The organism is Gammaproteobacteria bacterium (genome assembly GCA_035501935.1).
Classification (GTDB): domain Bacteria; phylum Pseudomonadota; class Gammaproteobacteria; order JAJPIJ01; family JAJPIJ01; genus JAJPIJ01.
This window is the reverse complement of the sequence record DATJVC010000013.1, coordinates 1-57,671: the sequence shown is the minus strand read 5'-3', so window position 1 is coordinate 57,671 and position 57,671 is coordinate 1. Positions and strand designations below refer to the sequence as shown.

At 60.2% G+C, this 57,671-nt stretch carries 49 protein-coding genes and 1 riboswitch (1 of these 50 running past the window's edge); of the genes, 8 read left to right on the top strand and 41 right to left on the bottom strand.

Annotated features, from left to right (window positions below; genetic code table 11):
- The 17 genes from VMH34_03110 to rpsB form a co-directional block, all read right to left on the bottom strand.
- Positions 1 to 184, bottom strand: partial view of an acetyl-CoA carboxylase carboxyltransferase subunit alpha gene (locus tag VMH34_03110; GenBank protein HTT07762.1) — the 5' portion only. 776 nt of this gene lie to the left of the window's left edge; 184 of the gene's 960 nt are visible here — the first part of the coding sequence; it begins with the start codon at positions 182 to 184; its stop codon lies beyond the left edge, outside the window.
- Positions 185 to 327: 143 nt separating this feature from the next.
- Positions 328 to 3,789, bottom strand: coding sequence for a DNA polymerase III subunit alpha (dnaE, locus tag VMH34_03105; protein HTT07761.1), 3,462 nt, complete (start codon positions 3,787 to 3,789; stop codon positions 328 to 330).
- On the bottom strand, positions 3,786 to 4,373 hold the full coding sequence (gene rnhB / locus VMH34_03100; GenBank protein HTT07760.1) for a ribonuclease HII: 588 nt from the start codon (positions 4,371 to 4,373) through the stop codon (positions 3,786 to 3,788). The genes dnaE and rnhB overlap by 4 nt, the downstream gene beginning before the upstream one ends.
- A 2-nt stretch (positions 4,374 to 4,375) precedes the next feature.
- Entirely contained in the window at positions 4,376 to 5,509 is a 1,134-nt protein-coding gene (lpxB, locus tag VMH34_03095) for a lipid-A-disaccharide synthase (protein HTT07759.1), read from the bottom strand.
- 15 nt (positions 5,510 to 5,524) lie between these two features.
- Positions 5,525 to 6,298: an acyl-ACP--UDP-N-acetylglucosamine O-acyltransferase gene (gene lpxA, locus VMH34_03090; protein HTT07758.1), complete on the bottom strand. Its 774-nt coding sequence runs from the start codon at positions 6,296 to 6,298 to the stop codon at positions 5,525 to 5,527.
- 28 nt (positions 6,299 to 6,326) lie between these two features.
- Positions 6,327 to 6,767: a 3-hydroxyacyl-ACP dehydratase FabZ gene (gene fabZ / locus VMH34_03085; GenBank protein ID HTT07757.1), complete on the bottom strand. Its 441-nt coding sequence runs from the start codon at positions 6,765 to 6,767 to the stop codon at positions 6,327 to 6,329.
- A 40-nt stretch (positions 6,768 to 6,807) separates the two neighbouring features.
- Entirely contained in the window at positions 6,808 to 7,830 is a 1,023-nt protein-coding gene (gene lpxD / locus VMH34_03080) for a UDP-3-O-(3-hydroxymyristoyl)glucosamine N-acyltransferase (protein HTT07756.1), read from the bottom strand.
- 34 nt (positions 7,831 to 7,864) lie between these two features.
- Complete coding sequence (locus tag VMH34_03075; protein ID HTT07755.1) at positions 7,865 to 8,488, bottom strand: OmpH family outer membrane protein; 624 nt, start codon at positions 8,486 to 8,488, stop codon at positions 7,865 to 7,867.
- 62 nt (positions 8,489 to 8,550) lie between these two features.
- Positions 8,551 to 10,803, bottom strand: a complete 2,253-nt coding sequence (gene bamA, locus VMH34_03070) for an outer membrane protein assembly factor BamA (GenBank protein ID HTT07754.1) — start codon at positions 10,801 to 10,803, stop codon at positions 8,551 to 8,553.
- A gap of 91 nt (positions 10,804 to 10,894) precedes the next feature.
- Positions 10,895 to 12,271 carry an RIP metalloprotease RseP gene (rseP, locus tag VMH34_03065; GenBank protein ID HTT07753.1) on the bottom strand — a complete coding sequence of 459 codons (1,377 nt, stop codon included), beginning with the start codon at positions 12,269 to 12,271 and terminating at the stop codon, positions 10,895 to 10,897.
- A complete protein-coding gene (gene ispC / locus VMH34_03060) occupies positions 12,268 to 13,452 on the bottom strand; it encodes a 1-deoxy-D-xylulose-5-phosphate reductoisomerase (protein HTT07752.1) in 1,185 nt (394 codons plus the stop codon). Before ispC ends, rseP begins: the two co-directional genes overlap by 4 nt.
- Positions 13,446 to 14,306 carry a phosphatidate cytidylyltransferase gene (locus VMH34_03055; protein ID HTT07751.1) on the bottom strand — a complete coding sequence of 287 codons (861 nt, stop codon included), beginning with the start codon at positions 14,304 to 14,306 and terminating at the stop codon, positions 13,446 to 13,448. The genes ispC and VMH34_03055 overlap by 7 nt, the downstream gene beginning before the upstream one ends.
- Before the next feature lie 5 nt (positions 14,307 to 14,311).
- Positions 14,312 to 15,073, bottom strand: coding sequence for an isoprenyl transferase (locus tag VMH34_03050; protein ID HTT07750.1), 762 nt, complete (start codon positions 15,071 to 15,073; stop codon positions 14,312 to 14,314).
- Positions 15,074 to 15,106: 33 nt separating this feature from the next.
- A complete protein-coding gene (frr, locus tag VMH34_03045; protein HTT07749.1) occupies positions 15,107 to 15,664 on the bottom strand; it encodes a ribosome recycling factor in 558 nt (185 codons plus the stop codon).
- Positions 15,661 to 16,407 (bottom strand): UMP kinase, encoded by a 747-nt coding sequence (pyrH, locus tag VMH34_03040; GenBank protein ID HTT07748.1) that lies wholly within the window; start codon positions 16,405 to 16,407, stop codon positions 15,661 to 15,663. The genes frr and pyrH overlap by 4 nt, the downstream gene beginning before the upstream one ends.
- A 13-nt stretch (positions 16,408 to 16,420) precedes the next feature.
- The gene (gene tsf, locus VMH34_03035; GenBank protein ID HTT07747.1) at positions 16,421 to 17,341 is read right to left on the bottom strand and encodes a translation elongation factor Ts; all 921 of its coding nucleotides are present in this window, start codon (positions 17,339 to 17,341) and stop codon (positions 16,421 to 16,423) included.
- A 4-nt stretch (positions 17,342 to 17,345) separates the two neighbouring features.
- Positions 17,346 to 18,233: a 30S ribosomal protein S2 gene (rpsB, locus tag VMH34_03030; GenBank protein ID HTT07746.1), complete on the bottom strand. Its 888-nt coding sequence runs from the start codon at positions 18,231 to 18,233 to the stop codon at positions 17,346 to 17,348.
- Positions 18,234 to 18,541: 308 nt separating this feature from the next.
- On the opposite strand from rpsB, the gene map reads away from it, so the two are divergent.
- The 4 genes from map to dusA are packed head-to-tail and all read left to right on the top strand — an operon-like array spanning position 18,542 to position 23,668.
- The gene (gene map, locus VMH34_03025) at positions 18,542 to 19,312 is read left to right on the top strand and encodes a type I methionyl aminopeptidase (protein ID HTT07745.1); all 771 of its coding nucleotides are present in this window, start codon (positions 18,542 to 18,544) and stop codon (positions 19,310 to 19,312) included.
- Positions 19,309 to 21,963 (top strand): [protein-PII] uridylyltransferase, encoded by a 2,655-nt coding sequence (glnD, locus tag VMH34_03020; GenBank protein ID HTT07744.1) that lies wholly within the window; start codon positions 19,309 to 19,311, stop codon positions 21,961 to 21,963. The genes map and glnD overlap by 4 nt, the downstream gene beginning before the upstream one ends.
- Positions 21,956 to 22,633: a DNA mismatch repair endonuclease MutH gene (mutH, locus tag VMH34_03015; GenBank protein ID HTT07743.1), complete on the top strand. Its 678-nt coding sequence runs from the start codon at positions 21,956 to 21,958 to the stop codon at positions 22,631 to 22,633. Before glnD ends, mutH begins: the two co-directional genes overlap by 8 nt.
- A gap of 57 nt (positions 22,634 to 22,690) precedes the next feature.
- Positions 22,691 to 23,668, top strand: a complete 978-nt coding sequence (gene dusA / locus VMH34_03010; protein ID HTT07742.1) for a tRNA dihydrouridine(20/20a) synthase DusA — start codon at positions 22,691 to 22,693, stop codon at positions 23,666 to 23,668.
- Here the strand turns inward: dusA and VMH34_03005 are convergent.
- From VMH34_03005 to thiC, 4 genes are all read right to left on the bottom strand, one after another.
- Positions 23,665 to 23,934 (bottom strand): antibiotic biosynthesis monooxygenase, encoded by a 270-nt coding sequence (locus VMH34_03005; GenBank protein ID HTT07741.1) that lies wholly within the window; start codon positions 23,932 to 23,934, stop codon positions 23,665 to 23,667. The genes dusA and VMH34_03005 overlap by 4 nt on opposite strands.
- A gap of 294 nt (positions 23,935 to 24,228) precedes the next feature.
- Positions 24,229 to 24,498, bottom strand: a complete 270-nt coding sequence (locus VMH34_03000; GenBank protein HTT07740.1) for a hypothetical protein — start codon at positions 24,496 to 24,498, stop codon at positions 24,229 to 24,231.
- Between the two features lie 116 nt (positions 24,499 to 24,614).
- Positions 24,615 to 25,463 carry an SDR family NAD(P)-dependent oxidoreductase gene (locus tag VMH34_02995; protein ID HTT07739.1) on the bottom strand — a complete coding sequence of 283 codons (849 nt, stop codon included), beginning with the start codon at positions 25,461 to 25,463 and terminating at the stop codon, positions 24,615 to 24,617.
- 24 nt (positions 25,464 to 25,487) lie between these two features.
- Complete coding sequence (gene thiC / locus VMH34_02990; GenBank protein ID HTT07738.1) at positions 25,488 to 27,374, bottom strand: phosphomethylpyrimidine synthase ThiC; 1,887 nt, start codon at positions 27,372 to 27,374, stop codon at positions 25,488 to 25,490.
- A gap of 40 nt (positions 27,375 to 27,414) precedes the next feature.
- A riboswitch (TPP riboswitch) is annotated at positions 27,415 to 27,523 on the bottom strand.
- Between the two features lie 54 nt (positions 27,524 to 27,577).
- Between thiC and VMH34_02985 the strand changes: the two genes are divergently transcribed.
- From VMH34_02985 to VMH34_02970, 4 genes are all read left to right on the top strand, one after another.
- The gene (locus tag VMH34_02985; GenBank protein HTT07737.1) at positions 27,578 to 28,228 is read left to right on the top strand and encodes a protein-L-isoaspartate O-methyltransferase; all 651 of its coding nucleotides are present in this window, start codon (positions 27,578 to 27,580) and stop codon (positions 28,226 to 28,228) included.
- Positions 28,229 to 28,348: 120 nt separating this feature from the next.
- The gene (locus VMH34_02980; GenBank protein ID HTT07736.1) at positions 28,349 to 29,698 is read left to right on the top strand and encodes a TolC family outer membrane protein; all 1,350 of its coding nucleotides are present in this window, start codon (positions 28,349 to 28,351) and stop codon (positions 29,696 to 29,698) included.
- A 4-nt stretch (positions 29,699 to 29,702) separates the two neighbouring features.
- Positions 29,703 to 30,281: an isochorismatase family protein gene (locus VMH34_02975; protein ID HTT07735.1), complete on the top strand. Its 579-nt coding sequence runs from the start codon at positions 29,703 to 29,705 to the stop codon at positions 30,279 to 30,281.
- Positions 30,282 to 30,354: 73 nt separating this feature from the next.
- A complete protein-coding gene (locus VMH34_02970; protein HTT07734.1) occupies positions 30,355 to 31,665 on the top strand; it encodes an FAD-binding oxidoreductase in 1,311 nt (436 codons plus the stop codon).
- Here VMH34_02970 and VMH34_02965 read toward each other — a convergent pair.
- The 20 genes from VMH34_02965 to VMH34_02870 form a co-directional block, all read right to left on the bottom strand.
- On the bottom strand, positions 31,647 to 32,501 hold the full coding sequence (locus VMH34_02965; protein HTT07733.1) for an SDR family oxidoreductase: 855 nt from the start codon (positions 32,499 to 32,501) through the stop codon (positions 31,647 to 31,649). The two genes, VMH34_02970 and VMH34_02965, sit on opposite strands and share 19 nt — an antisense overlap.
- Positions 32,498 to 34,189 carry a M55 family metallopeptidase gene (locus VMH34_02960; protein HTT07732.1) on the bottom strand — a complete coding sequence of 564 codons (1,692 nt, stop codon included), beginning with the start codon at positions 34,187 to 34,189 and terminating at the stop codon, positions 32,498 to 32,500. The genes VMH34_02965 and VMH34_02960 overlap by 4 nt, the downstream gene beginning before the upstream one ends.
- 3 nt (positions 34,190 to 34,192) lie before the next feature.
- Entirely contained in the window at positions 34,193 to 35,188 is a 996-nt protein-coding gene (locus VMH34_02955) for an ATP-grasp domain-containing protein (protein HTT07731.1), read from the bottom strand.
- 71 nt (positions 35,189 to 35,259) lie between these two features.
- Positions 35,260 to 35,967, bottom strand: coding sequence for a GNAT family N-acetyltransferase (locus VMH34_02950; protein ID HTT07730.1), 708 nt, complete (start codon positions 35,965 to 35,967; stop codon positions 35,260 to 35,262).
- Positions 35,968 to 36,112: 145 nt separating this feature from the next.
- Positions 36,113 to 36,364, bottom strand: a complete 252-nt coding sequence (locus VMH34_02945) for a hypothetical protein (GenBank protein ID HTT07729.1) — start codon at positions 36,362 to 36,364, stop codon at positions 36,113 to 36,115.
- Between the two features lie 60 nt (positions 36,365 to 36,424).
- Positions 36,425 to 36,676, bottom strand: a complete 252-nt coding sequence (locus tag VMH34_02940; protein ID HTT07728.1) for a hypothetical protein — start codon at positions 36,674 to 36,676, stop codon at positions 36,425 to 36,427.
- A 59-nt stretch (positions 36,677 to 36,735) separates the two neighbouring features.
- Positions 36,736 to 36,987 carry a hypothetical protein gene (locus VMH34_02935; protein HTT07727.1) on the bottom strand — a complete coding sequence of 84 codons (252 nt, stop codon included), beginning with the start codon at positions 36,985 to 36,987 and terminating at the stop codon, positions 36,736 to 36,738.
- Between the two features lie 253 nt (positions 36,988 to 37,240).
- Positions 37,241 to 37,885 carry a GNAT family N-acetyltransferase gene (locus VMH34_02930; protein HTT07726.1) on the bottom strand — a complete coding sequence of 215 codons (645 nt, stop codon included), beginning with the start codon at positions 37,883 to 37,885 and terminating at the stop codon, positions 37,241 to 37,243.
- Between the two features lie 120 nt (positions 37,886 to 38,005).
- Positions 38,006 to 38,713 carry a GNAT family protein gene (locus tag VMH34_02925; GenBank protein ID HTT07725.1) on the bottom strand — a complete coding sequence of 236 codons (708 nt, stop codon included), beginning with the start codon at positions 38,711 to 38,713 and terminating at the stop codon, positions 38,006 to 38,008.
- Positions 38,700 to 39,782: a hypothetical protein gene (locus tag VMH34_02920; protein HTT07724.1), complete on the bottom strand. Its 1,083-nt coding sequence runs from the start codon at positions 39,780 to 39,782 to the stop codon at positions 38,700 to 38,702. The genes VMH34_02925 and VMH34_02920 overlap by 14 nt, the downstream gene beginning before the upstream one ends.
- 88 nt (positions 39,783 to 39,870) lie before the next feature.
- Positions 39,871 to 41,931: a TolC family protein gene (locus tag VMH34_02915; protein HTT07723.1), complete on the bottom strand. Its 2,061-nt coding sequence runs from the start codon at positions 41,929 to 41,931 to the stop codon at positions 39,871 to 39,873.
- On the bottom strand, positions 41,921 to 43,987 hold the full coding sequence (locus VMH34_02910) for a TolC family protein (protein HTT07722.1): 2,067 nt from the start codon (positions 43,985 to 43,987) through the stop codon (positions 41,921 to 41,923). The genes VMH34_02915 and VMH34_02910 overlap by 11 nt, the downstream gene beginning before the upstream one ends.
- A complete protein-coding gene (locus tag VMH34_02905; protein ID HTT07721.1) occupies positions 43,984 to 45,948 on the bottom strand; it encodes a TolC family protein in 1,965 nt (654 codons plus the stop codon). Before VMH34_02905 ends, VMH34_02910 begins: the two co-directional genes overlap by 4 nt.
- Before the next feature lie 158 nt (positions 45,949 to 46,106).
- Complete coding sequence (locus VMH34_02900) at positions 46,107 to 47,444, bottom strand: FHA domain-containing protein (GenBank protein ID HTT07720.1); 1,338 nt, start codon at positions 47,442 to 47,444, stop codon at positions 46,107 to 46,109.
- 28 nt (positions 47,445 to 47,472) lie between these two features.
- Positions 47,473 to 50,676 carry an ABC transporter transmembrane domain-containing protein gene (locus VMH34_02895; protein ID HTT07719.1) on the bottom strand — a complete coding sequence of 1,068 codons (3,204 nt, stop codon included), beginning with the start codon at positions 50,674 to 50,676 and terminating at the stop codon, positions 47,473 to 47,475.
- A 50-nt stretch (positions 50,677 to 50,726) separates the two neighbouring features.
- The gene (locus tag VMH34_02890) at positions 50,727 to 52,121 is read right to left on the bottom strand and encodes an HlyD family efflux transporter periplasmic adaptor subunit (GenBank protein ID HTT07718.1); all 1,395 of its coding nucleotides are present in this window, start codon (positions 52,119 to 52,121) and stop codon (positions 50,727 to 50,729) included.
- A 56-nt stretch (positions 52,122 to 52,177) separates the two neighbouring features.
- Complete coding sequence (locus tag VMH34_02885) at positions 52,178 to 53,062, bottom strand: peptidylprolyl isomerase (GenBank protein HTT07717.1); 885 nt, start codon at positions 53,060 to 53,062, stop codon at positions 52,178 to 52,180.
- A gap of 21 nt (positions 53,063 to 53,083) precedes the next feature.
- Complete coding sequence (locus VMH34_02880; GenBank protein ID HTT07716.1) at positions 53,084 to 54,382, bottom strand: sigma-54 dependent transcriptional regulator; 1,299 nt, start codon at positions 54,380 to 54,382, stop codon at positions 53,084 to 53,086.
- Between the two features lie 151 nt (positions 54,383 to 54,533).
- Positions 54,534 to 56,255 (bottom strand): ShlB/FhaC/HecB family hemolysin secretion/activation protein, encoded by a 1,722-nt coding sequence (locus VMH34_02875; protein ID HTT07715.1) that lies wholly within the window; start codon positions 56,253 to 56,255, stop codon positions 54,534 to 54,536.
- Positions 56,256 to 56,335: 80 nt separating this feature from the next.
- The coding region (locus tag VMH34_02870) for an EAL domain-containing protein (GenBank protein ID HTT07714.1) at positions 56,336 to 57,671 on the bottom strand (1,336 nt) is incomplete at its 5' end.

Genomic DNA, 57,671 nt, shown 5'->3' with positions numbered 1-57,671 from the left:
GCGACACTTGATAGGCGGTCAACGAAGAAAAGATCGAGCGCGTCAGCTCCTGTGAATGCTGCCTGAGTCTGGCGATCTCCTCGGTGATGTTGATGTCGCTGTCATTACCGAGATAGCGGAGTTCCTCAATCTTGGCCTCCAACTCGGCGATCGGCTGTTCGAAATCCAGAAAATTCATGTTCATCGATGTCGCGGCTCATTTTGACAAGCAGTATTAATAATTATACCTGCAAGAGAAAAAGATTGAGATGTTATCCGGCGGACGGCGGGCTTTCGAGCGAACGGCAGCAACTCGGACGACCTCCCTGGTGGTTTCTCATCAATCTGCTAGTACTCCACGTGTACGCGATCATCCCCCAGACGCCTCCGCAAATTGTCCACCAGCGTCCCGGTCGGCAGGATCAACCATTCGTTGCCGAGACGCAGGCGCGCGCGCGCGCCGCCCCGTTGATATTCGACGTACACCGGACAGGCGCCGCGGCGTTGATCACTCAGCATCGTCTTGAAATCCTCCAGCCAGCCGGCGCCGCAACGTTCGGCATCGATGGTCACCACCAGTCGGCGTGCGAATTCCGCACGCGCCTGGTCAAGGCTCCAGATTTTCTCCGCGGTCAGCGCCATCTCGCCGGTAAAATTGTCCTGATCATAATTTCCCTCCAGCACGACGGCCCTGTTCACCTCCAGCAGTCCGGCATGGGCCTGCAACGTCTCCGGATACACGGTCACTTCCACACTGGCGTCGTGATCATCGAGCACCAGCACCGCCATCCGCCCGCGCCGACTGTTGCGCATGCGCATCTCGCCCACAATGGCGGCAACCTTGCAGCGTACCGGCGTGTTTTTTATTTTCTGCAACGCGGCGATCCGCAGCAGCCTCATGTTCTCAATGTCGGCAAGATACCGATCGATCAAATGCCCGGTCATGGGACGCCCAAGCGTCGCCTGCTCACCCAACAGGCGCTCCTCCTCCGGCCATTCCGGCATGTGTACAAATTCAGTGTCGGACAGTATCCGTGCCTGGTCGGCGGTGTCGCCTGCGCCGGTGGCGAAGAGGTCCTCCTGGCCGGCCGATTCACGCAGCCCGCTCTGCTCGGCCTGTTGCAAGGCCAGTCCCAGCGTGGCCATGAGAGAGGCGCGGTGCGGACCCAGGGCATCAAGCGCCCCGGCGCGGATCAGGGCTTCCAGCACGCGACGATTCACCCGGTGCAAATCCAGGCGCCGGCACAGGTCGAACAAATCCGTGTAGACGCCGCGCTCAGCGCGTTCCTGCACAATGGCCTCGGCCGCGGATCGCCCCACACCCTTGATCGCCCCCAGCCCGTAGCGAATCGTGCCGGCGTCAACGGCGGTGAAATGGTGCGTGCCGCTGTTGATGTCGGGCCGCTGCACCTCGATGTTGCGGCGCCGGCAATCGCGGATCAGTGAAACGATCTTGTCCGTGTCGTCCATCTCCGAGGACAGCACCGCCGCCATGAATACCGCGCCATGATGCGTCTTCAACCAGGCCGTCTGATAGGCCACCAGCGCGTAGGCCGCGGAGTGCGACTTGTTGAATCCGTACTCGGCGAACTTCTCCATCAGATCAAAAATGCTGGCCGCCACGGCCTCCTTGACGCCGTTCTTCATCGCGCCATCCAGAAACACCGCGCGCTGCTTGGCCATTTCCTCGGGCTTTTTCTTGCCCATGGCCCGGCGCAGGAGGTCGGCGGCGCCAAGCGTATAACCGGCGAGTACCTGCGCGATCTGCATGACCTGTTCCTGATAGACGATGACGCCCCAGGTGGGTTTGAGAATGGCCTCCAGCGCCGGATGCGGGTAATGCACGCGCGCGCGGCCCTGTTTGCGGCTGATGAAGTCCTCGACCATGCCCGAACCCAGCGGGCCGGGCCGGAACATGGCCACCAGCGCCACCAGATCCCCAAAGGTGTCGGGCTGCCATCGGCGGATGAGGTCGCGCATGCCGCGTGATTCCAGCTGGAAGATCGCCGTGGTGTCGGCACGGCGGATGAGATCGTAGGTGGGCCTGTCATCCAGCGGCAACAGGTTGATATCAATCGGCGTCTGTCCCTGCGCGGCGCGGGCCGCATTGATGTCACGCAACGCCCAATCGATGATGGTCAACGTGCGCAGGCCGAGAAAATCGAATTTCACCAATCCCATCACCTCGACATCGAGCATGTCCAACTGCGTGACTGGAGAAGTGCCGCCCGGCTCGCAGTACAACGGCATGAAGTCGGTCAGCGGCGCCGGCGCGATGACCACGCCGCCGGCATGCCGCCCGGCGTTGCGCGACAAACCCTCCAGGTTCAGCGCCAGATCGATCAAGGTGCGGACCTCCTCCTCCTGTTCATAGCGCGCCTTGAGCGCCGGCTCCTCCGCCAGCGCACGCTCCAATGTCATATCAAGCGCGAAGGGAACCAGCTTGGCCACCTGATCGACGAATTTGTACGGCAGATCCAGCACCCGGCCCACATCCCGCACCACCGCCTTGGCCGCCATGGTGCCGTGGGTGATGATCTGCGCCACGCGATCCTGGCCGTACCTTTCCGTGACATAGTGGATCACCTCGTCGCGGCGATCCATGCAGAAGTCCACGTCGAAATCCGGCATCGACACGCGCTCCGGATTGAGAAAGCGCTCGAACAGCAGGTCATAACGCAGCGGGTCGAGTTCGGTGATCCCGAGCGCATAGGCCACCAGCGAACCGGCGCCGGAACCACGGCCCGGCCCCACGGGAATTCCGCGCGTCTTCGCCCAGCGGATGAAATCAGCCACAATGAGAAAATAGCCGGCGAAACCCATGCCCGCGATGACGTCGCTTTCCAGCGCCAGGCGCTGCCGGTAAGGCGGCGCGCGTTCCGCCGTCCGGTCGCCATGAAGTTTTTGCAGGCGCGCCTCCAAACCTGAGGCCGCTTCCGCCCGCAGCCAGGACGCCGCGTCATGCCCCTCCGGGACCGGGAAGGCCGGCAGATGGTATTTGCCGAACTGCAATTCAAAATTGCAACGCGCCGCGACATGCGCGGTGTTGGCGAGGGCCTCCGGCAGATCGGAGAACAGCGTCGTCATTTCCTCCGGCGACCGCAGATATTGCTGCGGGGAATAGAGATGCGGACGCCGTGGATCGGCCAGCGTACGGCCTTCATGAATGCAGACGCGGGCTTCGTGGGCCTCGTAATCCGCGGCGTGGAGAAAACGCACATCATTGGTGGCCACCACCGGCAGGCCGCGCCGCGCTGCGAGGTCCACCGCCGCCTGCAGGTATTCCTCCTCCTGCGGGCGCCCGGTGCGCTGCAATTCCAGATAGTAGGCGTCCGGGAAACAGTGCGCCCATTCCGCCGTCAGCTCTTCGGCCCATGCGACATCGCCGCCGAGGAGCGCCTGGCCGACATCGCCCTCGCGGCCGCCGGACAGGGCGATCAGTCCATCCGCGTGCTCCTGCAGCCAATCCCATTCGATGCAGGGCCTGCCCTCCCGCTGGTTTTCCATGTAGCCACGAGTGATCAGCTGCGCGAGATGGCGGTAGCCCTGCGGATTCCGGCACAGGAGCACGAAGCGCGACAGCGCGCGTTGCGGGCGCCGCAGCCACAGATCGGCGCCGATGATCGGTTTGATGCCGGCGTGTTCCGCCGCCTGATAGAACTTCATCATTGCGAAGAGATTGTTCTGATCGGTCAACGCCACCGCCGGCATGGCCGCCGCGGCGACGGCCGCCATCAGCGGCTCGATCCGGATCAGGCCATCGATCAGCGAGTACTCGGTATGCAATCGTAAATGAACGAAGGAACTCATTGCCGCGCTTCCCGCAATTTGTTCCATTCCCGCACGGGCGCAAACGAACGTCGATGGATGGGCGTGGGCCCCAGCCGTTGCAAGGCCAGCAGGTGTTCGGCGGTGGGATAACCCTTGTGCCTGGCGAACCCGTATCCAGGATACATATGATCAAGTGACACCATCTCCAAATCGCGGCAGACCTTGGCCAGGATCGAGGCCGCGCTGACCGCCGGCACATCCCGATCGGCCGCGACGCGTGTCTCCACCGGACAGGGAATGCGGGGCGCGTGCAGGCCATCCACCACTGCGGCGTCAGGTGGTTCCGCCAGTGCGGCGACTGCGCGCTCCATCGCCAGGAGGCTCGCCCGCAGGATGTTGAGCCCGTCGATTTCGTGCACCTCGGCGCGGCCCAGGGCCCAGTGCCAGGCCCGCACACGGATCTCTTCGGCCAGGCAGGTGCGCCGGCGGGCGGTCAGCAGTTTCGAATCCCTGAGTCCGTCGATGGGCCGGTCAGGATGCAGCACAACCGCCGCCGCCAGCACGGGCCCGGCCAGCGGCCCGCGCCCCACTTCATCGATGCCCGCGATGCGGACCAAAAGCACCGTCACGGCAGCAATTCCAGAACTGCATCTGCGGCGCGCGCACTGGCGTTGGGGGGAAACTGGCCGGCCAGCCTGGCAAATCTCTTGCGCTGTCGGGCGGCCGCCGCTGCCCCGGGTTGCAGCAGTTCCAGGAGACTCAACGCCAGCGCGCCGGGTCGGGCCGCACCCTGTATATATTCCGGAACGATGGACGATCTGGCGATGAGATTGGGCAGGGAAAACCTGCGCAGACGCAGCAGTGGCCGGATAAAGGCGTAGCTCAGCCAGGACGCGCGGTAGGCCACCACCATGGGGCACCCCAGCAACATGGCCTCCAGCGTGGCGGTGCCGGAGGTGATCAAGGCCGCATCCGCCACCGCCAGTGCCTCCCGCGACCGGCCGCGCGGGAAACGCACTTCCGGCCCGGCGTCCGGCAGCAGGTCGCGCCACAAGCGCTCATGGTCCTCGCTCACCAGCGGCACCAGCACTTTCAAATCGGGAAATTTTTTCCTGCATAACGCGGCGGTGCGCAGAAATATTTTCGCATGATGCCGGAGTTCATTCTCCCGGCTGCCGGGCAAAAGCGCCAGGACACGGTCGAAAGGCGTCAGGCCAAGGGTGACGCGCAGCGATGCCCGATCGGGCAAGGCCCGCAATTCATCCGCCAGTGGATGTCCCACAAAGCGAAACGGCACGCCCCCCCGGTCCCGATAATAGGTTTCTTCAAACGGAAACAACACCAACAGGCGATCCACGGCCCGCCGCAGCCGTTGCAGGCGCCGTTCCCGCCACGCCCAGACGCTGGGACTGACGTAATGGATGCAGCGAATCCCCGATGCGTGCAGGCGCTCCTCGAGCGCGAGGTTGAATTCCGGCGCATCCACGCCAATGAAGACGTCCGGCAGCCAAATCTTCAGGAAGTCGATGACTTGATGCTGGAGGACGCGCAGTTCGCGGTAACGCCGCAGGATCTCGCCGATTCCCATGACCGCCAGCCGGCCCATCGGAGCCCATGCCGAACAGCCGGCGGCAATCATCTCCGGTCCGGCGATGCCGCAGAATTCCAGATCGTTTCGCTGCGCGCGCAGGGCGCGGATCAAGGCGGCGGCCAGCCGGTCGCCGGAGGGTTCGCCAGCGATGATCGCGACCCGGGGCATACGCCATTCCTGCGATCAGCGCACGATGCCGCGCGTGGAGCGGCTGACGAAATCCACCAGACGCCGGACTTCTGCGCTCCCGCCATTCAACGCCTTCAACTGCTCAACGGCCTCGCTCAGCGGCAGATGCTGCCGGTACAGAATCTTGTAGGCCTGCCGAAGCAGCTGAAGGGTTTCGGCTGAAAAGCCATGACGTTTCAGACCCTCCCGGTTGAGGCCGCGGGTCTCCGCCGTGTTGCCGGCCACCATGAGATAGGGCGGCACATCCTTGACGATCACCGAGGCAATAGCGGCAAAACTGTAGGCACCGACGCGACAGAACTGATGCACGCCGGTGAAGCCTCCCAGAATGACGTGATCCTCGATAGCGACATGCCCGGCCAGCGCGGTGTTGTTGGCAAAAACGGTGTGACTACCGACCTGGCAATCATGCGCGATATGCACATTGGCCATGACCCAGTTGTGATCACCGATGCGCGTGACGCCGCCACCCTGCACGGTGCCGCGATTGATGGTGCAGTGTTCACGGATGGTGTTGTCGTCGCCGATTTCCAGCCGGGTACTGCCCTCGCCCTGGTATTTTTTATCCTGGGGATCGCCGCCGATGACACAAAAGGGATGAATCTGATTCCGCCGTCCTATGCGCGTGGAGCCATGGATGATGACGTAAGGAGCAATGCGTGTGTCGCCGTCGATTTCGACATCAGCGCCAATCAGGCATCCGGGACCGACGTCCACACCCTCGGCGAGCCGCGCGCGCGGATCGATGCGGGCGCTGGCATCAATCATTTCCCGGCGTTCTCCATGGACGCCGGGCTCATCGCCTGAATTCCATCTTCGTGGTGAGAAATTCCGCCGTGCACACGACTTCACTCCCAACCCTGCCTTCGCCGATGAACCGGTAGATGTCGCGGATGCGGCGATCCAGCGTGATGTCCAGGATCAATTGATCTCCCGGCTCGACGGGCTTTTTGAAGCGCGCCTTGTCCACGCCCACCAGATAATACATGGTGCCGTCATTGGGCGTTTCGCCGCGGGAATAAAAGGCCAGCAGACCGGTGGCCTGTGCCATCGCCTCGAGGATCAATACGCCGGGCATGATGGGACGGTTGGGGAAGTGCCCGGGGAAAAACGGTTCATTATAGGTGACGTTCTTGACCACGCTGATGGAACGATCCGGCGTGCATGCCAGCACCTTGTCCACCAGCAGAAAGGGATGACGGTGCGGCAGCAGCCGCAGGATGTCGTGGACATCCATCGTGACCGCGCTGGCGGCACCCGCTCCCGGTGTGTGCCCTTTATTCATCGTCATTCCGCGCGGATTGTTTCGGGCCGCGGGCCAGCCGGCTTATCTGGGCCAGATAGCGGTGCCAGGTCCTGTTCTCCTGCACCGGCCAGCCGGAGGAATACACCCCCGGCTTCAAAATCGATTTGTGCACGCCGCTCATGGCCGTCACAGTGACATCATCCGCGATCTCAAGATGGCCGGCGATGCCGACGGCGCCGCCGATGAGACACCTTCGGCCGATCGTCACGCTGCCGGCGATACCCACACACCCGGCAATTGCGGTGTGGGCGCCGATGCGGCAGTTGTGCCCGATCTGGACCAAATTGTCGATCTTGACACCATCTTCGATGAGAGTGTCCTTCAAGGCGCCGCGATCGATGGTCGTGTTGGCGCCGATCTCCACATCATCACCGATATGCACACCTCCCATTTGCGGTATTTTCACCCATTGCTGTCCGTCGCGTGCAAAGCCGAAGCCATCGGCGCCGATGATCGCGCCGGCGTGGATTATGCAGCGCCGTCCCACCGTCACCCCCGTCCCCACCACCGCGTTGGCCTCGATCCGGCTGTGGCCGCCGATACGGCAGCCGTGCTGCACTACACAGCCCGCCTCCAGCATCACGTGCTCGCCCACTTCCGCGCCAGCCTCCACCACCGCGTGGGGCCCCACCATCGCGGTAGGATCCACGCGCGCCTCCGGATGCACGGCCGCCGTCGCATGCACGCCACCCGGTGGTGGTGGCATGGCAGTGAGCAGATTCGCGGCGCGCGCATAACCCAGATATGGATTGTCCATTACCAGGGTGGCTACCGCGCAGTCAGCCGCATCCGCCGGCGAGAGAATGACCGCGGAAGCGGCGGTCACCTTCAGAAACTTGCGGTAGCGACGGTTGTAGAGAAAGGACAGATCGCCGGCCCCGGCCTGATCCAGCGTCGCCAGACGCCGCACGGTAACCTTTGGGTCGCCGTGCAACTCGGCGCCAACATGCGCCGCCAGCTCTCCCAGGGTTTTGTGACCCGTCTTGGAACCCACGTCAGAGGGCCCTCGCGGCGGGGTCGAGCCGCCGTCAGGGTAGATCCCCGGCGGCGCCGCCCGGTTTCCTCGCCGCGGCCGCTGCATTGCCGGCGCCCGAGGTTCCGGACGATTTCTTGTCTTCGGCGGCGCTGTCGGTATCGGCGCCTCCCGTTTTTCTCAGGCGATCCAGAACGGCGGCGGTGATGTCCGCCTTGCTGCTGGCATAGAGCGCATCGCCCAGCACGAGATCGAAGCCCTGTTCCTTGGCCACGGCCTGGATGGTCTGGATGATCTCCTTCTGCATCTTGCCCAATTCTTCGCTGCGTCGGAGGTTGAAGTCCTCGCGGTATTCATCCTGGGCACGGCGCAGATCGCGCTGCTTGGTGGTGATGTCCCGCTCCATCTGCTGCGCCTCGGTATCCGCCATCGTGGCGCCATCCTTGCTGAACTTATCCTGCATATCCTTGAGTGACTTCTGCATGCCGGTCAAGTCCTTCTGGCGGGTGGAGAATTCCCTTTCGAGCGCCTTGCTGGCCTTCTGGGCCTGTGGGGATCCATCGAGCACCTTGATGACATTGACGACGCCGATCTTCAAATCCTCGGCGCCTGCGGCGGGCGTCATCGACAAAACGGCGGCGGCCATCAGGACGGTACGAATCAGTTTCAGATTTTTCAAGGTCATGCTCCAAAGTTAAGGACTGTCATCGACGGCGCGATCTTACCGTCGGACGGCCGGTTTTAGAAGGAAGTGCCGAATGTAAACTGGAATGCCTGGGTCCGGTCACTGGATTGGGTGTTGAAGGGCTGGGCAACGCTGATGGTCAACACACCAAAGGGTGACTGCCACAAACCCGCCAATCCCGCGGAATAGCGCAATTGGCCGAGATCCACGCTTTCATTGACGCCGTATATATTGCCCGTATCCAGGAAACCGGAAATACGCAGCGATTCGATGTCGGATAGATAAGGCACCGGCAGGATCACCTCGGCATTGCCTATTATCTCGACATTCCCGCCCGTGGCCAGATCGTTCGCATCCTTGGGACCCAGCGTATTTTCCTCGTAACCCCGCACAGTACGCGGGCCACCGGCGTAGAAGTTCTCGAAGAACGGCAATTCCTGAGTCCTTCCATAACTATCGCCGTAGCCAAAACGGCCGTGCAGCGCCAGCGTATAGGTATCCGTCAGCGGATAGAACCAGCGCGCATCATAGAACATCTTGTAATATTCCAGGTCACCGCCCGGCGTGGCCAGTTCGACAGATATCTTGTGCAAGGTACCGCGATCCGGCAGGAAGGCCTTGTTGCGTGTGTCATAGGCGAAACTGCTTGTCAACTTTATATCGTCGTAGTTATGCCCTTCCCGCGCAAGAAAATCGAGCACCTGCTGTGTCGTCAAGCTGTTCGTATTTGAGATATTTGTTTTCTCGTATTGCAATCCGATGTCGATGCTGTTGTACTCGGTCAGGGGGATGCCGAATTCCGTGCCCACGTTGAACGTGGCCGAATCAAACTGGACGATGTTCAAATCGGAAGAATTGGTTTCCTGATAACCGATGCTGTACCCCTGGCTCACGCCGTCCACTGTCCAGTAAGGATCGAGATAGCCCAGCCGATAGGCGCGGTTCACGTCGCTGTTGTTGAAGGCGAAATCAACGCGCTTGCCGCTGCCCAGGAAATTATCCTGGGTGACGCTGCTGTTGAAAATAAGGCCCTGCGATTGCGAGAAGCCCAGTCCCAGCAGCAGATTCCCGGAAGGCTTCTCCTCCACGGTGAAATTGACGTCCACCTGGTCGGTCGTGCCTGGAACGGCCGGGGTCTCGACATTGACCGATTTGAAATAATCCAGGCGCTGCAGGCGCACCTTCGAGCGCTCGACCTTGGCGGTGTCTAGATAGGCGCCCTCCAGTTGCCGCATTTCACGCCGCAATACCTCATCGCGCGTCTTGGTGTTGCCGAAGAAATTGATGCGGCGAACGTACACCCGTTTGCCGGGATCGATGAAATAAGTGAGGGTGATGGTCTTCTTGTCGGCATGAATGTCCGGCACGGCATTGACGTTGGCGAATGCATAACCATCCTTGCCCAGCCGCTCGGTGACGCCCTTCGTGCTGTCGGTGGCATCCTTGCGCGAGAAAATCATGCCCTTGCGCGTGCGCACCACCTTGAACAAATCCTCCTGCGGGACAATCAACTCACCCGCCAGTTTGACATCGTCCAGGCTATACTGGTTGCCCTCGGTGATATTCACGGTCACATAGACGTCATTCTTGTCCGGAGTGATGGACACCTGGGTGGATTCCACATTGAAGTTGATGTAACCGCGGTCGAGATAGAAGGACCGCAGCGATTCCAGATCGGCCCCCAGCTTCTGTTTGGAATATTGGTCGGCGCGGGTGAAAAATGAAAAGGCGGTCGGCGTTGACAGCTTGAATTGCTTGAGTAATTCCTTCTCGCTGAATACCTTGTTGCCGACGATATTGATCTGTTTGATGCGCGCCACCCGCCCCTCGGAGATGCTGATGGCGATGGCGACCCGGTTGTTGTCGAGGTCCGTCACCTTGGTGTCGATCTTGACACCATATTTACCTTGCGAGAAATACTGCCGTTGCAATTCCAGCGCGACTCGATCCAGCTTGGACTTATCGTAGACCTCGCCCTCGGCGAAGCCATTGTCCTTGAGACCCTTCAGCAGGTCCTCGGTCTTGATGTCGCTGTTGCCGGTGATGTTGATCTGCGCAATGGCGCGGCGCTCCTTGACCTTCACCACCAACACATCGCCGTCGCGCTCCAGTTTGACGTCGTCGAACAGGCCGGTCTTGAACAGGGCCTTGACCGCATCGGCCGATTTGCCTTCATCGAAGTTGTCGCCGACCTTGACCGGCAGATAATTGAACACCGTGCCGGGGGAGATACGGGATAGGCCCTCCAAGCGTATGTCCCGGACCACGAAGGATTCCATGGCATAGGACGGCTGCGGAAGCAGCGCCACAAGCGTCAGGCACACATAAAGGAGCCTGTTAATATAATTGACTAATCGCATCTTTTTTATATAGTTATTGCATGGACTGCAACGATGGGCGTCAAGACCACAGTCGCAGGATGTCGTTGTAAAACGCCAGTCCCATCAGCATCAGCAACAATACCAATCCCACCTGCTGCCCCACTGCCTGCACGGATTCCGGCAGCGGCCTGCGTACCACAAACTCAATAAGGTAATACATTAAATGCCCGCCATCCAGTAGCGGCACCGGCAGCAGATTCAGCACAAACAGGCTGATGCTGACGAATGCCATGAATTCCAGAAACCGCGCCGCGCCCAGGCTGAGCGAACGGCCGGCATACTGGGCGATGCTGATTGGGCCGCTGATGTTGTCCAGCGAGGCCTCGCGCCGGATCATGCTGGCCATCAACTTGAGCGTCAGCCACGAAATCTGCCAGCTGCGATCCCAGGCCTTGTGAACGGCACCGATCACGCCATAACGCTCAACCGCGAAGAGGCGCTGCATTTCGCTGCGCGCTTCTTCCGGCACGGCGATTACGGCATTGATGCGCCCGACATGCCCCTTGTCCTTGTCCGCCACTGACTGCGGTGTGACCGTCAAAGTCATTGGACGCCCCTGTCGTTCAATCTCGAGGATCAGCGGGTTATCGGGCTTTGCCGCCACGGCATCTATGAACTGCGCGCTGTTGCGCAGCGGCCGGCCGTCCAGTTCCATCAGCCGATCGCCGGCCTGCAGACCCGCGCGCGCCGCCGCACCGCCGGAGAGGACCTTCTGAATCACCGGCGTATATACCGGTTGAAACTGTTCGAAGCCCAGCTTCTTGAACAAATCACCACGGGTGACATCGTCGATGCGCAATCCATCCAACGGCAGCATGCGCAGGTGCTCCTCGCCGGCGGCGTCACGTGTGCGCACATGTAATGTGGAATGTTCCAGCACCCGCGGCAGCGTGATTTCAATGACATTGCCCCAGGTCGGCGTGGCCTCGTCATCAATGGCCACGATTTCATCGTTGCGCTGCAGGCCAGCCAGCGCCGCGGGGCTTCCGGGTTGCACCTCGCCGATCACCGGCTTGATGCCCTCCACGCCAATCACATAGACCACGGTATATGCCAGCATGGCGAACAGAAAATTGGCCAGGGGGCCTGCGAGCACGACCAGCGCGCGGCTCAGGAGTGGCTTGCGGTTGAAGGCGCGATGCAATTCCGCCGCCGGCACTTCGCCTTCGCGCTCGTCCAGCATCTTCACATAGCCGCCGAGTGGAATGGCCGCCACCGTCAGCTCCGTTTGATCCCTGCCCACACGCCACTTCCACAACGGCTGCCCAAAACCGATCGAAAAACGCAGGATTTTGACACCCAACCGCCGGGCCACCCAGAAGTGACCGTACTCATGGATGGTCACCAAGATGCAGATCGCCGCTATGAACGCGACCACCGCCGTCAGGATGCTCATGCTGCGGCCTCGCGCAGGCGGCGGTGCACACAATCGCGCGCCGATGCGTCGTCGCGCAAAATCACGTCGAGCGAGGCTGCAGGATGCGACGGCACCGCTTCAAGCGCCATCTCTATCAGTTCCGGAATCTGCAGATAGCCGGCGCGGCGTTCCAAAAACGCCGCCACCGCCTCCTCATTTGCGGCATTCAGGATGGCAGTGGCGGTGCCGCCCTGTGCAAGCGCCTGACGGGCCAGACGCAGGCATGGAAAGCGCCGTTCATCCGGCGGTTCGAAATCGAAATGCGCGCGCGCAAACAGATCGAGGCTGGCAACGCCCGATTCCATGCGCTCCGGCCACGCCAGCGCATGCGCGATCGGGGTGCGCATGTCCGGATTGCCGAGTTGCGCCAGCACCGAGCCGTCGGCGTACTCCACCATGGAATGAATGATGCTCTGGGGATGGATGACCACCTGTATCTTGTCCTGCGTGGTGTTGAACAGCCAGCAGGCCTCGATGATCTCCAGTCCCTTGTTCATCATCGTCGCCGAGTCCACGGAAATCTTGCGGCCCATCACCCAGTTCGGATGCGCGCAGGCCTGCTCCGGCGTGACGGCGGCAAGCTCCTGCGGCGGCGTGCAGCGGAAGGGGCCGCCGGAACCCGTCAATAAAATGCGGCGCACGCCCATCCGTTCCAGCCCCTGCTCGAATCCCGTGGGCATACATTGGAAAAGTGCATTGTGTTCGCTGTCGATGGGCAGCAGGGTGGCGCCATTCTGGCGCACCGCCTCCATGAACAGGCGCCCGGACATGACCAGCGCCTCCTTGTTGGCCAGCAGGACGCGCTTGCCCGCGCGCGCCGCCGCCAGCGTGGGCAGCAGGCCCGCCGCGCCGACGATGGCCGCCATGACGGACTGCGCCTCCGGCAGCGCGACAACGGTTTCAATCGCCCGCGCGCCTCCCAGCACCTCGGTGGCCAGGCCTTCACTCCTCAGTTGCGACCGCAGCGTGTCCGCGCTGCGTTCATCCGCCAGCGCCGCATAGGCCGGCCGCCAGACACGACACTGCGCCAGGAGGGCATCCACATTGCGATGTGCGGCCAGGGCCACGACACGATAGCGATCGTGATGTCGGGAAATCACGTCGAGCGTATTCACGCCGATCGTGCCGGTGGAACCGAGTATGGTCACGCCGTTTACCATTGCCAGTCCCCTTGAGACCATTTCAGCCCCTGCATGCCGAGCCAGTACACTGGCACGGCCGCCGTCAGGCTGTCTATCCTGTCCAGTATGCCACCATGGCCGGGCAGGCAACGGCCGCTGTCTTTCACCCCCGCCCGCCGTTTATACAGGCTTTCCGTCAAATCGCCGACTACAGAGGCCACCACGGTAACCAACGCCACCCCCACCCAGGTTAACGTTTTCGACCATGGCCAGCCCCGCAAAATTCCGGTCACCACGGCCAGCAGCGCCACCGCGCCCAAGGCCCCGGCCACACCCTCCCAACTCTTGGCCGGACTGATTTGGTCCGCGAGGCGACGCCGGCCAAAACGCCTGCCTACTCCATAGGCCGCTGTATCCGCCAGCCATATTATCGCCAGCAGCGCATAGACCCAGGGTTTGGCTTCAGCGCACAGCCATAGCAGACCCAACCAAGCCGGGATGAGCACCAGCCAGCCTTCCAGTGCCGTAAAAGCAGCACCCTCCGCAGGCCGGCTATGCAGGATCTGACATTGCCAAATCCGCCAGGACGCGAGGAACCACCATACCACGGCCAACTGCATGATGAGCCCGCGCCATGTCGGGTTGGCGGAGACGTGATAAATCCAGACTAACGCCAGCGCCGTGAACACCACATACGCGCAGCGGGCGGCGGGAACGGCATAACCGGCGAGCCTCGCCCACTCCCACGCGCCCATCAATACCACCACCGCGAGTGCTGCCGCGAGCAGCGTGACGGGCAGCCAGGCGATGGCCGCCAGTGCGGCCAGCGCCAATGCCAGCGCGGTCAGTATGCGATCGCGCAATTCGCGCCGCCCGGAGGTCCTCCATGACATTCTTATTATGTCAACTCCCCGGCACGCCGGGGCCGCAACATGCCGCCCACCTGTTCGCCGGTCCGGCCAAAGCGGCGCTGGCGCCTGGCATAGCTGGCCAGCGCCAGTTCGAACTGCTGTTCATCAAAATCAGGCCACAGGCAATCCGTGAAATACAACTCCGTATAGGCCAGTTGCCACAACAGGTAATTGCTGATGCGCTGCTCGCCGCCGGAGCGGATGAACAGATCCGGCTCGGGCAGATCGTGCAGGCAGAGTTCATCCGCCACCTGTTCCTCGGTAATTGCTGCGGGGGACAGGGCGCCGCTCGCCGCCTTCTCCGCCAGCCGGCGCACGGCCCGGGTGATATCCCAGCGGCCGCCGTAACTGGCGGCAATGACCAGCGTGAGCCCGGAATTGTTGCGGGTCAGCGCCTCGGCCTCGGCGATGGCACGTTGCAGCGAGACAGGAAACTGACCACGTTCGCCGATGATCCGCAGGCGCACGTTGTTCTCGTGAAGCTTCTCCACCTCCTGACGCAGCGCCGAGACAAACAATTCCAACAGCAGGCGCACCTCGGCCCTGGGACGCCGCCAGTTCTCGCTGCTGAAGGCAAACAGCGTCAGCACTTCGATACCCCTGGCAGTGCAGCTCTTGACCAGTCCGCGCACCGCCTCCACACCGGCGCGATGGCCGGCGATGCGGGGCAGCCCGCGTTGCTGCGCCCAGCGGCCGTTGCCATCCATGATGATGGCGACGTGTCGCGGCAGTGAGGGGTTCGCGTCCACAGGACTGGGTTAAGGAAAAGATGACGAGTCCCGTCAAACTTCCATCAACTCTTTTTCTTTTTTTGACATGCTCTCGTCGGCTTTGGCGATGTAATCGTCTGTCAGTTTTTGCACTTTCTCATGCGCCCGCCGTTCGTCGTCCTCACTGATTTCCTTTTCCTTGACCAGGTCCTTCAGCATCTGCATGGCGTCGCGCCGGACGTTGCGGATCGCCACGCGGGCATTTTCGGCCTCGTGCCGCACGACCTTGGTCAGATCGCGTCGGCGCTCCTCGGTGAGCGGCGGCAGGGGGATGCGGATCACCGTCCCCGCCGTGGTCGGCGTCAACCCCAGATCGGAGGTCATGATCGCCTTCTCAATCGGCGCCACCATGTTCTTGTCCCAGGGGGTGATGGTAAGCGTGCGCGCATCATGAACGCTGACGTTGGACACTTGATTGAGCGGCATCTGCGAACCGTAATACTCGACGGTGATGTGTTCGAGCAGGGCGGTGCTGGCGCGCCCGGTGCGCAGTTTGGTCAGCGCCTGTTTCAGCGCCTCAAGCGCCTTCTGCATGCGCTTGTCCGCGTCGCGGGTGACATCCTCGATCATTGCCGGCCTCCGCCACCGTCCACCAGTGTGCCCACGTCCTCACCCATCACAACCCGCAGCATGGCGCCTTCGCGGGTCATATCGAGCACCCGCAGCGGCATGTGGTTGTCGCGGCATAATACCACGGCGGTGGCATCCATCACGTTGAGCTTGCGCGCCAGCACTTCATCATAATGCAGATGCGTGTATCGTTCAGCGCCCGGATTTCGCATCGGATCTTCGGCATAAACTCCGTTCACCTTGGTGGCCTTGATCATCAGATTGGCGTTGATCTCCACCGCGCGGAGGCTGGCGGCGGTATCCGTGGTAAAAAAGGGGTTGCCGGTCCCGGCGGCGAATACCACAACCCGTCCCTTCTCCAGGTGACGGACGGCACGGCGGCGGATGTAGTCCTCACAGATCTGATTGATCTTGATCGCCGACATGACGCGGCAATACATGCCGGCATGCTCCAGCGCATCCTGCAAAGCCAGGGCATTGATGACGGTTGCGAGCATACCCATGTGATCGGCGGTGACGCGATCCATGCCGGCGGCGGCGAGACCCGCGCCGCGCAGCATGTTGCCGCCGCCGATGACCATGGACACCTGCACGGAGGCCGCTGTCATCTGCTTGACCTCGGCGGCCAGACGGCGGAGCACGCCTGGATCGATGCCGTAGTCGGCGTCGCCCATCAACGCCTCGCCGCTGAGCTTGATGAGGACGCGTTTATACTTGGGCGTGCCGACGGCATCGACTGTCATAGATTTTTTATTATCAGTGTTTGGCCGGGTCTTTAGGGTCTTTCGGTGGATCTTCTACTTTCTTGGCCTGGGCCATGACTTCCGCGGCGAAATCCCCGGTTTTCTTTTCGATGCCCTCGCCGACCTCCATGCGCAAGAATGACTTCACGCCGGCGCCTGATTTGGCCAGTAATTTGCCCACCGTGATCTCGGGATCTTTAACGAATGGCTGGCCAAGCAGACTGACCTCGCTCACGAATTTCTTGAGCTTGCCCTCGACCATTTTCTCGATGATGTTGGGCGGTTTGCCGCTGTCGGCGGCCTGGGCCATGAAAATTTCCTTCTCCTTGGCGACCAGATCGGCCGGCACCTGTTCCTCCGAGACGCACACCGGCCGGCTGGCCGCGATGTGCATGGCCAGATCCCTGGCCAATGCTTCATCGCCACCGTGCACATCCACCAGCACGCCGATCCGCGCGCCGTGCAGGTAGGCGCCGATGTGGCCGCCCGACGTTTCCGCGCCCTCGAAGCGGCGTACCGAGATGTTCTCGCCCAGCTTGGCCACCAGCGTGGTGCGCGCGGCCTCCACCGTTTCGCCTGCGCCGCCTTCCAAGGGGAGGGCCATCAGTTTTTCGATGCCGGCCGGTTTGTGCTTGAGCACAGTGTCGCCCACCGCCTCGGCAAACCCGCGGAAATTCTCATCCTTGGCGACAAAATCGGTCTCGCTGTTGACCTCCACCAACACGGCGCGATTGCCGGCCTGCTTCAGGACGATGCCGCCTTCCGCCGCCACGCGCGCGGACTTCTTGACCGCCTTGGCGATGCCGTTCTTGCGCAGCCACTCCGCCGCCGCTTCGATGTCGCCGCTGGACTCCACCAGCGCCTTCTTGCACTCCATCATGCCGGCGCCGGAACGCTCGCGCAGTTCCCTGACCTGGGATGCCGTGATTTCCATCGGTCTATTCCTTGTCCGCTGCCGCCGCGTGGGCACGCGGCGCCTTTTTCTTCACTGTGGCCTTCTTTTTGGGCGGTGGTGCGCGGCGCGCAGGCTTTTTGCGCGCGCCCTTGGGGGTTTCGTCCTCGGGCGCCGCCACGTCCACCACCGGTTCACCCTGTTCGTTCAATTCGATGAATTCATCACCTTTCCCGGTCGCCGCCTCCACGGCAGCCAGCCGCGAATCCAGGATCGCGTCGGCCATCGCCCTGGCGTAGAGTTGTATGGAACGGATGGCGTCATCGTTGCCGGGGATGGGGTAGTCGATGCCGTCGGGATTATTGTTGGTGTCGACGATGCCGACCACCGGGATGTTCAGTTTCCGGGCCTCCGCCACGGCGATGCGTTCATGGCCGATGTCAATCACGAACAGCACGTCCGGCAACCCATTCATGTTCTTGATGCCGGCCAGGCTCTTATTGAGCTTCTCCAGTTCGCGGGTCATGGTCAGCGCCTCGCGTTTGGTCAGGCGCTCCAACCCCCCCTCCTGTTGCAGGGTCTCCAGTTCGCGCAGGCGCTTGATGGACTGCCTGACCGTCTTGAAATTGGTGAGCATTCCGCCAGTCCAGCGCCGATCCACCCAAGGCATGCCGCAGCGCATGGCCTCCGCCCGCACGGTCTCTTGGGCGGCCTTCTTGGTACCGACGAACAACACCGTGCCCTTGCGGGCGGCCAGTTTGCCGATGAAATTGACCGCGTCGTTGAACAACGGCAGGGTCTTTTCCAGATTGATGATATGAACTTTATTGCGCTCCCCGAAGATAAAGGGGGCCATTTTGGGATGCCAGAAACGGGTCTGGTGGCCGAAATGAACGCCGGCCTCCAGCATCTGGCGCATGCTGACTTCTGCCATGTATTGACTCCTCATTGTTGGGTTTTGGGGGGTCTTGAAGACCCCGGCCTCCACGCATTCCGCGGCTGACCCCCAAGGGGGCACCCGGCCGGCGGATTGGAACTTGCCTTACCGTTCCGCGTCTCCTGGGAACCGTAATTCAAGCACCTGCTGCGTGTGTGGATTAGGCTTCCAAAGCAATAGATTGCTTCAAAAGCGGGCGCTTTATACCATAGATGCAGCAATGCAACAAACCGCGCCGCCGGGGTACCCGTGCGGCTCATTAATTTTGTCCCATATTTGAAAATGCCGTGCATACGGCCGCTGACATGCCAGTGAGCATAAAGACATCGCAGGAAATCGAATCCATGCGCACCGCCGGCCGGCTGGCGGCGGAGGTGCTGGAGATGGTCGCCCCGCACGTGCGGGCGGGCATCACCACCAACGAATTGGATCGGATCTGCCACGACTACATCACCACGACGCAGCGTGCGGTGCCGGCGCCGCTTAATTACCGCGGTTTTCCCAAGTCAATCTGCACCTCGATCAACCACGTGGTCTGCCACGGCATCCCCAGCGACCGGATATTGAAGGACGGCGACATCATCAATATCGACGTGACCGTCATCAAGGACGGCTTCCACGGCGACACCAGCAAGATGTTCATCGTCGGCGAACCCTCGATCCGCGCCCGGCGGCTCATCGACATCACCTACGAGTGCATGCGCATCGGCATCGAGATGGTGAGGCCCGGGGCCCGGCTGGGCGACATTGGCGCCGCCATCCAGCGCCACGCCGAATCGCATCATTTCTCCGTGGTGCGCGAATATTGCGGCCACGGCATCGGCCGGCAGTTTCATGAGGAACCGCAGATACTGCACTACGGCACACCCGGCACCGGTCTCAAGCTGGAGGAAGGCATGACCTTCACCATCGAGCCAATGGTCAACGCCGGCAAGCGTCACGTCACGCTCCTGCCCGACGGTTGGACGGTGGTCACCCGCGATCGCAGCCTGTCGGCGCAGTGGGAACATACCGTGCTGGTCACGCACGGCGGCTATGAGGTGCTGACCCGGCGCCCGGACGAAAAATTTCATTGACGACCCCCGCCTCCATGCCGGAGATCGCGGGTATCGCCCCGTTGCCCGCGCTCGCCGCTGACGCCACGCAGGCGGATTGCAAGACGCATCTGGCCGCGGTGCGCGAGGAATTGCGACAGCGCTATCTCGCGGCTGCGCCCATCGGCGAATTGGTGCATGGCCTCGCGAACGCCGTGGATCAGATACTGCTGCGCGCCTGGCGGCACAGTTCCCTGCCACGCGAGGGCGTCGCCCTTGTGGCCGTGGGCGGCTATGGTCGCGGCGAATTGCACCCCCATTCTGACATCGATATCGCCATCCTCCTCGGCGCACCGGCCACTGAGGAACTACGCAAGCATCTGGAACGGTTCATCGCCATGCTCTGGGATATCGGGCTGGACATCGGTCACAGCACACGCACGCTGGGGGATTGCCGGCGCGAGGCGGCGGCGGACATCACCGTCGCCACCAATCTCATGGAGGCGCGCATGCTTGACGGCGACGGCGCGCTGTACGCGCAGATGCGGGAGATTACCGGCCCGGCGCAGATCTGGCCCACGCCGGCCTTCTTCGCGGCCAAATGCGATGAACAGAACGCACGGCATCGCCGATTCCATGACACCGCCGAGAATCTGGAGCCCAACGTCAAGGAAGGTCCCGGCGGCCTGCGTGACATCCAGGTCATCGGCTGGGTGGCCAAGCGCCACTTCGGCGCCGAGACCCTGCACGATCTGGTGAACCACGGCTTCCTGACCGAGGAGGAATACCAGACGCTCGATGCAGGCCAGGAATTTCTCTGGCGCATCCGCTACGGACTGCATCTGTACACCGGCCGGCGCGAGGACCGGCTGCTGTTCGACCATCAACGCCTGATCGCCGAGCAATTCGGTTTCCGTGACCCCGCGGGCGGCCACCGCGGCATCGAGCAGTTCATGAAGTTGTTCTATCGCACGCTGCTGGAATTGCGACGACTGAATGAAATGCTGCTGGAATTGTTCGAGGAGGCCATCCTGCACACCGACCATCCCGTGGAAATCATCCCCCTCAACAACCGCTTCCAGATCCGCAACGGTTTCATCGAAGTCTGCAATGACCGTATTTTCCAGCGCTATCCTTTTGCCCTGTTGGAAATCTTCCTGTTCCTGCAGCAACGGCCGGAGATTCAGGGCGTGCGCGCCAGCACCATCCGGCTCATCCGCAACCACCGCCACATGATCGATGAGTCATTCCGCGATGACCTGCGCAACCGCAGCCTGTTCATGGAGATCATCCGGCAGCCGCGCCGGCTGGGGCACGAACTGCAACGCATGCACCGCTACGGCGTGCTGGAGGCGTACCTGCCCGTCTTCGGCGCAGTCGTCGGTCTCATGCAGTTCGATCTCTTCCATGTATACACGGTGGACGAACATACGCTGTTCGTGGTGCGCAATCTGCGCCGACTGGCCTTCCCGGACGAAAATGACGATCTCCCCTTATGCCGCGAGGTCATGGCGCAACTGCCAAAACCCGAATTACTTTACCTCGGCGGATTGTTTCACGACATCTGCAAGGGGCGCGGCGGCGACCACTCGGAACTGGGCGAGCACGAAGCCCTCGCCTTTTGCCGCCATCACGGCCTGAGCGAATTCGACGGCAAGTTGGTGGCCTGGCTGGTGCGCCATCATCTGCTGATGTCCAAAACCGCCCAGCGCATGGATATCTCCGATCCCAAGGTCATCCATAATTTCGCCGGCACCCTTGGCGACAAGATGCATCTCGATTATCTCTATCTGCTCACCGTCGCGGATATTCGCAGCACCAACCCGACGCTGTGGACGAGCTGGAAGGATTCACTGCTGCGCGAGTTGTACCGCAAGACACTGCACGCGCTGCGGCGTGGTTTGGAAAATCCCATCCAGCGGCAGGAACGCATCGCCGAGACGCAAACCGAGGCAATGGCATTGTTGCACAGCCAGCAGATTGATCAGGCGGCGGCGCAGAAACTGTGGCAGACAATGGGCGAGGATTACTTCCTGCGCCACCTGCCCGAGGAGATCGCCTGGCACGCCCAGGTGATCCTGCCTCACGGTGATTCCAGCGAGCCGCTCATTCACATCCGCCCGGAGACAAGGCGCGGTGGCAGCGAAATTTTCATCTACACCCGCGATCAGGACGGTCTGTTCAGCATTTCCACCCAGACACTGGGCGCGCTCGGCCTCAACATCCAGGAGGCACGCATCCTCACCTCAACCAACGGCTACACGTTGGATACCTACACCGTGCTGGAAGCCGACAGCGGCGACATCATCCAGAGCGAGCAGCGCAGCGATGAAATCATCACCGCGCTCAAGCGTAACATCAAGGAACACATCGAAACACCGGTGCCCACGCGTCGCCTGAGTCGCAAGTTGCGGCACTTCACCATACCCACGGAGGTGCTGTTCTCGGACGATCCCGTGAATGCGCGCACGATGATGGAAGTCATCACCACCGATCGTCCCGGCGTGCTGGCGCGGATCGCGCAGGCCATGCGCTTCTGCGGCGTGCGCCTGCAGAACGCACGCATCGCCACCTTCGGCGAGCGCGTCGAGGACATCTTCTATCTCACCGGCATGGACAACCTGCCCCTGAAAGACGAGGTCAAGCTGGAGTGCCTGCGCCACTCCATCACCACGGCCCTGGCCAATGACTGAGCGTTGGCCCGCTCCGCCATCCAGCGAAGCGGAATTGCTGTCACGTGCGCGTTCACTGGCCGGACGCACCTTGGGCGAAATCGCCGCACAAATGCATGTCACCCTTCCGGCCAATCTGCTGCGTCACAAGGGCGTCATCGGCGAATCGATTGAACGTGCGCTCGGCGCCAGCGGTGGTTCGCGGCCGGAACCAGATTTACCCGCGCTCGGCATCGAGATAAAGACCATCCCGGTCGATGCAAACGGCAAACCACGTGAATCGACTTATCTCTGTGTCGTCCCGCATGGCGATCAGCATTCCCTGAGTTGGCGCGATTCACTGGTGTACAGAAAGCTTGCGCGCGTGTTGTGGGTGCCCATCGAATCCGCACATGGAGTTGAACTGAAAGATCGCCGTGTCGGTCAAGCCATACTGTGGAGCCCCACTGCGGAAGAAGAACAACAACTGCGCACCGATTGGGAGGAACTCATGGAGCAGCTGGCGCTGGGACAGACGGACAGCGTGCGTGGCGTTCAAGGCACCTGGCTGCAAATCCGGCCCAAGGCCGCCCACGGCCGCGCCCGCACCGCTGGCCATGATGCCGAGGGCGCACCCACCGCCACCCTGCCGCGCGGCTTCTACCTTCGCGCCACCTTCACCTCCCGCCTTCTCAACCGCGTCTGCCTTTAGCTCACCATCAAGCCATGCCATTATAATTAATGTACCAAGCGAGTTTCGCGACAGATTATGCAAGAAAAACAAATTGACCGAAGGCTGTGCGTGGCGCCGATGATGGATTACACGGATCGCCATCTGCGCTACCTGCTACGGCTACTGTCACCGCATGCTCTGTTGTACACCGAGATGGTGACGACCGGCGCGCTGCTGCACGGCGATCGCGAGCGGCACCTGGTCTTCAATCCCGAGGAACATCCCGTCGCGCTGCAATTGGGTGGCAGTGATCCACTGGAACTGGCGCAATGCGCACGCCATGGCGCTGAATATGGCTATGACGAGATCAATCTCAATGTCGGCTGCCCCAGCGACCGGGTGCAGAACGGTCGTTTCGGCGCCTGCCTGATGGCGGAGCCGGAGCTGGTTGCTGATTCCATGCGCGCCATGTCTGAGGCGGTGAATATTCCGGTCACGGTAAAGACGCGGCTGGGGATTGACGAGCGCGATTCCTACGAGGAACTATCTCACTTCATTCGCATGGTCGCGGCGGCCGGTTGCCGTGTGTTCATCCTGCACGCGCGCAAGGCGCTGCTGAAAGGCTTAAGCCCGAAGGAGAACCGGGAAATCCCGCCACTGCAATACGATCGCGTGTATCAGATCAAGCGCGATTTTCCTGAACTCACGATTATCTTGAATGGCGGCGTCAAAACGGTCGCTGATATGCGCGCGCATCTGCAACACGTGGACGGCGTGATGATCGGCCGCGCGGCTTGTGACGACACCTACCTGCTGGCGCGCATTGAGGAGGAGATTTTCTGCGGCCCGCCCGTGCTGGCGCGCGAGGCAGTCGCGCGCCGCTACGCCGAGTATGCCGACGCGCAGGTGGCGTACGGCGAGAATGAGCATTACGTCCTGCGACACCTGCTCGGACTGTACCAAGGGGTGGCCGGGGCACGGCGCTGGCGCCGCGGTCTCAGCACTCGCGACCAGCAATGGCCGAATTGCGTTGCAGCAGTGGACGCCGCACTGTCACGACTACGGGCGGCCTAAACCTGCTTCCACAGCGAAATGGACGTGGCGCAATCCACCAATGAAGTGATTTTGTCGGTCACTTCGACCTGTTCAGCGGACTTGGCGAATTTGCGCGCCGCTTCCTCGCTCGCGAACTCGGCAAATACGCCGAAATCATTGGGATCCGCCATGCTCTGATAGACGAACACCCCCGGAATGTTCTCCGTGGCGTGCTTCAACAGTTGCTGCACTTCCTGGCTTTTCCCCTTCTTCGAACGGCAGGCACGAACGACATAGATGGACATACCCCCTCCCTCTCTCCGGCGCTGGCTGGTTATGGTTCATGTCTGCCATGCACCTCGCATGTGTAAAATCTAGCCTCCCGGCAGTGTGCTGGCAAGTCCTGAGGAGATTGGTGCATTGCGCATTGGCTGCGCGAACGGTGTCGGTAGTACCTGAATGAGAACGCAAAAACCAGGAAGACGGGGCATCATTTATGAGAGGCCCTTATCATCCAATGAAACGGCTCGCCGCTGGCGGGCAGCTAACTGCCCGCCGTGTGCGCCCAACACAACCATGACCTTATGGTAAAACAGCCCTCAGACGCGACTCCAGACGGTGATGGGAGTGGCATCCTCAACCATTGATGTCAACTGCCGGGTAATAGCAGCCTGCTCGTCGGAATCGGCAAACTCGCGCGCAGCTTTTTCACCATCGAATTCGACGAAGATGCCAAAATCATTCGCATCACCTTTGCTTTGATATACGAATGAGCTTGGCATATTCTCGATGGCCTTTTTCAGAAGCTGCTGTACATCCCTGCCCTTGCCCTTTTTAGCTCTGCAGGCGCGAATGACATAGATAGACATGGCTCACTCTCCTTAAAATTATGGTTATTCCTCGCCCCCAGCCACTATGGTCATCATGAATGACGACAATGTGACAGCCGTCAAGTCCTCAAGCGAGCGCGTGCAGCGGTTTAATGTCAATCATTACAAGCTTGCAGGAGGTCCTGCACGCTGAATTGTGGTGGCGGATCGCCGGCCAGCCGTGCCCGCATGGCGCGTTCCAGCGCAAACTGGAGTCCCGGGTGGGTGAAAATGTAGAAACGCCGTTCCGCGATGCCCGCGAACATCCTCCGCGCCACCTCCTCCGGCGGCATGCCCTGCCCGCTCATGCGCTGCCACAGTTCGATGGCCGCTTCGTCGGGGCCTCCTCCGCGCCTGCGGGCGCGAAACCACCCTAGCCACCCGCTCTCGGGCCGCTGCATCCGGGTGCGTACAAAACCCGGGCAGGCCACGGAAACGCCGATTTCCGCCCGCAAAAAGAAATTCAAGTCATGGTAAAGGCCTTCGGAATAGGCCACCAGTGCGTGCTTGCTGGTGGCGTAGGCGCTCAAACGCGGGAAGGTGATCAGGCCGAGAATCGAGGCGATGTTGACGATATACGCCTCGGCCCCTTGTTTGAGCATGCGCGGAATACAGGCGCGCACCGTGTGGATCGAACCGTATAAATTGGTGTCCAACACACGCCTCCAGGATGTCATGCTGCCTCCCCACGCCATTGCGCCTGCGCCGACGCCGGCACTGTTGATGAGCAGATGCACGACGCCGTGGCGCCGGTAGGCGTCGTTGACGATCGCATTGACGTCACGCGCGCTGGTGACGTCCACTTTCTCTGCCAGTACATCGGCGCCGTCGGCGCGCAGGGCATGCGCCAGCATCTTCAAGGCCCGCCCATCCCTGTCCGCCAGCACCAGCCGCATGCCCTCACTGGCGGCGTGTCTGGCCAGCGCGCGCCCGATACCACCGGCGCCGCCCGTAATCAGAGCCACCTTGCCGTGAAGGCTCTTCACCTGTCAGGGGGAAACCGGCCGATAGATCTCACCGCCTGCATCGCGGAATTCATGCGCTTTTTCCTCAAGGCCCATGGACAACGCGGATTGCATGTCCTTGATGCCCTCGCGTTCCGCATATTCGCGCACCTCCTGAGTGATTTTCATGGAGCAGAAGTGCGGGCCGCACATGGAACAGAAATGCGCGGCCTTCATCGCTTCTTTCGGCAGGGTCTCGTCATGGAATTCGCGGGCCTTGTCGGGATCAAGGCCCAGGTTGAACTGGTCCTCCCAGCGGAACTCGAAGCGCGCCTTGGACAGCGCATTGTCGCGGATCTGCGCGCCCGGATGGCCCTTGGCGAGATCGGCGGCGTGCGCCGCGATCTTGTAGGCGATGATGCCGTCCTTGACGTCGTTCTTGTTCGGAAGCCCCAGATGCTCCTTCGGCGTGACATAGCAGAGCATCGCCGTGCCATACCAGCCGATCATGGCGGCGCCGATGGCGCTGGTGATATGGTCATAGCCCGGCGCGATGTCCGTCGTCAGCGGCCCCAGCGTGTAGAATGGCGCCTCCTTGCAGTACTTCAACTGCAACTCCATGTTCTCCTTGATAAGTTGCATCGGCACATGGCCGGGGCCTTCGATCATCGTCTGCACGTCGTGCTTCCAGGCGATGTCGGCGAGTTCGCCCAGCGTGCGCAATTCGGAAATCTGCGCCTCGTCATTGGCGTCGTAAATTGATCCGGGCCGCAACCCATCACCAAGCGAAAAGGCGATGTCGTAGGCCTTCATGATCTCGCAGATGTCCTCGAACTGCGTGTAGAGGAAGCTTTCTTTGTGATGCGCGAGGCACCATTTGGCCATGATCGAGCCGCCGCGCGACACGATGCCCGTCATGCGCTTCGCTGTGAGCGGGATGTAAGCCAGCCGTACTCCGGCATGGATGGTGAAGTAGTCCACGCCCTGCTCGGCCTGCTCGATCAGCGTATCGCGGTAGATTTCCCAGGTGAGTTCCTCGGCCTTGCCGTCGACTTTCTCCAACGCCTGATAGATCGGCACCGTGCCGATGGGTACCGGCGAATTGCGGATGATCCACTCGCGTGTCTCGTGGATGTGCCTGCCGGTGGACAGGTCCATGACCGTATCCGCGCCCCAGCGGATCGCCCAGGTCATTTTCTCTACTTCCTCGTTGATGCCGGAGGTCACCGCGGAATTGCCGATGTTGGCGTTGATCTTCACCAGAAAGTTACGACCGATGATCATCGGCTCGGTCTCGGGATGGTTGATGTTGGCGGGGACGATGGCGCGTCCGCGCGCCACTTCGTCACGCACGAATTCCGGCGTGACGAATCGAGGAATGTTGGCGCCAGAATCCTGTCCCGCATGCTGACGGGTAAGCCATTCGGCCAGGCCTTCACGCCGCTGGTTTTCCCGAATGGCGATGAATTCCATCTCAGGCGTGACGATACCCCGCCGTGCGTAGTGCATCTGGGACACATTGGCGCCCGCCACTGCGCGGCGCGGTTTTCGCTGCATCCCCGGGAAACGCAACCTGGCGAGCTTGTGATCGACGGCGCGCAGCCGGCCATATTCTGAACTCCACGCGGCCAGTTCTTCGCTGTCGCCGCGCTCCGCTATCCAAGCCGCGCGCAATGCCGGGAGTCCGATGCGGATGTCAATCTGCGCTTCCGGATCGGTATAAGGGCCGCTGGTGTCGTATACCGTCAACGGCGGATTCTTCTCCATACCGGCCGCGGTGGGCGTGTCCGATTGGCTGATCTCGCGCATGGGCACGCGCATATCGGGCCGTGCACCAGCGACATATACCTTGCGCGACGCCGGCAGGGGTTTGATTGCCAATGGATCGACTTGCACTGCCTGTGGGGCGGTCGTTTCAGGGATCGCGCTCATATCACACCTCCGGATGTGTGGGGCGGCGTTCCTGATCTGGCGGGATGGCTGGATGCTTTCCTACGCCGGTATTAGCCGGATCAGGTTCGAGGGTCTTTCTCAGCCATGGAGCGGTCCGAGACCGCAGTATGGCACCCCTAGCTCGCCATGCGTAACACTATAATATAATGATGCGCGATGAAGCCAGCCGGCCGGCGGAATCCATGAACTTCGAACAAGCCCGCTTCAACATGATCGAGCAGCAAATCCGCCCCTGGGAGGTGCTGGACGAACGCGTACTCGATTTGTTCATGGCCATACATCGCGAGGATTTTGTGCCCCCCACCAGCCGTCAATTGGCCTTCTCCGACATCTGCCTGCCTATCGGCCATGGTGAAACCATGATGTCGCCCAAGGTCGAGGGCCGCTTGTTGCAGTCGCTGCAAATACACCCCACCGACCGCATTCTGGAGATCGGCACCGGCAGCGGCTACCTGACTGCGCTATTGGCGCGGTCCGGATCGCAGGTGGTAAGCGTCGATATCCATGCCGATTTCACCCGCGCGGCCGGGGCAAGACTCGAAAACGCGGGATTCAGGAACGTACGGCTGGAGACCGGCGATGCCGTGTCGGGCTGGGGCGATGATCAATACGACGCCATCGCCGTCACCGGGTCGCTGCCCGAGCTTCAGGGCCGGTTTCAGCGGCAATTGCGTCCGGGCGGGCGGCTGTTTGTCATCCTTGGCACGGAACCAATCATGGAGGCCTGCCTGATTACGCGCCGGGGTGATAAAGCATGGTCAACCGAATCACTGTTTGAGACATCGATCGCGCCGCTCATCGGCGCTGAACCTGGACCGCGCTTCGTGTTCTAACAATAAATTCCGTCTTGACTTTTCAGGGTTGGTCAGGCCGTCTGGGGGCGTACGGTCGACCGGAACAAGCTGCGGTATTAAGATCGCCCTAATATAACAAGAAACAGGTGCCCTCGGCTCATGGACTGTCGAAAGCGACTGCAGTGGCTTTTGTTCGTTTTTTGTCTGGCGGGATCACCGGCGCTCATCGCCGAAGACCTCCGACAGGTGTATCAACGCGCGGAGGGCCAGGATCCCCAGTTCCAGGGGGTGCAGGCCACTTATGAAGCCGTGCTGGAAAGCCGCCCCCAAGCGCGCGCCCAGTTCCTGCTGCCCAATCTCAGCATCAATTCAAACTTCTCACAGCATGATCAAGGTATCAGCCTGGGTAACCAGTCGATTTGCGGCAATGGACCGACGGATGCCAATTGCTCCTTCGTCACCCGGGGCTACAGCATCAACCTGACGCAGCCGGTTTATCATTACGATAAATATCTGCAATTCAGACAAACCGATGATCGCATCCGTCAGGCCCAGCTCGACGTCGACGCCGCGCGGCAGGATCTCATCGTCCGTATTTCAGGCCGCTACTTCGACGTGTTGGCGGCGCTGGACAATCTTGAGTTCGCGGGCGCGGAGAAGAACGCCCTGGCCCGGCAACTGGAGCAGGCGCAACAGCGTTTCAACGTGGGTCTGATCGCCATCACCGACGTTCAGGAAGCCAAGGCGGGCTATGATCAGTCCGTCGCCGATGAGATAGCTGCACAGAAGCAGCTGGACGACGCGCGCCAGGCGTTGCGCGAGTTCGCCGGAGAAATCGAAGATCATCTGGCGTCCTTGAGCGATAAAATGCCGCTGATCACCCCCGAGCCGGCGGACATTGAACAATGGACCAACACCGCGCTCAAGCAGAATTTCAGCCTTGCCTCTGCCCAGGCCGCCACACGCATCGCCGAGCAGGAGATCGAAGTGCAGCGGGCCGGTCATTATCCGACGCTGGACGTCGTCGGCAGCCATGGCAACACCATCTCGGGAGGCGGCCGGTTTGGCGACACGGATACGGTGGACAGCGCCATCGGCATGGAAATGAATCTCCCCATCTATGAGGGTGGCTTTGTGCAGTCGCGCACGCGCGAGGCCGAGCACCGTCATGAAGCCGCCGTTGATCAGGAGGAGCAGCAGCGGCGCTCGGTGATACGCACCTGCCGCGACGCCTACCGCGGCGTGATATCCGGCATCAGCCGCATCCAGGCGCTGCAGCAGGCCGTGGTCTCCCAGCAGACGGCATTGGAAGCAACCGAGGCGGGCTTTGAGGTGGGCACCCGCACCACTGTGGATGTGGTGACGCAGGAACGTCAGTTATTCGCGGCCAAGCGCGATTATGCAAGGGCGCGTTATGACTATATTGTCAGCACCTTGCAGCTCAAACAGGCCGCGGGCACGCTGACACCTGCAGATCTGGACACCATCAACCAATGGCTGGCGCATTGAACTCATGACATTGCCCACGCCATCGAATGACGGTTTGTGCCGCCATGACGCGAGCCAGCTCGTGGTGATAGACCTCCAGGAAAAACTGGGCGCGGCGATGCCGGAGAAGGTCATCAACCGTGTCATCAAAAATACCGTCTTGCTGCTCAGCGCCGCCACTCGACTCGGCATCCCCGTGATCGTCACGGAACAGTATCCCAAGGGGCTGGGTACGTTGTTACCGGGCATCGGTTCGGCAGTGCCGGCACAAAGCAGGCGCCTGGAAAAAACCTGTTTTTCATGCGTGGCCGCAACAGGCTTCGAGGCGGTGAGCCAGAATACCGCGCGCCCGCAGATCGTCGTGGCCGGCATGGAGGCCCATGTATGCGTGCTGCAAACCGCCTTCGATCTGCATGCCGCGGGCCGTCAAGTATTTGTCGTCGAAGATGCCGTTTGTTCACGGCGGCTGGAAAATTATGAAAGCGCCATCAACCGCCTGCGTCATGGCGGAGTCACCGTCACCAATTCCGAGTCCGTGGTTTTCGAGTGGCTGCGTGACGCGCAGCATGCGGAGTTCAAATCCCTCTCCGCCATCCTCCGCTGATTTGCCCATCGCCTCCCCCTTTTCCCCTGCAGCGCTGAATCAACTTGCCGCCGCGTTGCGCGGCGGGTTGCACATGCCCGGATCACCAGCGTACGAGCGCAGACGCCGCGGTTGGAATGCGGCCATCGATCAACGCCCGCATATCATCGTGGAATGCGCCGACGCGGAGGACGTGCGGCAGGCCGTGCAATTCGCGGCGGCGCACGATGCCAGCATTGCCGTGCGCGGCGGCGGCCACAGCATCGCCGGCCACAGCAGCGCGGATCGTTCGGTGCTGCTGGATCTGGCACGTTTCAAGAAGATACAAATCAACCCCGTCGACCGCACTGTCGCCGCCGGCGGCGGCGCAACCTGGGGTGAAATGGTTGCCGCCACCGCGCCACATCAACTGGCCACGCCGGGCGGCTTCAACCCGGACGTCGGTATCGGCGGATTGACCCTGGGCGGTGGCTATGGGGCGCTGACCCGCCTCTTTGGGCTGGCCTGCGACAACTTGATCGACGTTGAACTGATAAATGCGCAGGGCGGGCGTGTGACGGTGGATGAACATCGCGATCCCGAGCTGTTCTGGGCGCTGCGCGGCGCCGGCGCCAATTTCGGCGTGGCGACGTCACTGCGCTACAAGCTGCATTCCATTCCACCGTTGTATGGCGGTCACGTGGCGTATCCTCTTCAGCGCTGCCGAGAGTTATTGCATTTCTATCGCGACTATGTGGCGGGATTGTCCGATGCCACCACGGCATATCTAGGCATGCGCCGTCAACGCAGCGGATCAGCGGTTGCATTCGTCGCCGCCCTGCACGCGGGTCCGACGTCGGAGGCGGAGCACATACTTGCCCCTTTACGCAGGTTTTCCACGCCCATGATCGATGACTTTGCGCCCAGGACTTATGCCGCCATTCATCAAGCCAACGTGGGCGCATTCCCGTCGGGGCTCGGCCATTACTGGCGCGCGCATTTTCTGCAGGGTCTTACGGACCCGGTCTTGAATATCATTGCCGAACACACATCACATGCGACCGACGCGGATTTTTATACTGTCATTGAACATCTGGGCGGCGCCATGGGTCGGGTCGCTCCACAGGCCACCGCCTTCGCACACAGGGACGCCACTTTCGGCATTGCCATCACCACCCAATGGCAGCTTGAGGAAGATCCGGCCGACTCCATGCGGTGGGTTCGGGAACTGCACCAGGCCCTGATTCCGGAATCGAGCGGTGGTGTATATGTGAATTATGTCGGCGCTGACGCCGCGCCAACGACTAAACACGCCGTCTACGGCGCCAACTATGAACGCCTGGTCCAACTCAAGCGCCGTTATGACCCGGCGAATCTGTTCAGACACAACGTGAATATCGACCCGCTTCAGTCCGGCAATCCATAATGCTTCAGGAGCCCGCGATCGCGCCAGCGATCGGGAAGCAGCCGGCTCAACCACATGGTGAACCGCATGCCGCGACTGGCGAGATAGCGCGTGCGGGGACGTGGTGAAAGCAGCGCGTGCTCGACCGCGGCAACCACCCAGTCGGCGGGCACGGCGGCGCCGGCCGCGTCTTCCATGACCCGCGCCATTTGCTGCGTCGCCTGCCCGTAAAGCATGCGGTATGTCGGCGGCAGATCTTCCATGAACTGGGCGACTGCGTCGCGGGACTTCTGCCAGATCGGCGTGGCCACCGGTCCGGGTTCGACCACGGCCACGTGAATGCGCCATGGTTTGAGTTCCAGCCGCAGGGCATCCGACAGCGCCTCCAGTGCGAATTTTGACGCGGCATAGGGCCCCACGAATGGCGGCGCGACGAGGCCCGACACCGAACTCATGTTCACGATCCTTCCCCTCCCCTGGCGCAGCAATGGCAGGCAACGTTGCGTCACCGCCAGCGCACCGATGACGTTGACCTCCAGTTGCCGGCGGAATTTTCCCAGGGAGACACATTCGAGCGGTGCGGCCACGGCTATGCCCGCATTGTTGACGAGGCCGCATAAGCCGGCGGCACCCGTCTGCGCCGCGATATGCTCGATGGCGCGCTCAATTGACGACTCGACAGTCACATCAAGCAGCGCCGGTTGAAGATTCGGACTGGATCGTTGTAGCCGCCCGGCATCACTGTCATTGCGCACACCGGCGTATACCGTGAAACCGGCGCGCGCGAAATGAAGAGCACAGGCCTCGCCAATTCCGGTCGATGCGCCGGTGATGACCATATTTCCGCGCGTGGTCATGGTCCGGTGCTCCGTCGGCGATTCCACTCCTCCGCACCCGCCAGCGCCAGCAGCAGCACGCCGGTCGCGTGGTCCGCCAGCAATTCCGGAGGATCACCCAGCGAACCGTCCAGCAGCGCGCCGTCCGGGCGTTGCGCGGCGAGCAGGAATTCCAGCAATTGCCGGTGACGCGGCGCCGCGTATTCCCCCATCAATTGCAGGCATAGGGCCACCTCGGCGGCCAGATCGGCGTGCCCCTGCCGCAGCAACCACGGCACCGCTATCAACAACTCCTCCGTGCGTGTCTCCCACCCTGCAAAAGATAATGGCCGGCACAAGTAGTGTGCGGCAAAGAAAAATTCGTGTGCGACCCAATACAAATCATAGGTCCGCGATTGTCCGCGCAGGGGGCGATCGGGGAAACGCATTCCCGTGTCCACGCCAAGACTCTCCGTCATGCCGGCGATGATAAAGGCATAAATAAACGCCCTTTCTGCATGCAGATGACGCACATAGCCCCGCAATGATTCGAGGTCCATCTCACAGCCGGTTAACCGACGTTCTTTCAGGATATACCACGCATCCACGCGCGCCATGCCTTCGTGGGGTTTGAGTGCGCATGGAAAGGTCAGAGGTATCCGCCGCAATTCCCGCAGGGCATCTCCCAAAACCGGGGACAACTCAAGCTCTGCATACACGCTGGGCGCCCAAGCCTCCAGCATGTGCAGAATCAGGGCTCGTAATACGACGCCGAACTCATCGGAGAATGTCGTGCAGTGGAGAAACATCTGTGCGGTCTTGCGCAGATCACCGGTGGGGAGGGGGCGGACTTCATTCTCCATTGTCACCACCGGTCGCGTGATCAACTCCGTGATGTCCTCTGCCAACTCCGTACTGCCCGGAGCGCCGCGCACCGCCGGAATGACCCCGGTGATGGTGTCGAGGACGAGCCGGTGGCCCCGTTCGTAGCGTTCGCGGAAACTTCCGCCCTCCACCGCAATGCGATATTCGGAGCAGCGTCGCGCACCTCGCAGTGCTGCCCATTCCGCCTGCCAGCGGCTCTTGAATACGATTTCCAGCGGCTGTGCGAGCGGCGGCGGCAGCCGCACAGGGATCGTGCCGGCAGCAGCCTTGCGCAAAGTCTCGCACGCCGCAGTCTCGTCCATGGATACAGCCGACTCCGGATCGCGGCTGGTCTTGATCTGGACACGAGGAACCGCCGGCGGCAGAGTTCCGCACAGGACGTCATCGCCCGCGATCAGCGCCACCGGCAACCCCTGCTCCGCTGCCAGCGCCAGCACGATGTCAGTCTCGCTCAAACGCCGGCCATGCGACCACCAGTCGCACTGCACACTGACCGTATGCGCGGCGAAGCCCTGCGTTCCGGCGGGCGCGTGCATGCCGATGCAGGCCACGGCCTCGACATCACGAAAATAAAATGCAGCGTAGGCATCCTCGTCCAGCACCAGCCGGGCCAGTGGATGCAGCGATTCCGGCCGCACATTGGTGCCCTTGGCGCCCCCGCGATGACTGTCACTGACAATGATTTCGTCGTATCCGGCAGCGGCAAATCCTTCGATCATTGCATTCACCTGCACGGTCATGCGCATGCAGGCGGCGTCATATTCGGCTGTCCCGGCGATGAGTGAGGGCAGCATATCCACGCCGGCGATGCCTTCCATGTCGGCGATCAGCAGTATCCTCCTCACGGTTCACGACCCCACAGGGGGCGGCACGGGCTCCACGGCGGCGGCGGCGGCCGAAAGGGATTCCCTGCGCGCGTAAGTCACCAGATAACGCGCCAGTTGCGTCAATACGGCGGCCACAAATTCAGGCCCGATCCAGAGAAGATACGGCCCCGGATTGCAATCGAGATAAACGTGCCTTCCTTCATTTGTGACAATGAGGTCCCACGCCGCGAAATGCAGCCCCAGCCGGCGCGTGGCTTCCACCACGCGCTGTTGTTCCCTGCCGGGCATGGCGTAGTAGTCAAAGCCCTCCGTGCTGGTGCGTGAATCGACGTGTTCGGCGCGAATGCGCAGGGCCAGTACCATCGCATCCGCCACCACGTGCGCGCGCACGACATGGCCGCGGACGCGTTCCTGCATCAACACCGGGCAGGCGCGGAATTCCCCGAGGCGCCGCCGATCCGCCGGTGTGATGAGGCGGGTCGAACCAATGCCCATGGCAGGTTTCACGACGACTTCACTGTTCGCCGCGATAAACAACTCCGCCACCGCTGGATCATTGGTGGTCAGCGTACGGGGCACATCGAAGCCCCATGAATGCAACTTGGCGTAAAACTGCGACTTGGTATTGTGATCGATGTAACCGGCGGTCAGGGGATTGACCACCAGTTTGCCGCGCGCCGCGAGTTCATCGAAGAAGCCATAGGCGGCCGCCTGGTATTCCTGCTCGCGCAGGAATTGACCTCGCCAGTCGCTGTAAAAACCGACGTTAAGGATCGGGGGCGGCGTCGGCAGGGTATTGGGTGAAGTGCAACGCACATGAATTGCGCGGATGTCCCCAAAGTCCATGTCGTCCCAGACAAGACTTTGCGTTCCGCAGGTCATGCGCGAGCGGCTTGCGCCCCCCAATTGAATGTCGAAGACCTTGGGCTCGCCACCTTCGCGCCGTACCGCGTCAGCGGCACGGGTCAGCTGTTCGCTGTTGCGATCGGCGAACATCGCGATCACCGGCATATCCATGGCGCTAGCCTAGCCGATTTAAAGGACGATTTGGGGACCGACTTCCGCGAGATCCGCCACTCTATCCATACTTAAACCACAGGAAGGTAGGGATGAGGCAAAGTATAAAACAGTGGACGACCGGTGTTTTCCCGCTCTTCTCCGCGCGCAAGCTTCTTCCGCCGCCTTTGCCAGTCTTCCTGGTACATCGCAAAAAACTCGTATTTGTGCCCATTCTGCTCGCAACTGTTTACGGGTTTGTAACCCAGACGCCGGATCACGGCATTAGCGGCGTGATTATCATCGCGAGAGCGCGAACCACATAGCGGCACATTCATATGATCGAACATATAGTGCCCGACGGCGTCATGCGTATTAAGCGCATGAAAGGCGTTACGATCGGCCGGGTCCGGCAGGGCATAGCCAAATTCCCAATAATTGTTGCCCCGGATTGGTGGGAACATGACCAGGAAACCGAGACGCTTATGGGTCGCCACCGCCTTGATGATGGCCAACACCAGCGTGCCTTCAGAGTAGCGCAATATCATATTTGGCGTTCCCTGCGTCTGGAAACCGAACATTTCGGATATTTCCTGGCTGTTGAAGTGGTTAAATACCCAGCCTAGGTCTTCCTTCGCCGGCGGCACCAGGTAAACCGTCCGGCGCTGGATGCCGTAGACCCAGCGTGACCAGTAGATGCCGCGGCTTCCCGCCCATAAGGGGAAGACCAGATCGATCACTGGTTTGCGCAAGCACTGGTAGCCCCAGATGCGCAACAGCCAATGGACTTTATTTTTCATGCGAATCCAGCCATGGATTTTGTAAGCTCTGCCTGGAGCAAATCCGTAGCCTGTTTTCCAGACTCACTCCATCAAAGATTCTTTAAAAACACAACGGGGGCATGCTCATCACATGCCCCCGTTGGTTACAAGCGCTTAACTTCAATTAGCCGCTGACGTTGATGCTGCCGATGGAGGTGTTGTCAGAAGCGCCACCACCCTTGCCGCCTGAAGCGGAACCGCCGCCGGCGCCCGAAGAGCCCTTGCCAGCGCTGCTTCCGCCGCCCTTGCCGCCGCCACCCGTGGCGTTGGCGTCACCGCCTGACTTAGTAGAGTGGCTTCCCGCACTGGCGTCTCCCATGCCCGTGTTCGAGCCACCGGAACCGCCACCGCCACCACCTTTGCCGAATAAACCCATGTTGAATCTCCTCTCTTAATGGTTAATTAACTGCCCTTCAACGAACAGTCGACTGCTTAATTAGCCGCTGACGTTGATGCTGCCGATGGAGGTGTTGTCAGAAGCGCCACCGCCCTTGCCGCCTGAAGCGGAACCGCCGCTGGCGCCCGAAGAGCCCTTGCCAGCGCTGCTTCCACCGCCCTTGCCGCCGCCACCCGTGGCGTTGGCGTCACCGCCGGACTTCTGAGAGCCACTGCCAGCACCAGCATCTCCCATGCCTGTGTTATGACCACCGGATCCGCTACTACCACCACCTTTGCCGAATAAACCCATGTTGAATCTCCTCTCTTAATGGTTAATAACTGCCCTTCAACGAACAGTCGACTGCTTAATTAGCCGCTGACGTTGATGCTGCCGATGGAGGTGTTGTCAGAAGCGCCACCGCCCTTGCCGCCCGAAGCGGAACCGCCGCTGGCGCCCGAAGAGCCCTTGCCAGCGCTGCTTCCACCGCCCTTGCCGCCGCCACCCGTGGCGTTGGCGTCACCGCCGGACTTAGTGGAGCCGCTACCAGCACTGGCGCCCCCCATACCTTGGTTATGACCACCGGATCCGCCGCCATCACCACCTTTGCCGAATAACCCCATGATGAATCTCCTCATCTTAACGAGAATGGTTGATAAGTCTGTGTAGTACGGCCATTTCGCAATGGCTACGCATGTGAGTGCAGTTGGCGTGCCATTACCTTGTTTAACAGGCGTACAAAACTAAATTAATTTTAACTTATTGTTTTAAAACACTAATTAAAAATTTATTCATTGTCTAAACTCATGCTGCAGTACAAAAAATAAATTACTAATGTATATTTTAATTTGACACTGTATACAAATATTATATCAATTAAGTTATCGGTTCATACGGAGGTGGCAAGACAAAAAAGGCTGGGTGCCCAGCTTGCTGTCGTGCCTCACCACGTTCCAGCTTCTCCCGGCGCTTCATCCATCCCTCCCGATTCAAACGGTAGAGGGTGTAACGATGTCCCAATTCCTCAATACGCTCGCCCGGCGGGTATCCCAGACGTCGCACTACCGCATCGGCGGTACGATTATCCTCCCGGGTGCGCCAGCCCAGCAGTGACACTTCCAGATGTTCGAACATGTAATGTGCAAGCGCATCCGTGGAATTCAACGCATTGAAGGCATTCCGGTTCGCGGGGTCGGGAATGGCATAGCCGAATTCCCAGAACCTGAGTTCCGCAGGAGGATACATGATCAAAAACCCAATGCGTTCCCGCGTAGCCACCAACTTGATGGTCGCGACAATCAGGGCACCCGCACTATAACGGTAAATCATGATCGGGCCGCCCAAGTGAAGGTAACCAAACATTTCTGAAATTTCCGGATTGTGGAACTGATCGAACATCCATTCCAGATCTTCCACCGAGGGCGGCACGAGATAAACAGTGCGGCGTTGTATCCCCAATACCCAGCGTGACAGCATGGCACAACGTTCTCCCAGCATCCAATGAAACGCCAGCTTCGTCACCGGCCGCCGCATGCCGGGCAGACGTGACAGTTGAATGAGCGGCGGCAGCTCGAGTATGCGGGCCAATTCCGAGGTTTTGCTTTTCATTTTGCAGTCGCAGGCCCTGCTTGCGGCCGCCTGCTAACGATGAAGAATGGGGTCGTATGGCGGCGGCAGGGTGAAAAAAAGCGGTGATTTATTCGGCGTCTCCTGTTCCCCGCGTTCCAGCTTCTCGCGCCGCCTTTTCCATCCCTCCTTGCTCAATCGGTAAATGGTGTAATGATGCCCGCCCTCCTCGATGATCTCGCCTGGCGTGTATCCCAGCCGGCGCACGACGGCACCGGCGGCCTGGTTATCATCACGCGTGCGCCAGCCGCAGAGGGTTGCGCCCAGATGCTCAAACATGTAATGCCCGACCGCATCCGTGGCGTTCAAAGCGTGGAAGGCATTGCGGTGCGTGGGATCCGTAATGGCATAGCCGAACTCCCAGAAATCGAATTTCGCCGGCGGATACATGATCAGAAAGCCGATGCGTTCACGGGTGGCCACCAACTTTATGGTGGCCACGACCAGCGTGCCCGCATTGTAGCGGCGGATCATGGTTGGCGTGCCCAAATTGCGATAACCAAACATCTCGGAGATTTCCGGATTGCCGAATTGTTCGGACATCCATTCGAGATCCATCGATGACGGGGGCACAAGATATACGGTGCGGCGCTGTATCCCCAGTACCCAGCGCGAATAGCATGCGCCGCGTTCCCTAAGCGCCTTGCGATGATCCAGATGCATCACGACCACCAAGATGCAAATTTCCCTGTCCGTGGCGTTATTGCCATCAATTCTCCGCATCCTGATATTTGCTCTGCTCCATCTCGAACTGAAGCTGCAACATGCGGCGCAAAAACAAGACCGGCCGTTCGACTCGTGTCGGTAAAAGATGCTGTGCGGTCCCATCAGCCGCAGTGAATCCCAACAACCGGCGCGATAGGGCTTCCAAGAGATGGGCCTGTACAGACGGCGGCAACGACTCCAAGGGCGGATCATAATCCACACAGAAGATTATCACCTTCCCGTCGGCGGTCACGTCAAAGTTCACTTCAAACAACAAGGCTCCCTCAACATCGGCCAGTCGCTTAAATTCGCTCACCTCCTCCTTGCCCAGCATGAACGGCGACCACATCTCCAGCGATTCCAGCCTGACCAGTTCGCCATGATCGGTGGGGACGCCAAGTTCCTCCACGTCCCGCATTGCTGCCGGCTCCACGTTCATGCACAAAAGGTTTTCGCCGCCAAAAATCCAGGCCCGCAACTGTCGATGCCCGGCGCAGGCGGTGAGTACCACGGGCGGCTTGTCGGGGGTGATTAAAAACAGGCGCTGCTTTTCTGTAAACCGCTGCCAGGCGGCACGTCCCGTGGCCGGCCGCCAGCGCACGCGGGGATGCCGCGCTGTGAACGCCAGCACCGACATCATGTCATTGCTACACAGCAATTCCGGGATTTGAAACCCACGGCGTCGTAGATAGAGCAAATGTTCAGCGACCATGAATTGCCGGCGGAGCAGCCGGCGCGGATTGATCAACCTTGCGCCCCGCCGCTCCAGTTCCGAGAGCAGGCTTTCCCATGCGCTGTAGCGCTGCTGCTCGACCAAATGGTCGTAACGCCAGAGGGTCCAGTCCACCGCGCGCAACGGCGACGGCAACACGGGGTCCATATAGGGCAATCCGCGAACCCACAGCCAATCGAATCCGTTCAAGTCCCTGCCACAACACTTGAGGGTTTCATCGCTTAGCACCAGAACCGGGTCATTCCGCCAGGAGAGATCGAAAATCTGGCAGGATGCCGTCGCCGCGGCGTTCATCCGCGCCGCCAGCTGCGACGCAAATTCATCTTCGGGATGGCAGAAAAGTCCCAGGGTCATGGGGTCGTCACCAGCGGCAACCGTGCCCTCCCTTTAGGCAACGGTGGAACGAAGGGCGGGGGCTCCCGTACTCACGATTAACGGTGTGCTATTTCTGATCGCCGGTGGTGGTCTTGCGGGAAGTGGTATGTCCGAATATTTGCGGGAAATACTTGAACACCCCGTAGCCGGCAAGCGACTCCAGGCGCTGTATGTCCACGCTGCTCGGCGCGGTGGCCTCGCCATAGGCCGCGGCAATGATGCCCTGCGCCGCAAGCAGGTTTGACTCGGCAATCTTGTTATTGATGAGGGCATTAATGTGATTCAGTCTGGCCGCCAGCAATTCCTGCGACTTGGTCACCAACTCCAGTTCGCGCACGTCGCCGCCGATCTCACGACGCTTGACCAACTTGTCATAGGCCGTCTGGGCAAAATTCACATTTTTTTCGGTAATATCAACCTGCGCCCGGGCGGCAAAGACAGCGGCAAGGGCGTCATTCACCTGCTGTCCGACGGTGTTCTCCACGTTGCGTACGGTCAGCGCCTCCGCCTCGTCGCTCTTTTCCGCCTGCACGAATTGCGCCTTGAAGGCGCGGTTCCCCCATGGATAGTGATAATTCAAATTGTAATTTTTGGACAAGGTGTCTGGATCGCCCACGGCGCCTATGCTCTTCCAATAGGTCCGGTAGCCGATCTGTGAGTTATCCTGCGCCGCAGTTACATTGGCGGTGAGCTTCAGATCTGGGCGCAACTGGTGGCGCTGGAATTCCAGCGCGATTTCGCTTTGTTCCTTCGACACTCTTTCGGCGGCCAGATCCGGACGGTGCGCCAGCCCCTGCTGCACCGCCTGCCCGGCATCCACAACCAGCAGCTTGTCCAGCAACGGCAGATAGTCACGCGGCAGGATCAGGTAGGGATCGGTGGACTCGCCGGAAGTCTCTAGCAAAGGGGCCAGATTATTCGAGGCCGTGATTACGGCCACCTTGGCGGCCTCCTCCTCGGTCTTCAGATTCGCCAGTTCGGCATCGACCTGGGCCTTGCCATAGGCCGTCGTGAGTCCCTGCGAATACAGATGCGCTGTGTGCTCGGCGATTTTTTCCATGTGCTGGCGGTTGTCTATGACTACGGCGAGATTTTCAATACTGCGCACCAGCTGCCAGTAGCTGTTATCCACTTCGAGTAGTGTGGAGTTGATGATGGATCGTAAATCCCAGACGGCGCGCTCGGCGCTCTTTTCCGCCTGCCGCAAACTCACGTCGTTGGGCGCCTGTGGGCCGAAATCCTTGCCGCCCGGCACCGGCAGCGTCATGTTGAACACCATGGTGGTGGCGTATGGCCGGTTGAAAGACAGGCGTTGTGCCTGGTTGTAATACACCTTGTGATCGGTGGTGAAGAGGCCGACACTGAAGCTCGGGCCCCACGGCAGTTGCTGATCGACCTCCACGCTGTATTTCATGGTGCGTGTCGGACCCGTCTTCGAACTCGTACTGGCATCGACTTCCTTCATACAGAAGCCGCTGGCAAGCACCGGATCCTGATTGCAGAGATGTCCGGGGGGCAAGGAACTGGAACTTACCTGGATAAATTGCAGCAGGTTCACCCGCGGGGTCCCTGGATGCAATATATCAGGAGGGATGGTAATCGACCCATTCACCCCCGTAAGGGGGGATGGGCCTCCAAAACCCAGGGGATCCCCGTTGCAGCCGAAAAAGCAGGGCGAGAATGTCTGTATGCTCACGGTGCCAAAATGACTGCGTTCATAGGTGGTGCTCTGATCAAAGCCGACATTGAATAAAAACGTTGGATTGAAGATCGCGTCGGCCTCCTTGATGGCCTGTTCAACCAGTTCGGCACTTTCATGTCCAACCGTGATGCTCAGATTCTTCTGCAACGCCTCCAAGGCGGCGGCGCGCAGAGGCAGCAATCGAACCTTTCTGGGTTCCACATACAGCTGGGCACCCTGTCCCTGCGTTAATTCCCTGGCAACGGACTTCAGTACCTCGTCGGAAACCAGCGGCCTGTCCACGCCCAGAAGGTCAACGAGTCGCGCCTGTTCCTGTGCCGTGCCGGCTGCCTCATCCGCGGCAACGGCCAGTCCGGCGTTTAAGCCGCACAGGCCGCCCGCCATAAGCAGGGCGAACAACCGCGGAGTTGAACGCTCACCGATCATGGAACACCTTGCCGGCAAAAAGCGGGATGATGTTTTCCATCGCCAGTGCCTTGACCCGGCCCTCCTCGGCGGCGGTCTGGGCCGTGCGTTCGGCATACTTGGCCACGAGTTCGCCACGGGCCGCCAGCACGCTGGCCTCGGCCTCCTTGGCGCTGATGACCGCACTAATCCAATTATTGGTGGCCTGCAACAGATTCTGGCTTTGCAGGATGATTTCGTATTCAGTCACGGTGCGCGCGCGTTGTTGATCGACGGATTTCTGATAAGCGGTCTGCGCCAGCTGCCAGTTGCGGCGCGCAATATCCGTGCGGGCCCGCGCGCTGATCAGCCCCACCGTGGCATCGCTCAGATTGTGCACCTGCGTGTTTTCAGCGCTGCGGAGTATCAGCTTTTCCCTCTCAAGCAGGGCCTTGTTACCGGCATACTGGGACTCCAGCGCCTGGTTGCCCCACTGCCGCACCAGACGCAGTGTATAGGTCTGGGTGATGATGTCCGGCGAGAAGAACTTGTTCATGGCCGTGGGCCATTCGGAATAGCCGAAGACGCTGTTCGACTGCAGCCATTGGGGATTGGCATTCAGGGTCAGGTTGGGCTGGCGGTTGATGTCGCTTTGCTTCACATCGACGTCGCGCAACTGGACGTTGTAATCCTCCGCCTGCAGCACCGGATTCATCGCGACGTCCTCCCGCCTGAGCTGAGCCGGGTCCACCTCGAGCGGCGTAACCAGGCTGACGCTGTACTGGATGGGAAGGTAGACCACGTCCGCACCGCTGTCCAGCAATGGTTGCAGTGCGTTGGAGGCGCTGATGTAGGCGTTCTTCGTTTGCTCAACCTGATTTTTCACCCGCTCCAGCTCGGCCTGCACCTGGGAAAGATTGTAATCGGTAATCTCGCGCAGCTGATACATCTCCTCGGTCTTCTTCAGCAACTGTTCCACGCTGCGCTGGTTTTCCAACGCGGCGTAAAAGTTGTTGGTGGCCCCGACTAGGTTCCAAAATGTGATGTCTACAACCAGCAAGGTGCTATTGATAACGTCCTTGACGTTCCATACCGCCTGTTCATTGCCCAGCAGCGACTTGTGCACATCGACATCGGCCTGGGCCGCGTCGGGGCCGAAGCCAGCGCTGCCGGGCAGTGGCATGGTCAACGACAGTGACGTGTTAACCGTCCAGGGCCGGTGATAACTGCCCGCCGACACCTGCGGGCTGTCCGGGTTATTGATGAAATCCGCCGTCTTGTAAACCGTTTCGTAGTTGAAGCTCAGGCTCGGCCCCCAGGGCAGCAGCTGGGTCACGGTAAAATCCGCGTTATATTGTTCGTTATCACCGGTGACGCCGTCCGGATGGGCGACCTGACTTTGCACCTTGTAAATCGCCGGGCGCGGCTGGGTATAGCCGAGGAACTGGACCGGCGAACCGCTGCTGAAGAACAGGAAATCATTGGAACGCGCGTACACGCCGGTTCCCGGACCTCCAGGATCCAGGTTCGGATCGTTGTTAATCACCGCACACTCTGGCGGATCGGTCGCCACCACGCCGGTGCAATGCACCGTCGCCTTGTGGAATCGCGCCACGGTTTCGTTACGCAGGAAATCCCGGCTGTCACTGTAGTTGAACGACAGGTTCAGGACGGGATCGAACAGGGCCCGGGCCTCGTCCAGCGCCGCGGCGGCAATCTCCTTGTTCAGATGCGATACCTGGATGGACAGGTTCTTGTTCAACGCCGCCAGCGCCACCGCGTGCGGATCGATCTCCACCAGTTTCTTGCCGGCCAGCGTCTGCCACACGCCTTCCGTGCTCTTGGCGTTGAAAGCGGCGCGAATCACGTCGTTGATGGCCTTCTCCCGCTCCGCCACGCCATCGGCAGTTTGCAGATTTGCGACCTTCACCGAGGCCGTATTGACCTCCTTGTCCGCAGCCGCATCGGACGGCGCCGCCGGCGTTTCCTGCGCCTGTATTCCGCCGGTGAGCGCGGCAAACAGCACCGCCACCATGGTCTTGCGCCGGGTCTGCCGACGGATGGCGGTATGCTCATTCATGTTGGCCGCTGGGTTCATTCGTACAACCCTTCGCTGGCTTGCAACTGCACATAGGCCTGATGATAGCCCACCGTGGCATCGATGTAGTTGGAGCGGGCGCTCAGCATATCGTTCAAAGTCTGCAACAGCTCAAACTGGCTGGCCAACCCCAGGTTTTTGAGCCGTTCCACCTTGGCATAGGCCAGTTCTGCAAGCTCCATCCTTTGCTGCGCCAACTGCTTCTGGGCGCGGGCGCTTAAAAAACCGGCGAGGGCGTTGTCAACCTGCTGGGTGACGCCCAGTTCGGTCTGGGCATGATTGTCCATGGCAATGGTCATGGCGTTGCGTGCCTGTCCCAGCCTTGATTTCTCGGCCTGCAAACCAAATGGCAGGCGATAGCTGATGCCCACAAAAAAATCGCTGCTGTCGGGCTCAAAAAGGTTCAGCAACGACCCGGTCACGTGCTGATAGCCGAATGCCGTGTTGTTCTGGGCGAGCACAGCGGAGGCGGAAAGGGAGAGATCCGGACGCACCTGATTTTCGGCAAAGTTGAGATTGTTCTGCGCCTTGTCCACCTCGCCCTGGGCGGACTTCAACTCGCGGCGGTTGTCGAGGGCTGTGCGGCGGACGCCAGCGGCGTCGACCGTATATTCCATGGCAAAAGCCTGCGCGTAACCGCTGGGAACTATGATGGTATCCGGGGGATAATCCAGCAAATCAGCGACTGCGTTGGAGGCCAGCACGTAATTGTTCCAGGCGATCTGCTCGCTGTCGCGCAGGTTCTGCAGCTGGGCCTCGGCTTGTGCCATGTCGTAGGCGGTGACCAGTTGCTGATCGAACTGCCGGCGGGTGCTGGCTACAATCTGTTCCAGGATTTGATCCTGGGCGGCCAGTACCTGAACCTGCTTCAGCGCGCCGATGAGCTGCCAGTATCTCTGCATGAGCCCGATCAAATTGCCGTTTTGATCCCGAAGACCGAATGGATTGCCCAGAACCTGGTTGAACGTCGCCGCCATATTCCAATCGGCCTCCTGCAGACCGATGGCGCTGTTTTTGATGCCGATTGAACTGGTATTGCCGTATTCGCCAAAATTCTTGGTGTAGGGCAGGGGCGTTTCAAACGACAGATCGAGAAAGGAAGTCCACGGCAGACGGCTGCCGACGTTGATCGGGGCCACGACACCCAGTGCGGGATCGCTGGGCACCGGCCCCTCGAGAAATCCAGGAAAGGAAAAGAAATCCTTCTTTTCCCTGGTGACGTCGAGTTCCACGCGGATGTTGCCGCTGGTGAGGGGGTCCGGGTTGCCGCCCCAGGAGAAATTTTTGACCAGGATAAATTGGGAACCCCAGAGAAACTGGTCGTGCATGTGGAAACTGGCAAACTCCAGTTGTTTGTTCGCAAGGACATTGGATTGGCATTCGGGGTTTGCCAGCTCACCATCCACCACGGCGCAGACGAAATTGGAACTCGTGTTCGGAACGCCGTGTGACAGCTGGAAAAAATCCAGTTGCAACTGGGTGAAGTCAACCTGGCTGAACTTATCCCGCAGCCGGTAGACATCGCTGGTGCGGTGATAGGAATCAAAGCGTGAGTGATTCAGCGCTACTGAGAAAAACGGATCGAATGCTGCAGCGCTCCCGGTCAGAGCTGCGTCGGCCACATCACGCTCGCGCTGCCTGATGGCGACGGCGAGATTGCGGTTGCGCCCGAGATCGGCGATCTCACTCTGGCGCAGTTCCGAGATTTTCTTGTGACTGAAAAATCCCTCCGCGCCCGGACGCACTGCGGCGACCACCTGCTCAATTAGATCGCGCCCCGCCTCTTCACTGGTCACGGATTCAAAGCGTTGGGCGAGCGACGCAACGGACTCCTCCTCCGCTGCCGGCAGATCGGTGTTTATGGGGGTGGGTTCCTGCGCAATGAGTAGGCGGGGAAGAATCGCCCAGAGCAGAAGGGACAAACCGATGCGTCCGGCGGGCGGGCGTAAATACGTGCGCATCCCCAGTTATCCTCGCCGCATACTGCTGCCCATTCCATCCCCCCTGTCGGCTGGAATCTTAAACCAAACCCTGCGACGCAAGGCTAATTTGTTATTTCTATTCGGAAATCATACCTCATGCCGCAGACTAAAAACAACCTCTTTGCAGCACCGTCAGGTTAGTTAGTGCCGGTCATGGCCCCCCACTTGTCGACCACCACCGCATCCTTGTCGTCCACATCGCCCACGATACTGTTAAAAAGCAGGTAATTGAGCGATAGCGCCAGATTGTTCTTCTTGCGCAGTTCGGAGAACTGATCGCGCATTTTCTTGATCTGTTCCATTTCCGCCTTGGACGGGGCGACCTTGGCGTCCTTGGCAGGATTCGGATAACGCCGGGCGAATGTCTTGATCTGGATGACAGGTCCCGCCAATTCGAGCAGATTGGCGACATCCGTATAAATTTTCCTGCTGTCCTCATCCTTGGTGGCCGTGCTGCCCGTACTCAGCTTGCCAAATTCCGATTGCACCTGGGCCAGCAGGGGAATGGCCTGATCAGGTTTGCCCTGCTGGATGAGATTCAGCAAGTTGCGCTCGAATTGCAGGAACAGTACCTCAGCCTCTACCGCCTTCAGCTCCTCCGAATCAGGATATTGCGATGTGGCCTCGCTCAATTCCGCCATCATGTTGCCGAGCTGTGTAGTCTGCTGTTGATGCTCGGCAGCGGTATAGCGGCCGGCGCTATCCTCGCTGTCGCGCATAAAGGCCTTGACCTCGGCCCGGGAATTTTTCAACACGCCCTCCACGCCGGAACTGCCGCGGCCCAAAAACCAGTATCCGCCGATGATGACAATCAGCAATACCGCCGCCGCAACCCATTTAATAATGCCGACTTTTTTCTGCTCCACGGCGGGCGTCATCGCCGCCTTTCGCCCCGCACCCCCACGGACTGGCGCGGCGGCCGCCCGTTTTTCGGCCTCCTGTTGTTTGTTCTTTGCATCCAGCAGCATGGCCGCCGCCATCAGGTTGGAGCCGACGAACATGGTGCGCTCGGAAACCGTTTTGTCCGGATCAAAATCCTCATCATGCTTCTTGCCATCCTTGGTGACGGTGCCCTTGATGTCCGGACGCACCATCACGAATTGAAACGGAATCTTGCCGATTTTGATGGTATCGCCGGCCTTCAGAGGTGCGTCCTCGACCTTGGCATCATTCACGTGCACACCGTTGGTGCTGCCCATGTCCTGCACCCGCCAGCTGCCGCTGCTGAAATAGAAACGCGCGTGCTTTTTGGAGATGCCGGTGGCGTTCAACGGCACGGTGTTTTCCTCGCCGCGGCCGACGGTTTGTTCCTTGCCGCTCAGGTCGATCTCCAGACCCAGTCCTGCGGGATCCGGCAGCCGGCTGGGTTCCAAACAGATGAGCTTGCATGGCAACGGACCGGCGGCGGCGCTGACGGGCCGGGCCGGGACTTCCACAGTACCGGTAAACATCACCGTTTTATCATCACTGCTCATGCTATGGCCTCAGGATTCTTTAAGACGTTCAATTGACTCGTTGCAATACCGGCGCTTCTTGTGGGGAACCCAGATCCAACGGCGGCAAATCAAACTGGGTCTGTGCCATGGTGTAATACAAGCCTTTGTACCCCATGGATTTGAGATATTCCTTGTCCAAAAGTTGCTTGTGCGTCCCTTTCTCCTGTACCTGGCCATCCTTGATGAAGCAGATCATGTCGGAATCCATCACCGTCGTCAGGCGGTGTGCAATCGAAAACGAAGTACGCCCCGCCAGTATACCCTGCATGTTTTCCATGATGCGCGCCTCGGATTCGTTGTCGAGAGCGCTGGTGGCCTCGTCAAAAATGAGGATCTTGGGCTGACGGTACAGCGCGCGGGCGATGCAAATGCGCTGACGCTGGCCACCGGACACCCCGATGCCCTTCTCGCCCACGAGTGTGTTGTATCCCAGAGGGTAGCGGATGATGAATTCATCGGCGCCCGCCAGCCGGGCGGCCTCCTTGACCGCCTGCATATCCGGTTCCGGATCGCCCAAAGCAATGTTCTGCGCCACCGTACCGCCGAACAGAAAGCTGTCCTGCAGCACCACGCCGATGTTGGAGCGCAGCGAGGACAGTTCGAGGGTGCGGATGTCCCGGCCGTCGATCTTGCAGAAGCCGCTCTGCGGGATGTTGAAACCCAGGATCATCTTGGCAATGGTGCTCTTACCGCAGCCTGACGGCCCGACGAAGGCCACGCGCATGCCTGGTTCTATCTCAAGATTGAAATTACGCATGATGGCGTTTTCCTTGCCATTGGCGACATAGCTGAAATTGACGTCCTCGAAGGTAACCTCGCCACGGGTGTGCGTCAGTGTGGCAGGCATGCTGTCCGGCTGCAGCATGTTCTGTTCCGGCTTGACGGAAAGCACGTCGCCAACGCGATCGATGGCGATGCGCACCTCCTGGAATTGATTGACCAAATCAAGCATGCTCATGATGGGACCCATCACCGAACCCATCAGCATCTGGAACCCCATCAGTTCGCCGATGGTCATCTGCCCTGCCATGACCGAACTGGCGCCAAAAAACAAGATGGCGATGGTGGTGCCCGACTGCACCGTTTCATACAGCCCCCTGGAAACCAGTTCCAGCCGCTGGCTCTGGAACTGCAGGTTGATGGTCTCGGTCATCTGATTTTCCCAGCGGGAACGGGCGAAGTACTCGTTCGAAGTCGCCTTGACGGCCTCGATGCCGTTCAACGACTCGATGAGATAGCTTTGCGACTGGGAGTTGGTGACGAAGGTTTTCTGCGCCAGTGCCTTGATGCGCGGCACGAAAAACCACAGCAGCAGGAAGTACAGGGGGATGGAACACATGGCGATGGTGGTCAGCGTGCCATTGTAGGAAATCATCATGAACAGATAGATCACCACCATAATCATGCTCATGATGGTGGAGATGGTCGAGCCGGCAATGATGTGGCGGATCTTCTGATTCTCGCCGAACCGAGCCAGGATCTCGCCCTTGTTGCGGCTCAGGAAAAAATTCATCGGCAGGCTCAGCACGTGCCGGTAGAATTCGGCCACGAGCTTGAGATCGATCCGGGCCGTGGTATAGGCCAGCAACAGTGCCTGTGCTGATTTGGACAACACGGTAAAAAAGGTCACCAGCGCCATGCCCACCAGCATGATCTTGAGCAGATCTGCATCCTTGTGCACCACCACGGTATCAACGATGCTTTGCACGAAAAGCGGCGTGGCCAGGCCCAGAAAATTGATGGTCAGCGCCGCAAGCAGCCCCTCGGCGAAATATTTCCAGTGCGGGATGATATAGTCGAGAAAATGCTGTATGGGTTTCTTCGGCGGCTCCAGCCGGGTGAATTCCACCGTGGGATCCAGACCGATGACCACGCCGCGGGTGGGGTCCTCGCGCTCAACGCCGGCCACCTGCGCCCGAGTCCAGCTGGTGATGAATTGCTGTTTTGGCACCCTGCCCTGACCGTACAAGGAATCAGAGAAGGACACTTCCTTGTCGGTAATCTTGTAGATCACCGAATAACGGTATCCCTCCCAGCCGACAATCACAGGCAGCTTCATGCGCTCCAGTTGTTCAAAGGTGACGGCGTAGGCGCGTGCCGAAATTCCGAGGATCTCGGAGGCGGTGATGATGGCATTCGGTGTCGGATTGGCGATGGACAGATTGGCGATCTCGCGCACCTGACCCAGCGTGAACGACTTGCCGTAATGCTGCACGACCATGGTCAGACAGGCGGCGGCATTGTCCTGCTCGCTGAATTGGCGCACGTTCGGAAAACTGTCCAGTCCCTTGGCATGCTTGGCGAGGAATTCCTCCTCGGTCACCGAATCGGCGAGCTTGATGCGCTGATCCGCACCTTCCGCGCGGTTCTTGATGTCCTTCTCCTCTTTCTCGCGGATGCGCATGGAGTTGAAACGCACGCGCAGTTTCTCGTGCAGCGCCGGGTTGATGGCCAGAATCTTCTGCACCTCGGCCTCATTAATCACCAGCACGGTGGTGTCAGCAGCGCACAGCGCCGAGTGCGGCTGGATGCCGTTGGTGCCCAGATCAGGCAGGGCGCCCCCCTCGCCGATAAGCTCGCGCGCGCCGACACGATCCAGAATCACCTTCTCGCCGGAAAGGAGCGTGCGCTCAAGGTCCACGGAACCGGTCTCGATGTAATACAACCGGCGATCTTCCATGTCCTGCTTGAACAGATACTTGCTTTTTTTGCCTTTCTTGATGCCGATGCGGCTCAAGATGGCGGTGAATTGCTCCGGGGTGTATTTGGCCGCCCCCAGCATGCCGCGCAGACGCTGCCCAAGCTCCACCAGGCCCACCTGTGTTTTGAAGGTGGCCGACATGGTCGGGCGATTGGCCAGCAACGGCCTCACCTTGTCGGCGGGCAGCAGCAGCAGGCTGCAATCCTCGGAGGCGGCGATCTGGTAATCCCACGGCTTGGCCTGGATCAGGGAAAATTCGCCAAAGGTGCTGTCAGTCCCGAACTCGCCCAGGCTGGTGCGTCTGCCGGCCTTGGTCTCTTTCAACCGGAGCTTGCCGGAGTACACCACATACATCCCGGCCATGTTCTGGCCCTGCTCTGCGATCACCTCCCCGGCGCGGTAATTCTTCACCTCGAACAACGGCACCAGCAACTGTTTGTCGTCATTGCTCAAACCACTGAACATCAGGTGGCTGTTCAATACGAACCGGACTGCTTCTTCTCTGCTCATGACCTGCTCCCGATGCGCCTCGTGCCTTGGAAAATTTCCGCCGCTTCGAACTAACCCTTTGCCACGGGCGGCGACGACGCCGCTTTCTCCTCTTCCTGATCGGACTTGAAGTATTTCGACAGTGGGCGGAAAACCAGTTCGATCAGGCGCTTCTCGCCGACCTTGATCTCGGCCGATCCCTCCAGGCCGATCTCCAGTTTCTTGGGACGCTCGCCATTCTTGCTGATCTCCTCCGACATCAACGCCACCCGGACGGGGTATTTATTGCCCAACTGTTCGGAGGGCTTGGTGGCGATTTCGGTGATGCGCCCCTCCGGGATGCCGTAATCCTGATAGGGGTAGGCGGAATACTTGAACATCACGCGCTGGCCTTTCTTCAGATGGCCGATATCCTTGTTCTCCACCAGCACAACGGCCTCCAGAGGCGCCGATTCCTTGACCATGGTCACCAGCGGCTGCCCCCCGCCAATGACCTGCCCCTTGGTCACCAGGACGTCGGTGATGAGGCCGTTGAAGGTGCTGGTATAGTCGGTCTTGTTTTCACCAAACTTGACACCTTCGATCAGTTCCTTGCCTGCTTCCAGTTTGGTGCCGACCGCGGCGATGCGCTCCTGGAGAACCTTGACGTCGCGCTCCTTGCGCTGCATGGTGATGTCAAGTTCGCCCTGCAATTCCTCCTTGGATTTCAATTCCCCGGATTTGGTGAGTTCATCCTGGGCGGTGGCCAGTTCGACCTTGATGGAGGCGATTTGCGAACGGCTGTCATCTATGGCCTTCTGCTGGGCGGATACCTGCGCCTGGGCGGCCTCGTACTCGGTTACCGTGATGTCGTGACTGTCATACAGCGACTTTTTTCGCTCAAACTGCTTGTTCAGGGTGCCCATGAGCTCTTCATTGTGCGCCAGCGTGCGCTCGGCGGTGGCCAGCTGTTCTTGAATCTGTTTAATGCGGCCCTCCGCTGAACTCTTGCGCACCGAAGCATTGGTATCGTAGTCCTGGATTTGCAATTTTAGCTTGTTGATGGCGTTGTCATACTCGTCCTGGGTCTTGGCCAGCTCCTTTTCCAGGTCGCCGCGCCTCTGCTCCATGGCCTCTTTTTCACTCTGGCCCGCCAGCCGGGTCTGTTCCTGGATCGACACCAGCAGATCACCGAAGTGTACGAAACTGTTGGCGGTGGCGGGCAGGTCGATGATGATGCCGCCGCCGACGGATTGAATCGTCGTCGATTCGCGTTGCAGGCGCAGCGGCGCCGTCACCAGTTCATCCTTGCGCCCCCAGAAGGAGTAGCCGATCGCTGAAAAGGTGATGATGCCGATAAGCCAAATCGGACCGCGGAGAATGAACGAGGGCGGCGTGTACAACAGCCGGGCAGCGGCGATGGTGTGTCGTACGGGCTGGGATAGTAATTGTTCCACCCGCACCTTGGTATTGGCACCTACAGCCATACGAAATCTCCCCTCCACTTAAATTAAGCCTGCCTCAGCGGGAAGCCTGTCATCCGTCAGGCCGGGGCGATACGTACCTCGCGCTCCAGCCATTCCGCGAACAAACGTTCGCTGATTTGTTCTTTCAGTTTTTCGGTGTAATCCGCCTCTTGCACGTCGTCAACGCGGTAGAGGACCGAGTATCCATCCTGGGACAACGGACCCACCAGTGCGGCTGGTGCCGCGGCGAACAGGACTTTTTCCACATCGGCGGGCAGCATACCCCAGCGGATGCGGCCGAGGTAGCCCCCCGCCACCCTTGTATTCTGCTCCAAGGAGTGCTCTCTCGCCAGCGTGGAAAAATCCCGCTGTCCGGCCTGCAACAATGCCGCCATCTCCCGCAATGAGGCATGATCCCGCGTGACAATGCGAGATACCGATAGTGTCTTCAATTCCTGTCGGTGCGCCTCGTACTGCTCGCGTATGCGGGCTTCGGGAAACAGCGCCTTTTTCAGACGCAGATGCAGCAATTCGATCTCGATTTGCTTCTGCCAGTGGTCGAAAGTGATCCCCAGCCACTTGCAATAGTCGTTCATCGCCGTGGCCTCGACCAGCCCCAGGCTTTCCCGCCGGGCCTTGCTGTAGGCGTGCAGTTCCTCCTCGGTGACCGACAACTTCAATTCACGAGCCTTCAGGGTGATGACTTCGATCGAGATGATTTGATAAATGGCGTTGCGGAAGACACCGGTGGCCTTGAGGTAGAGCAGGACGTCATCCACCGTGATCGGTTTGCCCCTGACCGTGGTCAACGCATGCACCTGCGGAAGGGCGTCGGGGCGCGGCGGCGCTGCTGCTTTTCGGGTTCTGGACTTGGAGCCGCGCTCCAACCTCAGGAAATCAAGCAGCGTCATGTCATGAACGCCGCCCTGCTGATTCAACGTCTGCCCCCCCCCCGTGACCATCCCCATCCCCCTGTGAATGCTTTATTCCTTGCGCTGATTCGCCACTCGCCGGCCCCGGGCGCGAAAATCCGCGGGTTTCAGGTCGTGTTTCTTCAACAGTTGATACAGCCGGGCTCGGGAAATATCCAATTCGGTGCATACCGCCTGCACCCGTCCGCCCAGGCGTGTGAGCACTGCCGTCAACGTCTGTCGTTCGGCCCGATCCTTGGCGTGCACCAGCGGCGAATCATCTTCCCCATGCCCGCCCCGGGTTGTTAATGCCTCCTGGTAGCGTTCCGGCAAATCCTCCACCCCGAGCGGCGCATTCGTCGACACATTCGCCAGGAACTGCGCCAAGTTTTTCAGTTCGCGAATATTGCCGGGGAAATCGTAACGTTCATAAAGAAATGACTGCAATCCGCGATCCAGCACCGGTTCGCGAATGCCGCGGCTGGCGGCCTCGGCCTGAAAAAAATATTCAAACAAAATGCGGATCTCGTCGCGCCGCTCCCGCAATGGCGGGATAAACAGGGGGCAGAGGTTGATGCGGTAATATAAATCCTCGCGGAACGTGCCCTCTTCCACCATCTTCGCCAAATCGCGATTGGTGGCGGCAATCACGCGCACGTTGGTCTTGACCGCCGCATCCGAACCGACGCGTTGCAATTCCCCCTCCTGCAGCACGCGCAACAGCTTGACCTGCGCCGGCATCTCCAGTTCGCCAATCTCGTCGAGGAAAATCGTACCGCCATTTGCCTCTTCGAATTTGCCTTTGCGATCGTGGGTGGCGCCGGTGAACGCCCCCTTGACATGGCCGAACAATTCCGACTCGATGAGCCCGCTCGGAAACGCGCCGCAGTTCACCGCGACAAAATGCGTGCGCCCGCTGTTGTTGTGTATGAGCCTGGCGAACAATTCCTTGCCCGCCCCTGTTTCTCCTTCCATCAACACCGTGAGATCAGTGGGGGCGATTCTGGAAATGATGCGCAGCAATTTCTGGATGCGCGGGCTCTGCCCGATGATGCCCTCCATCTTGAGTTCCGCCGTGGCAGCACGGCGACGCGGAGAGGGCTCAACCCCCGGGGGGGCGTCCGGATTGACCTGTATGCCCCTGCGACTTTGCAACAGGGCTCCACGCAAAATATCCAAATCGTTGAAGAGGTCATTGCGATCCAAATCGGTCAGGCCAGGCAGACGTAACAATTTGATTTTCAAAGATTCTATTCGTGCGATATGCTCCATCAGCACGTCGCCCGCCTCCACGCCCGGCAGAGTGACCGGCCTCAGCAGGGGGCGGGGTTCGGGCGGCTTGACCCGGTAGTCGTCATTCAGCTCAATCATGGCGTTTTGATACCACGGCCTGCGCGGCGATGAGTCGAGAATACACGAACTCCGCCGCTGGTGGATATGAGTATCCCACGACATGGGGATGCAGCCGCTGAATACCCATGTTCTGGGTTCTTAAACCCAAGAGGGGGAAAATCAACTCGGTTTAGAAGTACTTCGCTGCCTGCAGCCAGAAACGAACATCGTCGCGCTGGCCGTCGTTATCGTTACCCTTCGCATCGCGGCCCGGGTTGGTGCCGAGCCGCGTGGCGAGGCTCGAGCGCACGACGAAGTTGTCTGGCAACTGCCAGTTCAGTCCGACGCCCACGCCCGTCAGGGAATAGCGGTTGGACGGACCATTTGTGCCCGCCAGTGTGGCGGACTCGTTTTTGCGCAACTCTATCTCACCGTGGTCAAGGAAGGCCGCCAGCTGCGCGTCGTGCGGCAGGTCCCAGCGCAATTCAATATTCGCCAGCAAACCCTCGTCGCCGGGGGCCTCGCCCTGCGGATAGGCGCGCACGCCGTTGGGGCCACCCAGAGTAAACTGCTCTGAGGAATCCAGATTTTTGGTGGCGAATTGGCCGGTCAGCGAAAAAAACGCGCTCAATGGCCCCCGAATGGCTTGTACCCGCGAGAATTGGAAATTGAATCTGCCATAAACGCCCTCGGCGCGCGGTCCGGCGGCGTCCGCGGCGCGGTTGGGCGAGTCGCTGAGATCAAGATCGCCGGCCGCCGCCGCTACACTGAAACCATTGATACCACCGCCGCCAAAAGCATCGTGCCAGTCACCCAAAAGAGTGGCCACGCCCACCGTGATGTGGTAATCGCTCGTTGTTCCAGGCAGTGTGGTGTTAAAAAAATGTTTTCGGTCGAGCGACAAACCATCGTAGAGATTGAAATTCAGCGTGCGTACGATGGGATATCGCGCGAAGGCGCTGACATCCTGCGCGACGCCCCTTGCTTCCAGCGGTTTGAATTCGCAGCACAAGTGATATCGCAGAATGGAATATCCTATGCCCGCCAGCAACCCCGATGCGCCAATCGGTATTTGGTAACTGGCGTGTCCATAATCGGTATCGGAGGCATGTAACACGCGTACGCTGGCAAGGTCGCCCCGGTGCAGCGGACTGTTCAGATTCATCGTCCCGCTCAGTCGTTTCTCGCCGGTGAACCTGTTGCCGTAATTGTCAAAATCAACATCGCCCGAGATAAACGGTCCCTGCATCGCATCGACGGCGATGTCGGACGTGCCGGTGGCTTCGCCAGGTTTCAAAACGGCGTGCGCTGCCGATATGCCAGCCAGATCGTCAATCAGAAGCAATGAACGCTCCACGGGTTTCCCGTTGATTACCGCGCCCTCGGGCACAGCCGCCCGCACAACTTTGAGCAGCCGTTCATCAGGCACCCGCTGCCCGCCTTGTGAATGCATTGACAGGGAACCTACGCGCCCTTCGAGCACGGCGATTTCAACAGTTTCATCCTTGATGTCCTGGGCGGGGATATATGCCCGCGCTACCAAATAACCATGCTTGTGATAGTACTCGGTGATACGGGCGGCAGCCTGCTGCAAGTCATTGAGCGACAGTTCCCGCCCTTCGAATTCGGCGAGGAGCGGCAACAACTCGCTGATTGGGAAGGCGGTGTTGCCGCTTAGGCGAAAATGCGACACCTTGAAGCGGATTTCCGCAGGCGCAGTTAGTGCGGGTCGCGTTGGCTCCTGCACATTGATGGTGGGGGCGCCTTGGGGGGCGCGCTCAATGTCTGGCCGGCTGGTTTCCTGAAGTATGCGACCGGCATCCCGCGGGGTCTGCGCGAAGGCCGGCCCGGTAATAAACGCCACGATTAGCGCCGCGCGCCACTTCGGTGTGCGCTTGATTGATGGCTGCATGGCCTCATTATATTATTTATTAACTTGATTCGCTAATATTATGATTTTATTAATTTTAACATGATCCGCAGTGCACCTGTCTAAACCAACCGTTCCGGCTTGCCCGTCGCATAGCCCTGATAACCATGGACGCCGAGTGTTCGCAGGATCGAAAGCACACTCGTGTCCTCAATCGCCTGTGCGATCACCTGAATCTCCAGCGGCTGTGCAATCTTTACCACCGAGGCAATGAAAAACTGATTTTCCCGGTGCTGCTGCAGATGCTCGAAGAAGCCGCGGCTCGGTTTGATGTAATTGGGGAACAGTGCCTGCAGGTAACGGAACGCTTCGCGATGCAGGCCAAAATTGTCCACGGCAAACTGGGCGCCGGCGCCGCGAATCGTTTGCGCGAACCTTTTTGCCGTCTCGATATCCTGCACAACGCCGATTTCCGTGGTTTCAAACACCAACCGGCGGGCGACGACGTGATGGGACCGCAAGAGCTCGGAGAGCCACTTTACAAACGCGACATTCCGGATGGATCGTGCAGAGATGTTGAGTGCGTACTGCGCCGCCGGCGCCGGCTTGTCCACCAGGTAACGCACCAGCTTTTCGATGACCTTCCTGTCGAGCAATTCCACAAGATTGTGACGCACGGCCATGGGCAGGAAATCGCCGGCCGCGATCGGCTCGCCGCGTTCGTCGATCAGACGGCCCACGATCTCATGCTGCAATGGCGCACCGCCGCCGATCGGCAATACCGGTTGGGTGTATAGCGCAAGACGATTATCTTCCAGCGCGCGCGAAATCGCAGTCTTCCAATACTGTGAGCCTTTTTCATCGCGTACGTCGTCCCCGATGCGCACCATCGCCCAGGTATTCAGGCCCTGATTCTGCGCCTTGATCAACCCCATGTCGGCGCCGGAAAACAATGCCGACTGGGTTGGTTTGATGTTTCCAAAATGACATCCGCCGCAGGCAAAGCCCACCTCCGGTGAATAACCTTGTTCCGACAATGTCAGTTCGAAATGGGCGCACACGGCCGCTGCCAGGCGTTGCGCCTCCTCGAAATCGACGTTTTCAACCGCCAGCGCAAAGGTGGCTCCTCCCAACCGCGCGCGGATTGCCTGGCGCCCGTTCCACACTTCGGCAAGGGCGCGAGCGGCATGAACAATCAGTTCATCGCCGCGGCGAAACCCATGTTTCTGGTTGAAGGCCTTGAAGTTGTTCAGTTCCACCAAAAACAGCGCGCCCGAGTAGATTTCGCTCTTGGCCTGCAGCCATTCATTGAACCTCTGCTCGAAACTGAGGCGGTTGTCCAACCCGGAGAGCGGATCGTGGAAAGCTTCACGGCGAAACGCCTCCGCCCGGGACACTTCGGTAGCAATGACATCCCGGATCTTGCCGGACATGCTGTTGATGGTCCCAACCAGCTCT

Bases quoted from the DNA above. Each gene is read 5' to 3' on its own strand.
- VMH34_03000 (HTT07740.1), bottom strand. From the start codon at position 24,498: ATGTCTATCTATGTCATTCGCGCCTGCAGAGCTAAAAAGGGCAAGGGC.
- lpxB (HTT07759.1), bottom strand. From the start codon at position 5,509: ATGCCCCGGGTCGCGATCATCGCTGGCGAACCCTCCGGCGACCGGCTG.
- VMH34_02925 (HTT07725.1), bottom strand. From the start codon at position 38,713: ATGCGGAGAATTGATGGCAATAACGCCACGGACAGGGAAATTTGCATC.
- VMH34_02875 (HTT07715.1), bottom strand. From the start codon at position 56,255: ATGCAGCCATCAATCAAGCGCACACCGAAGTGGCGCGCGGCGCTAATC.
- VMH34_02900 (HTT07720.1), bottom strand. From the start codon at position 47,444: ATGAGCAGTGATGATAAAACGGTGATGTTTACCGGTACTGTGGAAGTC.
- tsf (HTT07747.1), bottom strand. From the start codon at position 17,341: ATGGAAATCACGGCATCCCAGGTCAGGGAACTGCGCGAGCGTTCCGGC.
- VMH34_02895 (HTT07719.1), bottom strand. From the start codon at position 50,676: ATGAGCAGAGAAGAAGCAGTCCGGTTCGTATTGAACAGCCACCTGATG.
- map (HTT07745.1), top strand. From the start codon at position 18,542: ATGCCAGTGAGCATAAAGACATCGCAGGAAATCGAATCCATGCGCACC.
- VMH34_02980 (HTT07736.1), top strand. From the start codon at position 28,349: ATGGACTGTCGAAAGCGACTGCAGTGGCTTTTGTTCGTTTTTTGTCTG.
- mutH (HTT07743.1), top strand. From the start codon at position 21,956: ATGACTGAGCGTTGGCCCGCTCCGCCATCCAGCGAAGCGGAATTGCTG.
- VMH34_02955 (HTT07731.1), bottom strand. From the start codon at position 35,188: ATGGATATGCCGGTGATCGCGATGTTCGCCGATCGCAACAGCGAACAG.
- VMH34_03055 (HTT07751.1), bottom strand. From the start codon at position 14,306: ATGTCATGGAGGACCTCCGGGCGGCGCGAATTGCGCGATCGCATACTG.
- dnaE (HTT07761.1), bottom strand. From the start codon at position 3,789: ATGAGTTCCTTCGTTCATTTACGATTGCATACCGAGTACTCGCTGATC.
- VMH34_02940 (HTT07728.1), bottom strand. From the start codon at position 36,676: ATGGGTTTATTCGGCAAAGGTGGTGGTAGTAGCGGATCCGGTGGTCAT.
- rseP (HTT07753.1), bottom strand. From the start codon at position 12,271: ATGAGCATCCTGACGGCGGTGGTCGCGTTCATAGCGGCGATCTGCATC.
- VMH34_02935 (HTT07727.1), bottom strand. From the start codon at position 36,987: ATGGGGTTATTCGGCAAAGGTGGTGATGGCGGCGGATCCGGTGGTCAT.
- lpxA (HTT07758.1), bottom strand. From the start codon at position 6,298: ATGATTGATGCCAGCGCCCGCATCGATCCGCGCGCGCGGCTCGCCGAG.
- thiC (HTT07738.1), bottom strand. From the start codon at position 27,374: ATGAGCGCGATCCCTGAAACGACCGCCCCACAGGCAGTGCAAGTCGAT.
- VMH34_02950 (HTT07730.1), bottom strand. From the start codon at position 35,967: ATGAAAAATAAAGTCCATTGGCTGTTGCGCATCTGGGGCTACCAGTGC.
- VMH34_02890 (HTT07718.1), bottom strand. From the start codon at position 52,121: ATGGCTGTAGGTGCCAATACCAAGGTGCGGGTGGAACAATTACTATCC.
- VMH34_02910 (HTT07722.1), bottom strand. From the start codon at position 43,987: ATGAACCCAGCGGCCAACATGAATGAGCATACCGCCATCCGTCGGCAG.
- VMH34_02975 (HTT07735.1), top strand. From the start codon at position 29,703: ATGACATTGCCCACGCCATCGAATGACGGTTTGTGCCGCCATGACGCG.
- VMH34_02945 (HTT07729.1), bottom strand. From the start codon at position 36,364: ATGGGTTTATTCGGCAAAGGTGGTGGCGGTGGCGGTTCCGGTGGCTCG.
- VMH34_02965 (HTT07733.1), bottom strand. From the start codon at position 32,501: ATGACCACGCGCGGAAATATGGTCATCACCGGCGCATCGACCGGAATT.
- VMH34_03005 (HTT07741.1), bottom strand. From the start codon at position 23,934: ATGTCCATCTATGTCGTTCGTGCCTGCCGTTCGAAGAAGGGGAAAAGC.
- dusA (HTT07742.1), top strand. From the start codon at position 22,691: ATGCAAGAAAAACAAATTGACCGAAGGCTGTGCGTGGCGCCGATGATG.
- VMH34_02985 (HTT07737.1), top strand. From the start codon at position 27,578: ATGAACTTCGAACAAGCCCGCTTCAACATGATCGAGCAGCAAATCCGC.
- VMH34_02885 (HTT07717.1), bottom strand. From the start codon at position 53,062: ATGGTCACGGGGGGGGGGCAGACGTTGAATCAGCAGGGCGGCGTTCAT.
- pyrH (HTT07748.1), bottom strand. From the start codon at position 16,407: ATGACAGTCGATGCCGTCGGCACGCCCAAGTATAAACGCGTCCTCATC.
- fabZ (HTT07757.1), bottom strand. From the start codon at position 6,767: ATGGATGTCCACGACATCCTGCGGCTGCTGCCGCACCGTCATCCCTTT.
- VMH34_02880 (HTT07716.1), bottom strand. From the start codon at position 54,382: ATGATTGAGCTGAATGACGACTACCGGGTCAAGCCGCCCGAACCCCGC.
- rpsB (HTT07746.1), bottom strand. From the start codon at position 18,233: ATGGCAGAAGTCAGCATGCGCCAGATGCTGGAGGCCGGCGTTCATTTC.
- ispC (HTT07752.1), bottom strand. From the start codon at position 13,452: ATGGTAAACGGCGTGACCATACTCGGTTCCACCGGCACGATCGGCGTG.
- VMH34_02920 (HTT07724.1), bottom strand. From the start codon at position 39,782: ATGACCCTGGGACTTTTCTGCCATCCCGAAGATGAATTTGCGTCGCAG.
- VMH34_02970 (HTT07734.1), top strand. From the start codon at position 30,355: ATGCCCGGATCACCAGCGTACGAGCGCAGACGCCGCGGTTGGAATGCG.
- VMH34_02915 (HTT07723.1), bottom strand. From the start codon at position 41,931: ATGATCGGTGAGCGTTCAACTCCGCGGTTGTTCGCCCTGCTTATGGCG.
- frr (HTT07749.1), bottom strand. From the start codon at position 15,664: ATGATCGAGGATGTCACCCGCGACGCGGACAAGCGCATGCAGAAGGCG.
- VMH34_02905 (HTT07721.1), bottom strand. From the start codon at position 45,948: ATGCGCACGTATTTACGCCCGCCCGCCGGACGCATCGGTTTGTCCCTT.